Annotated in this window: 29 protein-coding genes, 4 pseudogenes and 1 riboswitch; of the genes and pseudogenes, 14 read left to right on the top strand and 19 right to left on the bottom strand. The window is 38.1% G+C overall.

Annotation, left to right across the window (positions count from 1 at the left end):
* Positions 1-1,779 precede the first annotated feature (1,779 nt).
* Genes BN200_RS07160 through BN200_RS07150 form a run of 3 tightly spaced genes read right to left on the bottom strand, consistent with a single transcriptional unit; the run spans position 1,780 to position 4,546 of the window.
* Positions 1,780-2,751, bottom strand: coding sequence for a WD40 repeat domain-containing protein (locus tag BN200_RS07160; protein WP_019221864.1), 972 nt, complete (start codon positions 2,749-2,751; stop codon positions 1,780-1,782).
* A 10-nt stretch (positions 2,752-2,761) separates the two neighbouring features.
* Positions 2,762-3,790 carry a CobW family GTP-binding protein gene (locus BN200_RS07155; RefSeq protein WP_019221863.1) on the bottom strand — a complete coding sequence of 343 codons (1,029 nt, stop codon included), beginning with the start codon at positions 3,788-3,790 and terminating at the stop codon, positions 2,762-2,764.
* Between the two features lie 15 nt (positions 3,791-3,805).
* Entirely contained in the window at positions 3,806-4,546 is a 741-nt protein-coding gene (locus tag BN200_RS07150; protein WP_019221862.1) for a creatininase family protein, read from the bottom strand.
* A gap of 3,450 nt (positions 4,547-7,996) precedes the next feature.
* On the opposite strand from BN200_RS07150, the gene BN200_RS07145 reads away from it, so the two are divergent.
* A complete protein-coding gene (locus tag BN200_RS07145; protein ID WP_244426900.1) occupies positions 7,997-8,284 on the top strand; it encodes a hypothetical protein in 288 nt (95 codons plus the stop codon).
* A gap of 1,346 nt (positions 8,285-9,630) precedes the next feature.
* Here the strand turns inward: BN200_RS07145 and BN200_RS07140 are convergent.
* Positions 9,631-10,968, bottom strand: a complete 1,338-nt coding sequence (locus BN200_RS07140) for an NAD(P)H-dependent oxidoreductase (protein ID WP_019221860.1) — start codon at positions 10,966-10,968, stop codon at positions 9,631-9,633.
* A 167-nt stretch (positions 10,969-11,135) separates the two neighbouring features.
* On the opposite strand from BN200_RS07140, the gene BN200_RS07135 reads away from it, so the two are divergent.
* A complete protein-coding gene (locus BN200_RS07135) occupies positions 11,136-11,615 on the top strand; it encodes a MaoC family dehydratase (RefSeq protein ID WP_019221859.1) in 480 nt (159 codons plus the stop codon).
* A gap of 517 nt (positions 11,616-12,132) precedes the next feature.
* Here BN200_RS07135 and BN200_RS07130 read toward each other — a convergent pair.
* The 3 genes from BN200_RS07130 to BN200_RS07120 are packed head-to-tail and all read right to left on the bottom strand — an operon-like array spanning position 12,133 to position 14,665.
* On the bottom strand, positions 12,133-12,792 hold the full coding sequence (locus BN200_RS07130; RefSeq protein WP_019221858.1) for a methionine ABC transporter permease: 660 nt from the start codon (positions 12,790-12,792) through the stop codon (positions 12,133-12,135).
* Entirely contained in the window at positions 12,785-13,819 is a 1,035-nt protein-coding gene (locus BN200_RS07125) for a methionine ABC transporter ATP-binding protein (RefSeq protein ID WP_019221857.1), read from the bottom strand. Before BN200_RS07125 ends, BN200_RS07130 begins: the two co-directional genes overlap by 8 nt.
* 27 nt (positions 13,820-13,846) lie before the next feature.
* Positions 13,847-14,665, bottom strand: coding sequence for a MetQ/NlpA family ABC transporter substrate-binding protein (locus tag BN200_RS07120; protein WP_019221856.1), 819 nt, complete (start codon positions 14,663-14,665; stop codon positions 13,847-13,849).
* A 520-nt stretch (positions 14,666-15,185) separates the two neighbouring features.
* Between BN200_RS07120 and BN200_RS07115 the strand changes: the two genes are divergently transcribed.
* Positions 15,186-15,803, top strand: a complete 618-nt coding sequence (locus BN200_RS07115) for an SH3 domain-containing protein (RefSeq protein WP_019221855.1) — start codon at positions 15,186-15,188, stop codon at positions 15,801-15,803.
* Positions 15,804-15,869: 66 nt separating this feature from the next.
* Here the strand turns inward: BN200_RS07115 and BN200_RS07110 are convergent, their stop codons facing one another.
* From BN200_RS07110 to BN200_RS07100, 3 genes are all read right to left on the bottom strand, one after another.
* On the bottom strand, positions 15,870-16,070 hold the full coding sequence (locus BN200_RS07110) for an Asd/ArgC dimerization domain-containing protein (RefSeq protein WP_019221854.1): 201 nt from the start codon (positions 16,068-16,070) through the stop codon (positions 15,870-15,872).
* 96 nt (positions 16,071-16,166) lie between these two features.
* Positions 16,167-17,198, bottom strand: a complete 1,032-nt coding sequence (locus BN200_RS07105) for an aspartate-semialdehyde dehydrogenase (RefSeq protein WP_034989346.1) — start codon at positions 17,196-17,198, stop codon at positions 16,167-16,169.
* Positions 17,199-18,584: 1,386 nt separating this feature from the next.
* A complete protein-coding gene (locus BN200_RS07100) occupies positions 18,585-18,872 on the bottom strand; it encodes a helix-turn-helix domain-containing protein (RefSeq protein WP_034989324.1) in 288 nt (95 codons plus the stop codon).
* A gap of 998 nt (positions 18,873-19,870) precedes the next feature.
* On the opposite strand from BN200_RS07100, the gene BN200_RS07085 reads away from it, so the two are divergent.
* Positions 19,871-21,106 (top strand): MFS transporter, encoded by a 1,236-nt coding sequence (locus BN200_RS07085; protein ID WP_034989343.1) that lies wholly within the window; start codon positions 19,871-19,873, stop codon positions 21,104-21,106.
* 432 nt (positions 21,107-21,538) lie between these two features.
* A pseudogene (locus BN200_RS09390) lies at positions 21,539-21,943 on the top strand (type ISP restriction/modification enzyme); the annotation flags it as partial.
* A 488-nt stretch (positions 21,944-22,431) separates the two neighbouring features.
* On the opposite strand, the gene BN200_RS07080 reads toward BN200_RS09390, so the two are convergent.
* Together BN200_RS07080 and BN200_RS07075 are read right to left on the bottom strand one after the other, a co-directional pair.
* A complete protein-coding gene (locus tag BN200_RS07080; RefSeq protein WP_019221849.1) occupies positions 22,432-22,632 on the bottom strand; it encodes a Trm112 family protein in 201 nt (66 codons plus the stop codon).
* Positions 22,633-22,645: 13 nt separating this feature from the next.
* Positions 22,646-23,308: an LON peptidase substrate-binding domain-containing protein gene (locus tag BN200_RS07075; RefSeq protein WP_019221848.1), complete on the bottom strand. Its 663-nt coding sequence runs from the start codon at positions 23,306-23,308 to the stop codon at positions 22,646-22,648.
* 500 nt (positions 23,309-23,808) lie between these two features.
* A riboswitch (glycine riboswitch) is annotated at positions 23,809-23,908 on the top strand.
* A gap of 137 nt (positions 23,909-24,045) precedes the next feature.
* On the opposite strand from BN200_RS07075, the gene gcvT reads away from it, so the two are divergent.
* From gcvT to gcvP, 3 genes are read left to right on the top strand one after another with little or no spacing between them, the layout of a single operon-like run.
* Positions 24,046-25,164 (top strand): glycine cleavage system aminomethyltransferase GcvT, encoded by a 1,119-nt coding sequence (gene gcvT / locus BN200_RS07070; RefSeq protein ID WP_019221847.1) that lies wholly within the window; start codon positions 24,046-24,048, stop codon positions 25,162-25,164.
* A gap of 6 nt (positions 25,165-25,170) precedes the next feature.
* Entirely contained in the window at positions 25,171-25,539 is a 369-nt protein-coding gene (gene gcvH / locus BN200_RS07065) for a glycine cleavage system protein GcvH (protein WP_019221846.1), read from the top strand.
* A gap of 5 nt (positions 25,540-25,544) precedes the next feature.
* Entirely contained in the window at positions 25,545-28,340 is a 2,796-nt protein-coding gene (gcvP, locus tag BN200_RS07060; RefSeq protein WP_034989341.1) for an aminomethyl-transferring glycine dehydrogenase, read from the top strand.
* A 289-nt stretch (positions 28,341-28,629) separates the two neighbouring features.
* Here gcvP and alr read toward each other — a convergent pair whose 3' ends face one another.
* Entirely contained in the window at positions 28,630-29,748 is a 1,119-nt protein-coding gene (alr, locus tag BN200_RS07055) for an alanine racemase (protein ID WP_019221844.1), read from the bottom strand.
* 686 nt (positions 29,749-30,434) lie between these two features.
* Between alr and BN200_RS07050 the strand changes: the two genes are divergently transcribed.
* Complete coding sequence (locus BN200_RS07050; RefSeq protein ID WP_425277066.1) at positions 30,435-31,232, top strand: DUF3472 domain-containing protein; 798 nt, start codon at positions 30,435-30,437, stop codon at positions 31,230-31,232.
* Positions 31,233-32,001: 769 nt separating this feature from the next.
* Here the strand turns inward: BN200_RS07050 and BN200_RS09765 are convergent.
* A pseudogene (locus BN200_RS09765) lies at positions 32,002-32,404 on the bottom strand (hypothetical protein); the annotation flags it as partial.
* A 297-nt stretch (positions 32,405-32,701) separates the two neighbouring features.
* On the opposite strand from BN200_RS09765, the gene BN200_RS07045 reads away from it, so the two are divergent.
* Positions 32,702-33,532 carry a ferredoxin--NADP reductase gene (locus tag BN200_RS07045; RefSeq protein ID WP_019221841.1) on the top strand — a complete coding sequence of 277 codons (831 nt, stop codon included), beginning with the start codon at positions 32,702-32,704 and terminating at the stop codon, positions 33,530-33,532.
* Positions 33,533-33,603: 71 nt separating this feature from the next.
* Positions 33,604-34,050, top strand: a pseudogene (locus tag BN200_RS10015) (ferredoxin reductase domain-containing protein); the annotation flags it as partial.
* On the opposite strand, the gene eda reads toward BN200_RS10015, so the two are convergent.
* Positions 34,047-34,712 carry a bifunctional 4-hydroxy-2-oxoglutarate aldolase/2-dehydro-3-deoxy-phosphogluconate aldolase gene (gene eda / locus BN200_RS07035; protein WP_019221839.1) on the bottom strand — a complete coding sequence of 222 codons (666 nt, stop codon included), beginning with the start codon at positions 34,710-34,712 and terminating at the stop codon, positions 34,047-34,049. The pseudogene BN200_RS10015 and the gene eda sit on opposite strands and share 4 nt — an antisense overlap.
* Positions 34,713-34,825: 113 nt before the next feature.
* Here eda and trhO point away from each other — a divergent pair, with 113 nt between their 5' ends.
* Positions 34,826-35,740 carry an oxygen-dependent tRNA uridine(34) hydroxylase TrhO gene (gene trhO, locus BN200_RS07030; protein ID WP_019221838.1) on the top strand — a complete coding sequence of 305 codons (915 nt, stop codon included), beginning with the start codon at positions 34,826-34,828 and terminating at the stop codon, positions 35,738-35,740.
* Between the two features lie 428 nt (positions 35,741-36,168).
* Here the strand turns inward: trhO and BN200_RS08885 are convergent.
* Positions 36,169-36,429 (bottom strand): annotated as a pseudogene (locus BN200_RS08885) (integrase arm-type DNA-binding domain-containing protein); the annotation flags it as partial.
* 1,149 nt (positions 36,430-37,578) lie between these two features.
* Between BN200_RS08885 and BN200_RS07020 the strand changes: the two are divergent.
* Both BN200_RS07020 and BN200_RS07015 read left to right on the top strand, forming a co-directional pair.
* On the top strand, positions 37,579-38,712 hold the full coding sequence (locus tag BN200_RS07020; RefSeq protein WP_019221837.1) for a type III PLP-dependent enzyme: 1,134 nt from the start codon (positions 37,579-37,581) through the stop codon (positions 38,710-38,712).
* A 53-nt stretch (positions 38,713-38,765) separates the two neighbouring features.
* A complete protein-coding gene (locus tag BN200_RS07015) occupies positions 38,766-39,350 on the top strand; it encodes a GNAT family N-acetyltransferase (RefSeq protein ID WP_019221836.1) in 585 nt (194 codons plus the stop codon).
* Positions 39,351-40,588: 1,238 nt separating this feature from the next.
* On the opposite strand, the gene BN200_RS07010 is transcribed toward BN200_RS07015, so the two are convergent.
* The 3 genes from BN200_RS07010 to BN200_RS07000 form a co-directional block, all read right to left on the bottom strand.
* A complete protein-coding gene (locus BN200_RS07010; RefSeq protein WP_019221835.1) occupies positions 40,589-42,160 on the bottom strand; it encodes a DHA2 family efflux MFS transporter permease subunit in 1,572 nt (523 codons plus the stop codon).
* A gap of 21 nt (positions 42,161-42,181) precedes the next feature.
* On the bottom strand, positions 42,182-43,279 hold the full coding sequence (locus tag BN200_RS07005) for an HlyD family secretion protein (protein ID WP_019221834.1): 1,098 nt from the start codon (positions 43,277-43,279) through the stop codon (positions 42,182-42,184).
* A 178-nt stretch (positions 43,280-43,457) separates the two neighbouring features.
* Entirely contained in the window at positions 43,458-43,850 is a 393-nt protein-coding gene (locus BN200_RS07000) for a Fur family transcriptional regulator (protein ID WP_019221833.1), read from the bottom strand.
* Positions 43,851-44,123: the final 273 nt, after the last annotated feature.

The following is a 44,123-nucleotide window of genomic DNA, read 5'->3' as shown; positions in this document are numbered from 1 at the left end:
CTGCGCTATCAGTTCTAGAATACAAGACACTCTGTATTTTGATATAGAAGGCAGCACAAGGTGTTGCCTTTTAGTTTTATTCAAAATCTCTATTATTTTCTCTAAAGGTTTTTCTGTTTATTGATGAAAACGCACACTCTGTGATTTCTTTGATTTATGATTGAAAATACTTAGTAACAGTGTGGTTTTCTTCTCTGTTATCATAGGTCTTTTAAAGACTTTTGGCATTTATAATAATGGATACGGGATTGGTAATTCCATTTTGGTTTCGTGCATAGTGCAACATTGTATGCATGATATTTATGGCGTGATGTGTGAAAAGGCGAGTTTGTTTTGATGGCTTTTTCTGTTGAAACAAGTGGGGCAGGATTTCTGCTTGGAGAGCGCTTTTCTTGTTGTTTTGTCTCTCTCTTTACCAGTTTTGCTGTAGGTCATAAGTTTTCGTTGTGACCTTATTATTCATGTTCTTTTTTATTGATTTTATAGATAGGCAATGCATCTATCTATGTTCTATTGTCTTCTTTTATAAGTCATTTCTTGGATCTTTTAAAAAAATACTGTTATTTTAAGAAAAGGAGAAGGGCTTTTGAGATAAAATGGTAACGAAGATATTTTAAAAATGTACTTTATTATATTTAAAAATTATAATTTTTTTGCACATTATACTCATGCATTTTTGTAAAAGATGAGATTTCTGTACATGATTCTCAATTTATTTAGGCTAGCGTAAGAAGATGTTAAAGCAGCACCTGTAGCAGGAATGAATACTTCTTATATTCTTTAATGGAGCCCATGTTCCTCGTGCAAAATAAAATGCCATTTTGCAGCTAATTCACGCACTTATTTTAAAGAGACACGTCGTCAACGCAAAAGCTACTTTTACTAAGGCGCTTCGTAAAGAGTATAGTGCAAAAGCCATTGTGCATCACTTTTTTATGCTTATGAAGGCGCAAAATGGCACCATCATTTTCTTTGTCAGCTTAAAATGTTAGAGGCTGAACAGCTTTTGCATTGAGATGGCTCATGGGAGGTATTTTTACTCCCTTTCTTGAAGCGTTTTTATCCATACGCTCCTTTTCGCTTTTGATGTGCAAGCGAAGGGTTTTGAGTGGTTCACTCTGAGAGGGGGTGAAAGGCAAAAATCTTGTGATATTCTGGGCTCTCATTTAAGTTGTAAAAAGATGAATTAATATTATAAATCAATGTGTTGACCTCTCAATGAGAGTGCTAAAAAAGAAAGAATGGATAAGCAAAAAACTTGAAAGAATAAATTCTAGGGTTTTGCCTAAAACAAGGATTATGATTAAAATAGTGTTCTGCGTTGGTTCGAGGGCTTTTTAAGAAAATAGTTTTCGCCATTTTTGACTCATTTTTTTCAACTATGATCAGATTTTCTTTTAAATCACTAAAAAAATTAACAAACAATTCTAAATTTCATTCTTCTAGTATTTTGCTATGTATAAATATTACCAATGGTAAGAGTAAGACGTTTTTTCTCGGAAGTCTTAAAGAGAGGTGCGTTTTATGGAAGTTTGCAGCATGGCACAGGTTTGTGTAGGGATGGGGTGTTATTGTATGCTCTTTTGAGGGGGGGCTTTTCGCCTGTGCAGGGGAAAAGAGAGCAATGTTTAAAGGTAAACAACTCAGACATTTTTCAGGTCTTTTCTGTTTAAGGCATTTGGTTTTCTTGAAAGAAGAAGGGGATTTTGCTGTTTCCCGCTCTTTGCAGGATTGTGTGATCGTTTTTATCTACGACGATAGTTCTTGTTGATATTTTTCTTAAGCCTTAATGTTTATAACACCACATTCTCCATTTTCACTCCCAAAGGCTAAGTTGTGTCCTGTTTGATCCCAATTGAGTGCTGAAATGGCGCTTTTTCCATAACCTTTTAGAAGGGCTTCTTTTCCATCGCGAAAATGTGCGCACAAAATTATCCCATCATTGAAGCCTATTGCTACAATTTCTTCGCTTGGGTGGCATGCAACGCTGCTGACAAGTGCATTTACTCGTGTGCCAAGTTCCAATGGTGTTTTCCCCATGGGACCATCTTTTGTATGAAACGGCCACACAATTGCTGCTGATGCACCTGATGTTGCTAACCATTTTCCTTTTGGACTCCAGGACCAACTTTTGACTTTGCTTGGGTAGCCACTCATGCGTAAATGCTGATGATCTGTGAGACGCCAACCATGGAGAGCATTTTCTTGCATAGTAGAAATGACATAGCGGTTGTCTGGTGAGAAGATGACACCACAATGTGCTCCTTTCCAGACCAATGTGGAGGGAGATGTTTTCGTTGATAACCAATGCAAGGTAACACCATTGTAATGGGCAACGGCAAGCCGTAAACCTTTGGGAGCAAAAGCTAGACCTTCTACACTTCGTTCATGAACAAGCTCTTGGAATCCTTGGCCGACATTTGCCCATGCGGTACGTGAAGAGGCAAAGGCACAAACTTTTTGTGGTCCAAAAGCTACATTGCTTATCCATTTGCGTTCTTGCTTGCTGAGCACTTGTGTGTGACCATCGACTGTTGTTTGGCAAATTTTTCCATCTTCTCCACCGGTAAGGATAGTAGTGTTATCATGAGAAAAATGACTAGAAATTATTCCTTGGTGAACTTCAATGCTTTGAGGGATTGGGTTTAAAAAAACAATGCAACCTTCGACCGAAACGAAAGCTGGCTTATCGCCTATAAAACCACAGGAAAGACAATAACTTTGGAGATCGTAATTGGTAATGCTTGGCATTGTTACTCGCTTATGCACAATTTTCAAAACCAGTTTTTAGCTGTTTGGCATCAAGGGTGCGGCCAATAAAAACAAGTCGGCTTTCACGTTTTTCATCTTCACGCCATCGACGCTGGTGCTGTCCTTCAAGGATCATGTGTATACCTTGAATGACATAACGATCATTATCTCCTTGAAAGGCGATAATCCCTTTTAAACGCAGAATATCAGGACCTTTTTGCTGCGTAACTTGTTGGATCCATGGAAAGAACTTTTCTGGTTGAAGAGCACCTGTTTTTAAACTTACAGAAGTTATGGTAATATCGTGAAAGTCAGCGGTGTGATGATGTGCATGATCATGATGGCAATCGGGACCACAGATATGGTCGGAATGCTGGTGATCAAGAAAATGGTGATCATTTTCTAAAACACGTTGGAGGTCAAATGAACCACGATCGAGGAGTTTATCAAGAGGGATGTTTGCACGCTCTGTTGCGTAAAGTACAGCTCGTGGATTTATTGCAAGGATAAGCGATTCAACCTGTGCACGTTCTTTTGCACTCACAAGATCAATCTTATTTAAGAGAATAATATCAGCAAAGGCAATTTGCTGTTCAGCTTCTCGGCTTTGCTTAAGTTGGAGTGAAAGATGCTTTGCATCAACCAATGCTATAACACTGTCAAGTGCTGTTTTTGCATTTACAGTGTCATCCATAAAAAAAGTTTGCGCAACAGGAACTGGGTCAGCAAGCCCTGTTGTTTCTATAATGATAGCATCAAATCGATGAGAGCGTCGCATCAGACTTTCTAAAATGCGGATAAGATCACCGCGCACAGTACAGCAAACACAGCCGTTATTCATTTCATAAATTTCTTCATCCGATTCAATGATAAGATCATTATCAATGCCAATTTCACCAAATTCATTGACAATGACTGCATAACGTTTGCCGTGATTTTCACTGAGAATGCGATTGAGAAGGGTGGTTTTACCTGAGCCAAGATACCCTGTAAGAACTGTAACAGGAAGTTTATCGGGCGTATTTTGCGTCTTTTCCATGGTTGCGCCTTTTTATCATAATGCATCTATTTTAAATCGATTAATATCATCAAGTAAATCACGAAGCCCACTTAGAACATGAGAAAAAATTGCTTCTCCTGCTTGTGCTGTTGCTTCACGGGCATTGCCTGCTGCTCCCTGCGGGTTCAGATCACGCATTGTCCATCCAAAGGCATGGGGACCATAGGCACGTAAATACCGATAATTGGCAATCATATCAGCTTGCTTATTATAAAAATTTTTGGCTTTTTCCATATGCACTTTTTCTGGTGCTAAATAGAGCATTAAGGAGGTTTCAATAAATCCTCCATGAATATCAAGATGATGTTGAGACGGATGTATTAAACCTTGCGGTAGCCCGAAACGTGTCCAGCTTGTTGCTACTGCGAGCATAGAAAAACGCCTTCGTAATTCAGTGATTACAATGCTCATTAAAGGTGAATTGCCCCCATGAGCGTTGAGGAGAAGAAAACGCTTGATACCTTTATAATAGCACTTCTCACCAATGTTTATCCATCGCTCGATAGCTTGAGAAAAGGTGAGTGTTTGTGTGCCAGAGACATCGCTATGTTCTATTGAATAGCCAATTTTTTCAACCGGTAACAGTGCGATAGAAAACTGCTTTTTCGTTCGTAAAATAAGTGCTTTCGCAAAAGCTTCGGCAATAATCCAGTCGGTCTCAAAGGGAAGATGATCTCCATGATATTCATGGGCGCCCAAGGGTAAAAGAGCAAGAAAAGGCATATCAGATGTCATGAATTTATTATACAAAAAAGGTCAATAGATGTAGAATGGTCAAAGATGGGAGGCTTTCTATTATCAATTGTAATCTATATGGCAAAGAAACGCAAATAAACAGTATTTTTACTATCAAATATCTATGCGATAGATAAGGAAAAGTTTTATCAAAAAGAGTGGAAACATTCTTTAATTTTGAGACAAAAAGAGTGGGTATTTGGGTGAGATTTTTTGATGGGTGCTTTTGTTTTTGTAAAATAAGTATTCGAGAGGTTCTCAAATATTCTCAATCATAGAAAAATACATTTTTCTGATCTGTTTTCTTAAAAAAAACAACTTTAGATGATTTTTGAAATATGATTCTTTGTTACTTTATCGAGAGAGTAATAAGCAAAGTATTTCTTTTGAAATGTTTGAAGAGAAGATGCGTCTTTTTGCAAAGACTCTGTTTAGACAGAGTTTTTTAATCAAGATTCCTGAATGCCTTTATCAAGTCCGCCGTATCATGTGACAAAAGGATAGTTTGTTGAGCAATTTTATTTTGCCAATTTTAATATACTATCTTAACAAACTGCAGTGTTTATCAGGAAAAATGATTATAATGCGCTCACTACATATCCGATAAAGTCTCGTAATTGGGGAGAGCTTGATGCACGCATAACGCGATGAAGAGTAAACACTGTTCGACAGCTGAGACAATGATTAAAATGGGGATTAAGATGGGAACTCAAAGCAGAGATCCTTTGTGTTATATGGAGAGAGCCTTTGCGTTCTTATCTGTGCAGTTATTGTGTTGCCCATTCACGCGCTTGTTTTTAAAGAGACATCCGTTAGTGTACAAAAGTCACTTTCATGCTGGTGAACTGTGAAGGGTATAACGGTAAAGCTATTGGGAGTCGTCTCCTTTATGCTTATTAAGTTAAGCTTGCAAGTTAAGTGTGTTAAGTGTGCGAGATGGCACCATCATTCTTTTTGCTCGTTCAAAATGTTTAACAGCCCTTGGCACCTGATGTGCTTCGTAAGGGGTGTTTTATTCCTTTCTTGAAGCGCTGTGACCCATACGCCAAACCCGCTTGTGATATGCAAGCCAAGCTTTTGATTGATTATGAGAGGATTTGCAATGAGAGAAACTTATAATATTTACAGTTCTCATTTAAGTGAGAAAAGAAATTATTCTTTATAAATCAAATAGTTTTCTTTCTATTTGTTTATCGATTGATTGGTGAAGGTTATGAAGAATTATACACTTTATTTAAAAGTGAGGGAGAGAGTTTTCATTTGAAGAAGTATTATACTTAGTAAAACTGGTTAAATATGAACAATGAGAAAAGCGATGAAGAAATATGAGTATGATATACTTCTTTTTATCTCTAACAATTTCTTTTGCGTCATTATATGGAAGAGAGCCTTTTTAAGATTGAAAAAAAGAATGAACTGTTGCGTTTTTTGATTTGTGTTTGCGGGTTGCTTAATAATGTCTTGTTCTCTCTTGTGCTAAAATGCATTTTCTCAAAGTTTTTAGCCCTTTGATCTAGAAGAATGAGAGCGTTTAATTTAAGCTTATAGTCCTTTAATAAAATAATATGTGTTTACTCTTTATGTGCAGTGGTATTTTTAACATCGCTTTTTATGGTGAGTTGATTTTTCAGCGAGCTTACTTAAAAGGATACTTAAAAAGCGTAATTGCTTGGTAGATTTCTCTGGTAATTCTCTTTCATGTGTTTGATCAATTATTTTTCATTTTGAAATTTTAATGATATCTTCACATTGAATATAGAATGTATTACCCTTAGGAAGGGTTGTACTTTATATAATAATTCATATTGTGTTTTATATAGTGAAATAATTTTTAAAGACGATTTTTTTGTTATAACTGTGAATATTCTTGCACTTTTTCGCTGAAGAAAAACAAACTCAAGAAAAGCTATGTTTCAAGTATTTAAAAATCTTTTGTTTTTCTATCTTTTTACAGCATTTATTGTTTTTTTATACAAACTGTAGAGAGTCGTGCAGCGATTGTGAAAGATCTCTTGCAAAAGGAAACGCTTCTTGTCGCTCCAGAAGAAAATAGAGCGACTGAAATGATCAATATGTTGATGAATCTACAATATTGAAGAAAAAGAGCGATTAACTCTTGTGAAGGTTAAGCGAAAAAATTTCTTTTCAACATTTTAGGGGATACTGTCATTTTTTATGATACTGTTTTTATTGAGTTGCCAACTATTTGCCTCACATTTTAATGTCTCTCAGTGTTGTTCTCAATCTGGTCAATCTTCTTATTTTATTAGGGAATTTTGTTATTTTGCAGACCACTCTTTTGAACGGTTTATGCTGTCTCAAAAAGTGTTTGGCTGGATGATCTTATGGAAGTCATTACAGGATGTTTTTTTTGTTCCAAAATAGAGATCTTAATTTTTTTATATTTTATAGCTGTTTTGTAAAAGAATATCAGGCCATTGTTGATGTTTTATAGATATGGATTTGCTTTAGCGTGATGTCTTTACTTGCTAGCAATTTGATTTGTGAGTTTTGTCTATGATTCATAGAATGGAAAATTCACTAAGCAGCATTCTATCTTACGCGATTAAAATAAAAGACAAGTGAAATAACAGCAAAGCGCTATAATTATATTTACAGTTTTCAATTTTTCACTGCTTTTGTATTTTAAGAAATGATAAGAGAAATTTTGATTCCTCTATCAAGTTATTTTTCCCTCCATGTTACTTCTTTTTATGCTGTGTAAGACAACAAATTTTTTTCTCTTCTTAAAAAAGAGAGGATAAAATGATCAAAAATTCCCATATCAGCTACTCTTATTCAAGATAAAGAATAATTAATAAGATTTAAGGAAAATTTATGATTTTCTAAAAGGAAGAGACTCTTTTGATTTTAAGGAAAAGAGGAAAAGTATGTTGTTCTTTCATTTGCCTTTTGTCTCTAAAAGCGTTTGGTAAGTGTATCATTACTTCTTTTGATAAAAGAGATCTTGGTAAAGCTTTTGCTTATGATAATGTCATGCAACTTAGCAATAGAATTTAAATTTTTGAGTTATGATTTTCAGTAATAGATTCCTTAATTCTATAATAGCACATTTAATTTATGTTTAACTTTTTTACTAATATTGCTTTCTATGGTAATGTCAATCTCAGATTAACAGTCTTACAGTGTTCTTTAAGCAACACTCTTACAACTGCATTTATCAATTGTTTATAATTTCTATCTTTGATGAATAAATTTTTTTTGAAAATTTCATTTAGTTTATTTTTTAGGTCTTTACATGCAACACATAATGTATTATACATATAACATAAATATCAAATTGTGTTATACATTAAAGGTAAATGGTTAAATACAGATTTTGTTTTTATATATTTGAATAGTTTTCATTTTTTCAGTGAAGAAAAAGAGGAGCAAAAGAAAGCTATGTTTAAGATATTTAAAAAGTATGTATGCTCATGCTTTTTTACAGTGTTTATTCTTTTTATTACACAGACTGTAGAAAGTAATGCGCATATGCAAGAAAGAGGGATTTTGGTCGCATTAGAAAAAAATACAGGTATGAGGTTGGGAGATGTGCCTGTTATCGGAGATGCTAGGGGACGTGAAGAACAAGACCACTTCGCTTTTAGGAAAGTAGAGAAAGTTTCTTTATTCGATATACTTTGGGGCGGTGTGGGGATTGTTTCATTGTTGGCTTCTTTGGTTACGGCAAATGTGCCTGGTATTGTGGTCTCTATTGTGGCTTTGTTTTGTTAAATTTGGGAGGAGATCCCTCTTTCTTTCTTTTGTTTGTGCATTTTGTTTATTACTTCAGTATTTTTGAAGAACTACTCTTTAAAATGGTTATGCTGAATCCGATAAGGGGAAGAGTTTTTAGTTAGGATTATTGGAAATAATATAAGATGTTTTCTTGATATACTTGCGTCAATTCTAGTAATAGTTTTCCTAAAATTTGTTTTCTGTGACTTTCTTTAAAGCTTTTAGCTGTTTAAAAGGCTTTTTTCTGTTTTCTAGTAATTGAACAACAGGAAAGGATGTAGACCCTCATCCATTTTACGATTTCTTTTTCAGTTTAGATTTATGACTTGTAAAAGCATTGAGGGCAATATTTTAAACATCATAGGGATTGGGGTAGTTTCTCACAGCTTTGTTTGTGGTGTTCTTTTAAAACAATTATGGTTACCATGCAGAAGAATATAGTCTTGCAACGAATAAAAGAAATTATTACAAGATAAAGGTGTATTTGTTCTAAAGATTTTGAGAGCCTTTGATGATAAAGATACGCAAAACTTTTTTGTCGCATCACGCTTTCCTTTCATAGGTTCAGCAGAGGATGTTCATATATCGGCGTCAATCTGCCTTTTATAAATAGGATCAAAGGATTGATAGAGATTCCTGTGAGCATAATACTTATTGTCATAATGGAGATGTTATAATGGCTGACAGTTGTAGAAGGTTGCCATATTCCTCCAATCGTTTTCACTGAAATATTGAGCAAGTATAAGGGAATAAGATTTTATTAATATTGATTGAGGATGATAATTTATCGTTTTGTAATTTGCATTTGAACTGCGAATATCTTAGAACTTTCTCATTTCAAACCTGTTTATATTGAATCAATGAAGACTCTTCGTTTGCATCGCATAATCTAGTGTGTGGATAAAAACTCTTCAAGAAAGGAATTAAAAGCTTTTCAGAGGCCATATCAGGTGCCAAAGGGGGGCAGCATTGCGTGCTAGAAAATGATGGTGCAGTTTCGCATCTTCACGGAATTTTTTGAGAGAAATATTTTATTTTCTTCTCATCTTATTTTTTTGGCAGTGATCGTGAAGAGTATAACGTGGGATTTCTTGGGCAAGATTACTTTTACGTTGAGACGCTAAGTAAGTTCTTTTTCAATATAATATTGTTTGTCTGCTTTTGTCTTGAGATGGTCGCTAAGAGATGTCTTGAGTCTTTTTTCAAAGAGTTTTTATCATTTTTGCATCAGAGGAATAAAAGAACGAAAAATTGCACTCTTTAATGTTCTGACTTCAAGAGAAAAAATGATTAACTATTCTTATAAGTTACTGTTTTTATTTATAAAGATAAAAAGTTTTTGCTTATGCATGAGTGGGGGAAGGGGAGACATTCAACAAGAGGTCTTGTTTGGTGCGAAGACGTGCAATCCACTGATCTTCGCGAATGGCGGTATTCTGCACGGTAATAAGTTCATTCTTTTTAATTTCAGCTGTCACTGTGGCGTTTTCCAGTAGACCACAAGGAATGGCTTGGTGCATGCGTGCTTGTGCAATATTCATTATCCAAGCCCGATAACTATAAAGACCGATAAAGTCTAACTGATCACCAGGATACAAGTCTTTCTTAGCAACGGCACAGACTTCCACTACAGGATGGTTTAGTGGTACCATATCTTTTTTACCATAAAGCATAACGCGTGCACAGGTGAGGGGAACTTCCATTGCTGTGAGATGATAAGGGCGATGAAAGGTAAAGTAAGGTCCCTGACCCATTTTTAAATCTTCCATACGTTCTCTTAGACGTGGGTGTGCTATTTCTGCAATAACAAAAACTCCTGGCGAAACGCCTGGACCTATTGAATAATCCACAACGCCACATTGCTGCAAAATACCCCCATCTTGTTTAGGGATAAGTATTTTGCTTAAATCCTGCAGCGCCGCCCGCGGCCCATGCATTCCTGGGCAATCAGGGAGAAGACCCGTTGCATTGGCAATGGCTGCCATTTCAACCATCGTTTTGGAACCATCAATAAATTCAACCAACATGCGCACATTCATGTTACGTCGTAGCGCTTCTTCTTCATAAGTATCAGGCGTGGCATCAAAGATAAGTGGATTGTTTTTACCTTTTCCAGCTGCAACAATCTTATGTCCAAGGGCTGAAACAAATTCAATCAGTTCCATACAAGAAGTAGGCTCATCACCAGCACCAAGTGTATAAATCAGACCTCGTTTTTCTGCTTCATGTTTTAGATATGTACCAATGGTAACATCGGCTTCAACATTCATCATGACAAGATTTTTGTTGTTTTCAAGCGCTTTGAAGCCAATTTCTGCTCCAGCTTCAGGATAGCCTGTTGCATCAACAATAATATCAATTTGTTCATTGCGCAAAACAAGATCAATCTCATTTGTTGCTGCAATCAAACCGTTTTCAAGAGCTTGGGTTAGGGCACTGGCATTTTCAACTTCACGCACATGCCCCTCTTCGCCATAGGCTAATCGAGCAGCATCAAAAATACGCGAGGGTGTTCGGGTGGCAACGGCTGCAACTGTTATGCCATCCATATGGGCAACGCTTGAGAGCAAATCTGTTCCCATTTCACCACAGCCAATCAGTCCAATACGGATTGGAGGGTGGTTTTCTGCACGCTGCTTTAAATCACGTGCCAAACCTGTTAGGCTCACATTGCTTGCCATTATTTTTTCCTATTTGAAAATTACTTTGCTAAAGAAGTGCTTTCTTATTCATAAATCCCATTTGCTTTTAAGACAGTTTACCTTTTATTCTTGATGCTCTAATCAATGGGTTTTATAAAAGCAAGAGGGTTGGGGTAGTTTTGCCAAATAAAACAGGAATAGGCGTTATGCAGCAAAAAATAGCAGTACAAGATGTAGCCAATTTTATTGGCAAAGAAATAGGATTATCGCAGTGGCGTCTTGTTACCCAAGATATGATTAATCAATTTGCATGCGCAACCGATGATCATCAATGGATCCATGTCGATGAAGAAAAGGCTAAAAAAACGCATTTTGGTGGCACTATTGCTCATGGCTTTTTAACATTATCACTTTTGTCTACTCTCGCTTATGAGGCTCTTCCAGAGTTGGAAGGGGCAACAATGGGCATTAATTATGGTTTTGATAAAGTACGCTTTATGAGCCCTGTCAAAACAGGGACAAGAGTGCGGGCGCGTTTTGTTTTAAATGATGCAGAGATTCGTCCTTCTGGCCGGGTGGTTTTTCATTATGGAGCTACGATGGAAATTGAACAGTTTAAAAAACCAGCTCTTACTGCTCAATGGCTTGTTGTTGCTATGGTTGGAGAGAAGTCTATAAATTCTTAACTTATTTGATGCTTGGTCGAGTTTTTGTATAATTTTATCAGCAAACACTTGGGGTATAACGTTTAGGAAGACCATTGCGGTATAATCTTTAGAATGATCAGAAGGATAATAACGAGAGGTATTATAACACTGATCACCATAGCGGATTGCTTGTCCCCCCCCCCAATCCTTCTGCGTCGAGACATCCAGCAAGTGAAGTCGTGCTGATTAAGAGAAAACACCATAAACGGATCAGATCAGAGAATGCTTTGGGGGTGAAAACATACTTGAAAGAGGTTTGCTAATTTGAAATTGGCTTGCTCGCGTGCGATGCATAGTTCAATCGAGTTTTTCCCAATAGTTTTAAAAGGGAGTTCTACTATGTGTGTATCAACAGGAACGGCTGAAATAGTAAGAACAAAAATCACTTAAACTATTCTCATACTTTATTTCTATCCTCATAAAGGTAAGAGGGTAAAATGCAAGAGCAAGAAAGGGAGTTGCTATGACCGGGGAAGTGTATAACTTCCTCAATTTTTTAATGCTTTTTTTTATCCAATTTTTGTACAATTTTATCAGAAGACCATTGGGTAATAACGTTTAGAATGATTAGAAGGATAATAACTATTGTCATAATAGAGGTATTATAACGCTGATAGCCATAGCGGATTGCCATGTCTCCTAATCCTCCTCCACCGAGATATCCAGCAAGTGAAGTGGCACCGATAAGAGAAATAACCATGACAGTAAAACCAGTAATCAGACTCGGGAGTGCTTCAGGGATGAGAACATGCCTGATAATTTGAAGTCGACTTGCGCCCATGGAACGCACAGCTTCAATCAAACCATTCTCGACAGTTTTAAAAGAAAGTTCTGCCATTCGTGCATAAAAAGGAATGGCTGAAATGGTAAGAACAAAAATCACTGAAGGCATTCCTACACCTCTTCCTACCACTATACGAGTAAGAGGGAGGAGATAAAATGCAAGAATAATAAAGGGAATGGCACGAACACTATCAATTATAATGCTCAGAGGGCGATTGGTGAGATATGAGGCAAAAATTCCTCCGCGGGCGGTTGTATAAAGAAGCAGACCAAGAGGTAGCCCTATAATAAGTGCCATCAAAGAAGCGCTTATCGTCATCAATATTGTATCCAAAACGGCATGGGGGAGTTCATGAGAAAGAACATTAAACATAACCTAAAACCTCACAATATCGTCCTTTTTCGGTCAACCACTGAACGGCTTTTTTTAAAGCTTCTTGATCGTGGGCAGGAAGACCTAAGAAGAGGCGCCCAATGGTTTCGCCTTGGACTGTATCAATACCACCATGTAGAATACGTGCTCTTAGACCGATTTCATCTTCCAGAAGATTGAGAAAAGGTTGTTGGGCAATTTCACCGGCGATATTAATTTCAATGACAGCTTCTTGACCTCTTGGTTTAAGATTTTTTGCAAATTTTTCAGGCAGTTGTGGAGTGACAAGTTTGAGCATGGCAATGGTTGTATCATCTTGCGGTGATGTAAAAATATCTTTCACACGCCCTTCTTCTACAATGCGCCCTTGATTGAGGACAACAACACGATGCGCAATAGCGCGCACAACCTCCATTTCATGGGTAATGAGCACAATAGTAAGATTGAGGCGTTTGTTAATATCGGCAAGAAGCTCTAAAATAGATTGTGTTGTTTCAGGATCAAGGGCAGAGGTTGCTTCATCTGACAACAATATTTTGGGATTAGCGGCTAGAGAGCGTGCAATACCAACACGTTGTTTTTGCCCCCCTGAAAGTTCTGCTGGATAACAATATTCTTTACCCCATAATCCTACCAATTCAATCAGCTCAAGGGCACGTTTGTGGCGCTGCTTTTTATTTATACCGTTTAATTTAAGGGGTAATGCAATGTTATCAAGAATATTTTGCGATGATAAAAGATTAAAATGTTGAAAAATCATGCCAATGCGTTGACGATAAGGCGCCCATTCTGTCTCTGACAGATTTGAAACATCCACATCTTCAAAAAAAATGGACCCTGCATCAATCTGCTCTAATCCATTTAAACAGCGAATAAGTGTTGATTTTCCTGCTCCACTGCGTCCGATAATTCCAAGAATTTCACCTGCATGAATATTCAGAGATAAATTATCAAGAGCACGAATATCAGCCGTTGTGCTAAAACAACGGCTGATGTTTTTTAAAGAGATAAGGGGAGAATTCTCCATTCAAAGTTACCAAGATATTTGGCACAATCACCAAGATGTTTGGGCTGCTATGCCAAAAACTTCTTTGATTTTTGCACGGACAGGTTCGCTATTGTAGGCAGAAACTAATTTTTTGACCCACGGTTCATCTTTGTCGATAGTGCGCACAACAATAATGTTATTGTAAGGGTTGTTTTCTGCTTTTTCCCATGCAATAGCATCTGTTTGTAAGTTTAATCCAGAGACCAAAGCCCAATTTGTATTGATAACTGTCATATCAAAATCATCGATTGCTCTTCCTAACATACCAGCATCTAATTCACGAATTTGCAGGTTTTTAGGGTTTTCAATAATATCAAGTGGAGATGCGAGAATATCATGAGGATCTTTTAACTTAATAAGACCTAGAAAATTAAGAAGAAGTAAGGCTCTTCCACCATTTGAAGGGTCGTTCGGAATGCCAATATGTGCTCCATCACGCAATTCTTTTAGTGCTTTGATTTTGTGAGAATAGACACCTATTGGAGCAAGAAACGTGTATCCAACAATTGAAAGTTTGTAACCACGCTGTTTAATTTGGTTATTCAGATAAGGTGCGTGCTGAAAAGCATTGGCATCAATTTCTCCAGCATGAACAGCATCGTTAGGCAAAGTGTAGTCAGAAAAATAGACAAGTTCAATATTTAAACCAGCTTTTTTAGCCTGTTCTGCTGCGACTTTCCAAACAGTTGCTTCATGCCCTTCCATAACACCGAGCTTGATGTTTGATTTGTCTGCTGCCATGGAAAAAATGGGAGAAACAAAAAATGCAAAAAAAGAAAGGAGTAATCCAATCGTAGTATTCCGAGATAATTGCTTTAATTTCATGTGCTTTTGTCTTTCTTTTTCTTTTCCACGAGATCTCTTGAGAGGAGATTCAATATACTCTGTGCTTTTTTAGGGAAATTCGAGACTATAAAAGCTTTATAGAATATTCAATCTTTTTATTTAAAAACAGAATATTATTTTTTCTCATACCGTAAGCATTCTTAAAAAAATACCATAATGAATGAGCAGTAATTTTCCAAAATTTAGGTAATAAATTCTTCTATTGCAATTCTTTTTTGCGGAACCAAAGGCAATTTCAAAACTTCTTTAAAGTGACGATTGGCTAAATCGCTAAGCAATTTGATGAGGTTTTAGCAATACATCTATCAGGATAATATTGCGCAAGCAAGACAATAGGCTGTGTGTATGTCCGGTAGGGGATGAAGTTAAGAGAGTTTTCTCGAAATGTGGTGAATCTCTTTCAGGAGATAAAAAATCGATCACCACTTGATTGAAACAGGACAAATTTTTGCAGGGGCTAATATTTTGTCCTTGATATTTTAGGAGAGGAAGAAAAATAATGTTAAACAAGGATTTTTTATCAATCACACCGATTTTATTTGTTTTGGGGGGATTAGGGCTTGGAATAACTGTTTCCCATGCAACGGTTGCTCGTGTAGCATCGGGTCAGGCTGTCTTACGTACAGGTCCAGCAAAAATATACAGAACTGTTGCAACTGCTCCAACAGGAGCGAAAGTGCAAATTAATGGTTGTCTCTCCAATAAAGCTTGGTGTTCACTCTCCTATAATGGAAAAGTTGGTTGGGCTTCTGCACGTTATTTTAATGTTAACAATGTTCCTACCATCTCTTTTACACATATGCCCGTGAAACCAAATTCTGTGATAAAAGCACAAAAACAAAAAGTAAAACGGGTTGTTCATAGTTTTAAAAATCTTATGGTGCCTCAAAAAAAACAAAAAAAGGCACAAAAACTTTACAGAAAAGATGTGATTATCGATTCCACAACCGTTAAAAAAAGGGATGAACGAACGGTTTTAAATCCCTCTCCAAAAGCACAGGGGGTCTCTGTAAAGCATGTGAACGCTTATAATCCTTTTTTTCCGGATGATGTCAATTACAGAAATTTTGAACGCAATGAAACGCGTTACCGTATTGTAACTTATCCTGCTCCATAAGAATACGGAGAATCCAAAGATTATTGCTATGATAGGAAAAATACAGCAGTATGAGGCGTTTTTGCTTCATGCTGCCGTTTTTGTTTCATTTGCTGATCTCTGCTTTATCAGATTACGAGAAATGAGTAGTTCAGCGATTTGAACTGCATTCAATGATACTCCCTTTCTTAAATTGTCAGCTACAATCCAGAAAGCTAAGCCATTTTCAACGGTGATATCTTCACGAATACAGCTCACAAAGGTAGCCTCTTCGCCATTACTTTGCATGAGGTGTTAAGCGCTGTCCTTTTCGTATTTATCGATAAGCTGACAGCCCGGTCACATCGCGTAGAAGTCTTTTCGCTTCCTATTCCCGTTTTTGTTTTAGTTTGCTGATCTCTGCTTTATCAAATTACGAGAGATGAGTAGTTCAGCGATTTGAACTGCGTTCAATGCTGCTCCCTTTCTTAAGTTGTCAGCCACAATCCAGAAAGCTAAACCATTTTCAACAGTGATATCTTCACGAACACGGCTAATAAAGGTGGCATCTTCGCCAGTGCTTTCATAAGGTGTTATGTAGCCGCCATCTTCGTGTTTATCGATAAGCTGACAACCTGGTGCATCGCGTAGAAGCGTTTGTGCTTCATGGGTGCTTAGTGGTTTTTCAAATTCAACATTCACAGCTTCCGCATGACCAATAAAGACGGGAACTCGAACAGCTGTGGCGGTTAATTTGATCTTAGGATCAAGAATTTTCTTCGTCTCAACGGCCATTTTCCATTCTTCTTTTGTATAACCATCTTCCATGAAAACATCGATATGGGGAATGACGTTAAAGGCAATGCGTTTAGTGAACTTTTTTGATGTGATTGGATCTGCAACAAAAACTGCTCGTGATTGTTCAAAGAGCTCATCCATTCCTTCTTTACCAGCTCCAGAAACCGATTGATAAGTAGACACAACAACACGTTTAATCTGTGCTGCCTCATGGAGAGGTTTTAAAGCTAAAACAAGTTGGATTGTTGAACAATTGGGGTTAGCTATAATATTGCGCTTGGAAAATTGATCAATGGCTTGTGCGTTTACTTCTGGTACAATTAACGGAATATTGCTCTCATAGCGCCAAGTCGATGAGTTGTCGATGACTACACAACCAGCAGCAGCGATTTTAGGGGCATATTCTTTAGAAATACTTCCTCCAGCAGACATGAGGCATAGGTCCGTATCGGAAAAATCGTACGTATCAAGCGCTTTTACTTTTAAAGTTTTGTCACCATAAGAAACACTTTGCCCTAGGGAACGGCGCGATGCTAAAGGAACAACCTCATGAGTAGGAAAACCACGTTCCTCAAGAATTGTGAGCATTTCACGACCAACATTTCCGGTTGCTCCGACAACTGCAACTTTAAAGCTCATTTTTCCGTACTCCTGTCCTTCTCCATTTTGCTTCCCTAGGCTGTACCCAGGAGAAGGTGAGTTGGCCAGGAATGAAATCATAATATTGGAGGCCTTTTCAAAGGTCTTATTTTGTGAACGCCAATCATACTCTCCAATAGCACGAGGTCTATTCATTTCAAATGTACCATCTTGCTAATTTTAGAAAGCTGAGAAAGCCTGAATGTTTTATGCCAAGCTTTTGTGAACATCTCCTTGGCAGCGCTGCAATCTAGTGAATTGCTTATCTTCTGTCAATTGTTTAGCGTGAGAAGTTTGACTTTTATAATGATTGCACCCTGCCTAATAAAACATGTGCTTTTGCTGTTGCTTGTCAATTCATATCTAAATTTAGCGCAGCGGCATGCTTGAGGTAAAGATTGAGATCGATAAGGGATTGAGACGGATAAGGGCTTTTTCCGCTGTTGCAGTTTTTGTATGCCAGATAGGAGCAAGGATATTGCATCTCTCTGTTTAGTTAGTCTCTGAAGTGGCTAGACAGCCTAATTGCGAGAGTACGAAGTTGTAAAGGTGAAAACCAATCACCAGTGTTGCCCTCTCTATTTTAATTTGGTTTTACGATTTGCAAAAGCGTCTCAAGCAATATCTTTTCAATAATGGAGATTGCGCATTGTCTTACGCTTTTGTTGTTCATTTTCTTTAACATGGTTAACAGGGCTTTAACGGGGCTCTAACGGGGGCACGCTTCTTATGCAAAACAGAACGCCATCTGTTGGATGTTCACATGCTTGTTTTAAAGAGACATCCGTCAGCTTTTAAAGAGGTATCAGTCGTACCTTAAGCCCATTTTATGGTGGTGTCTGAATGCTATAGCGTAAAAGCCATTGAGTACCACCTTTTTACGCTTAGTTGAGCGCGTGCAAGATGGCACCTTGAGTACGTGCGCTGGTACTGTCCTCCTCCTTTGGTTAGCGCAAAATGTTGCTGGCAGCTCTTGTATTAAGTATTTTCTACCCATACACCAGTTCTGCTTATGACATGCAGGTAAAATTCAGACTCGCTTTTTGTAATGATTTATTGTTTGTCTGCATCCTTTGCCTTTAATTTTCATGAATGCCCTCTGCGAGGGGGGTGATGAGAGAATGTTATGAGATTTGGAGTTCTCATTTAAGTTAGAAAATGATTATTTATCCTTATAAATTAATATCTTGTATGATTTCTGTTGTGATGTTCTATACTGCCTTAGTGATATATGTTTTTTTATTGATGTGCAGGTTAAGATGGGGGGCGCGGTGTGATTTTCTTTCATGCTGTTTTGCATTTTATTTTTACTTAAGAAGTTCTTTTCATATGATAAAGGCGTTTATTGAAGAAACGCAAAAATCGTGATCATAAGAAGATGCCTTTTTAATCAGAAATCAACCGTAAGATTGCTCTCTGTTTTTTGGGGCTCAGTCCTCTGAAATTTTTCAAAAGCAAGTGTTCCACTTTGTTTGATATTCTGTCCTCATCATGGCAGAGATTATCTTCTTTTGTTGAGATATCGGTATAAAAGAAGGAAACAGGAACATCTAGTCTATCGGCAATTTCTTGCAAGCGTCCTGCACCTACGCGATTTATTCCCTTTTCATATTTTTGGATTTGTTGGAAAGTGACGCCTAAATGACAGCCTAATTTTTTTTGAGAAATCCCCATGATGCTTCTTCTGAAGCGAATTTTTTTGCCTACAGAGATATCATTAAAATGTGGATTTTGGGTTCGCACTTTGAAAAATCCCCCACCGGGTGCGAGCGCTCTCGCATTGGTATTCCGGGGTCTGGAAGCACTGACTCAAAGCAGTCTCTTGTTTTTAGTGCTGAAGAAGCACTTGGACATAACAAGAGCCCCCGGAAATTCCGGGATATCCGCAAAGCAGATTTATTCTAGTTTGAGTGTTTCAGGCTTCCAGGCCCTATTGATCGCCGCGTATACGATCAAAACTACAAGCTCATTCATAGGATAATTTCCTTAAAGCGTCAACCAGAGGTACGGCAGTTGTTTTGGTTGCGTTTTTTCAAAATTTAAATGCAACCGTTGCAATATGTCTTTGTTGTTTTCATAAGAATTTAGTCTATTTTTCTCTCTTGTTTTTGAAAGCCATCAATGCTTGCTATATGTTTTAAAGGGGGAGTTTCAGGTTTTTGACTGATTATTTTATTGATAATTTATTTCTTATCACTTGGTGTATTTTTTAACGGTATTGGGGGTAAGAGAAGCACTGTTCTTAAAATTATGCTTTTGGGTTGACACTTTAAAAACTCGCTTGTTGGTCGCGAGCACTGTCAAATTAGTATTCCTGATTTTATCAATATATTGATTTATAAGGATAAATAATCCTTTTTTAACTTGAATTACAACTCGAATATCGTAAGATTTTCTCATCACATATCCTCTCAATAGTGAATCAATTAAAATCACTTGTTTGCACGTCAAAAACAGAACTGGCATATGGGTAAAAATGAAGAAAGAAAGGAGTAAAAATGCCTCTTACGAACCGTCTTAGATGCCAAGAGTTTGAGTATTTCTTTAAAAGTTTTCTATTAACTTATTAAGCGATTTATTAGAATATACGATTTCTTTGAATTTCATATCACCAATTGTATTAAAGGTCGTGTAACTTTAAGTGTAAAAAAATTTACTATCGGATGGGTGATATGAAGTTATTTTTAAAAAAGAGTCCATTAGCTCTTTTTTCTTCTCTGTTTATTTCTAAAGTTGGTGATTATGCTTATGAAGTTGTTTTTATTTTACTTGTCTTAGAATTAACAGAGAACACCTTTTTTACAGGTCTTGTGTATTTTTTCCGATTTATCCCTTTTCTCTTTTTGGGCCCTATAGGCGGTTGGTTCGCGGATAATTTCTCTTTGAAGAAAAATATGATCTTCAGTGAATTGGTGAGATTATTCGCTTCATTATTCGTTTTTATAACCACTATAACAGGGACTGCACATATTCTTGTTCTGATTTTTGCCGCAATCTGCACAACGATAGGAAGAAGTATTTTCCAGCCAAGTTTTCAAGCTGCTATTGTGAGAATATTTCCAATAAATGAGCTTACAAAGGCAAATAGCATTTCACAAATTATAAATGAGACTGCATCTGTCATTGGTCCTTTACTTTGTTCGCTACTGCTTTTTTTAGCAAATAAATCGGCAGTCCTTATTTTTGATTGTTTTAGCTATTTTATCTCTATTCTCTTGTTATTGAATCTCATGAATTTAAATTCAAATGAGAGTAAATTATTCAATTTCATAAAAGTTTATCGAGAAACAGCTTCTTATCTTCAATCTATTTCTACTGAAAATAAACATTTATTTATTACGCTGATTGGCTCGTCGTTTGCTATTCTTTTTACTGGTGCAATTTTAAGATTTTTAATTCCAGCTTTTATTCTCTCTATCAGTGGAGAGGAAAGCTTTGTGAGCTATGTTTTTTCTCTCATTGCTGTTGGAACAATTGTGGGCGGCTTGTTCTATCATAAAATTATAGTCAAGATTACAGCGTTTAAGCTCATGGTCTTTTGGCTTCTGTATGGGGTTATTCTGTTTGTTATGCCTTTAGTGGCAATATTTTATTTAAAACTTCTCCTTGTATTCGCATTTGTTTTAGGATTTATTGGTGCATTTGTGGATATTAGTTTAGTCTCAGCTCTTCAATTATATTCTCGTCGTGAAGATCTTGGGAAGAGTTTTGGAACCTTCTCAATCCTCGCAAATTCTGCTGAAGCATTGTCTGGCTTTCTTGCTGGACTTTTTGCACTCGTGGGATTGTTGAGCTCTTTTTTAGCGATGTCTGCATCGATTATTTCCACTGGAATTATTGGAGTTATAAAAATTAAGCAAAATAAAGAGTTACCCCCTCTTAACACGACAGTAGATGATGATCATTGATGTATTTGATATATCCATGACGGTTCTTTTTTCTGAGACGGTTCGTTCATTATATTTGAAACAAAAGTCTTTATATTCCTAATTGCTTTTTGATGATTTTACGTAGAGTGGTGTTAATTTGCCAGATTTTACAACAGTTGCTTTGTCTCCAAAAGTAACGAAGGAGTGGAAACCTTTGTCTAAATCAGAGAATATATTGATTTATAAAGATCAATCAATGTCTTGTAACTTGAATGAGAGACCAGACTATCGTAAAATTCTCTCATTTCAAACCTGCTTATAATGAATCAATCAAAACCATCCCCTTGCACATCAAGGGAAGGGATGAGTGTATGGTTAAAAACCGTATAAGATAAAGACTAAAAATACCTCTTATGAGTCGTCTCAAGTGCCAAGGGCTGTCGCAATGTTGGAGAGGGCGGGGCTTGGTAGCGTGATGACAATTTTAAAGCATTTTTAGCCTTAGATGACAAGAATGTCCATGATAAAACCTCTTTGAAACATTCTCCTATGGTATTGTAACCAGTCTTGATGCCTGGGTATATAATTCTAGCCGTAAGATTTTAGCAAAAAATATGAATAATATGATTACTTTTTATAATAGCGACGTAAAATGTTTTAACGATACCCATCCACATGCTGATCGAAAAAAATGTGCAAGTGTCGTAGATGATTTTGTTAATTCAGATGTAAAAAAGATAAGTTGGAGTTATTAAGCAAGAATTCATAAGAGGAAAGGTTTTTGAATTTGAAGAAGCATGTCTCACGCAAAGTTCGTATCGTCCTTTTACACGACAATGGCTTTATTATAACCGTATCTTCAATGATGGAGTTTGGAATTACTGAAGCCGAGTCAGTCTTTTGCTTTTGCTTTTGGTGCTGAGAAGTACTTGGACATCACAAGAGCTTACGAAATCTCTGAAATACCCACAAAAAGAACTTACCTAGTCTTTGATTTTTGAGCTTCCAGATCCTATAGATTTCTAAGGATACTATCAAAATTACAAGCTTATTGAGAGGATAATTTCTTTGCTATTTGGTGTATTTTTTAACGTTATTGGAAGGCAATAGAAGTGCTATCTTTAAGATCGTGTTTTTTTGTAAGAGCGCAAAAGAATTTGCAGAAAACCCTCCTTCATGCATCTCTTAAAGCCACATAACATGAAAAGTTTTCCAAGAAAGTGGTGGGGGATAGCTTGTGAGAAAACTTCTTTTTCGAGCGAGAAAATATGAAAAAAAAACAGCAACACTAGAGATCTTTTGATGAAAAAATACTCGAGAACACTGCGCTATCATCAAGAAAAATGTATAAGGGCGGCTTACTCTTATGGGCTATTTTTTTCATTATTTTGTAAAGGACGGGCTTCGGAAGCAAGCATAATGGGAACACCGTTACGAATAGGATAGGCAAGTTTTGCTTTGAGCGAAATTAATTCCTGTGTTTTTCGGTTCAAAGAGAGGGTTCCCCCTGTAATTGGGCAAACCAGCAATTCAAGCATTTTGGGATCTGTGATCATTTTCTTCATGTTTTAATATTCATTAGTTTAAATAGTGATATGCGCCTGTTTGTTTCATGAGAGAGCATTCAGTTAGAGCGAGAAGTGTCTGAGCACGGCTTCCAATATCAGGAGCCTCTAACAGTGCTTGTTTTTCTGCCGGTGTAAAAGGAATAAGAGATGAAAAAGCATTCACTAATATAGGTGTGGGTGTTTGTATGATATTGCTCCAATTATATTCTATTTCATGCATCGTGAGATATTGCTCAACGATGTTGAGTAAATTTTCTCGATTAATGCTCTCTGAAAATTCTACTTCTTGTAAATCTTTTACATTTGATTGGATAAGAGCAATCCGATAAGATTTTGTGTTCACCAGTTCTTGTTCTAAAGTAAAGCGACAAACGCCTTGTAAGATAATGAAAAGCTGCCCATTTCCTGTTTCATTATAGTGCGTGATACGACCTATACAGCCCATTTTGTAAAGTTTTATGGGGAAGCAATTTGTTCCTGACAAAAGGGGTTGAATAATACCTAACAAACGGTTGGATACCATAACGTCTTCAACCATTTCGAGGGCTTCTGGTTCAAAAATGTTGAGCGATAAAAAACCTCCCGGCAATAAGAGCGCACCTTCTAAAGGAAAAAGAGCAATTTGCTTTGGGAGATCATTTTCGCAATTATAACAGATATTGCCAGCTTTCATTCGTGTTTTTAAACCTTATATATGGTGCGGTTTGATGCATAAAGAACCATAGTTTATGATATTACTTACTGGTAAGAAAAACCAACCCCTTGCGTGTTAAGATCATATTTCTCTCTCTCTATTCTTATAAGTATGTCGTCTTAGAAGAGAGTAAACTTTGTGGTTATAATAAGACCCCACAAAAGAGAATACTCTTTCTTAGTCTGTGAAGTTTTCCATTTTTTTCAATTAGCGTTTTCAGTTTTCAAGTCCAGTCGTGGACTTTCGCAATTTTCTTTTTACGTTGATAGCATCTGCCGGTAATGTATAAATTAATTTTCCTTGACTTTACTAAACCTTAAACAGCTAGGGTTTTTACAACGTTCTCTCGATATTATAAGCTCTTTAAAACACCCTATGCAAGTGTAAAATTAAGGTACACCAGTCATTTTGCTGATGACAGTGTGACGCAGATAGGTTATAGAATTAGAATATGTCGGAAAGAACGTTATCGTTTCTTTCATTCTTTTGCGGGAGAGTGCAGGTTGCGAGTTTTCGTAGCTGCCGCCGAAGGGGAAAATAGCCCATAATCTCTCAGGCTCTAAGGACCGTAAAAGAAGAAAGGCAGGTCTGGAAAGTCGGGAAAGTCCGCGCCGAAGGTGTAAGCGAAAGATCTTTTCGCGAGTCTCTCAGGTTTGTAACAGAAGGGTGCGGAGACGGACGTATTGTATGGACGTGAGTGCGACTTTGGAGATATTATGGGTACATCACAAGAATTTGAAACATCTTCTTTAAAAACACTTCCTTTATATGAATTGCATGAAAAAGCGGGGGCAAAATTTGGCGCTTTCGCCGGTTGGAAAATGCCTTTGACTTATCCTCTTGGAGTTTTAAAAGAGCATCTTCATACGCGTGCGCATGCAGGTCTTTTTGATATTTCTCATATGCAATTGATTGCTGTTGAGGGACCCCAAGCAGTGGAGTTTTTATCCTATGCTTTTCCCATTGATGCGGCATTATTAAAGATTGGTCAATCACGCTATAATTATTTACTCAATGAACAGGCTGGTATTCTTGATGATCTTATCCTTACCCGTTTGGCAGAATGGCGTTTTATGTTGGTTGCGAATGCTGGTAATGCACAAGCCGATCTTGCTGAACTAAAAAAACGTGCTGTTGGCTTTGATTGTCAGGTGATTGCTCTTGAAAGGGTTTTGCTTGCTCTTCAAGGTCCACAAGCAGCTGCCGTTCTTGCTGATGCGGGTTTGCCGGGCAATGAACTGTTGTTTATGCAAGGATTGGAAACACAACAAGATTGGTTTATTACTCGTTCTGGTTATACGGGAGAAGATGGTTTTGAAATTGCTCTTCCCATAGGACATGCACAGGCATTGGCTGAAAAATTGCTGAACGATTCTCGTGTTGCGTGGGTTGGTCTTGCAGCGCGCGACAGTCTTCGATTGGAAGCAGGCTTATGCTTGCATGGCAATGATATTACCCCTGATATTACGCCCATTGATGCTGCACTAACATGGGCTGTTCCCAAAAATGTTCGAGAAAAAGCCCAGTTTTACGGGGCAAAGGCTTTTTTGGAAGCTCTTGAGAAAGGTCCCTCTCGTTGTCGTGTTGGTTTAAAACCACAAACACGCCAACCTATTCGTGCTGGTGCCATGCTGTTCGATGATGAGGGTAATCGGATTGGGGTGGTAACATCAGGTGGTTTTGGCCCTTCTTTTAATGGTCCTGTTGCGATGGGATATGTTCCTGTTGGTTGGAAAGTGGAAGGAACAGAAGTTTTTACAGAGCTGCGTGGCAAAAAGATTGCACTGTCTGTCCATTCACTCCCTTTTGTTGAACAACGTTATTTTAAAGGATAATTTTTTATGTCTAAAACTTATTTTACACAAGATCATGAATGGCTTAGCGTTGAAGGGCAAGTGGTTACTGTCGGGATCACAACTTATGCTCAAGAGCAGTTAGGGGATTTGGTTTTTGTTGATGTGCCACAAATTGGAACCAAAATTTCTAAGGGAGATGCTGTCGCTGTTGTCGAATCGGTGAAAGCGGCTTCGGATGTTTATGCACCTCTTGATGGTGAAGTGGTCGAAATCAATGAAGCTTTGGCAGAGAGCCCTGAACTGGTAAACCAAAAAGCGGAAACAGAAGGTTGGCTCTGGAAAATGACCTTGCAGGATGAAACGCAACTTGAAGGGTTGCTCGATGAGGCTGCTTATCAGGAACTGATTGGATGAATACTATGTTAGAGCGTCCTTTTTTTTCTCGCCATATTGGGCTTCGTCCTGATGAAAAACAGAAAATGCTTGATGTTTTAGCTGTCGATTCTGTTGATACACTGGTTGCTCAAGCTCTTCCTCACTCTATTCATTTGGGACGGCCGCTTAATCTTCCAAAGGCTGCAAGCGAAAGCCAAGCTCTGGAAGAACTCTCCAAGATGATGGGGAAAAACAAAGTGCACAAAAGTTTTATTGGGCAAGGCTATCATGGAACATTTGTGCCTCCTGTTATTTTGCGCAATCTGTTTGAAAATCCAGCTTGGTATACTGCTTACACACCCTATCAAGCAGAAATTAGCCAAGGGCGTTTAGAGCTTTTATTTTATTTTCAGACATTGATTAGTGAACTCACTGGTTTGCCTGTTGCAGCTGCTTCACTTCTTGATGAAGCAACCGCTCTCGCTGAAGCTATTGCAGTGGCTTTCCGCTTTGTACGTGAGAAAAAAACAAAGATTTCTCTTCAGAGTCTTTTGCACCCCCAGACTTTGAGTGTTGCGCAAACGCGTGCGGAAACACAAGGGCTTCAGATGAGTCAAAATGGCGAAATTTGTTCTGATACTGCTGCAATTGTTCTCTCTTGGCCTGATACGAAAGGCTCTTTTAACGATTATAGTGAGGCCATTAAAGAGGCCAAAGCAAAAGGCGCGCTAGTGATCGTTGTCGCTGATCCTTTAGCGCTCACCCTTATGGAACCGCCAGCAAAATGGGGGGCTGATATCGTTGTTGGCTCTCTGCAGCGCTATGGCGTTCCGATGGGATTTGGCGGACCTCATGCGGGATATCTTGCGGTCAGCGATGCTTTAACGCGTCTTCTTCCGGGGCGGATTGTTGGTCAATCAGTAGATACGAAAGGGCGTGTTGGTTTCCGTTTAGCATTGCAAACACGTGAGCAACACATCCGGCGCGATAAGGCGACGTCGAATATTTGTACAGCACAGGCTCTTTTAGCCAATATGGCAACAGCTTATGCTGTTTGGCATGGACCGCAGGGGTTACAGGAAATTGCTCGGCGCATTCATCATTTAACATGCCGTTTTGTTGCTGGTTTAGAGGCAGCAGGTCTCTCTTGTGAAGGGGACTATTTTTTTGATTGTGTCAGCATTGTTGTTAAGGGAAAAGCAAGGGAGATTGCACGCCAAGCAAAAGCTGGTGGGCGTCTTGTTCGTGTTCTCGATGATGATAGGGTTGTCATCAATTTTGATGAATTGTCAACAGAAGAGGATGCCTATGCTTTAGCACAGCTTTTTGGTGCAGAGTTAGTTAATCAGGCTTCTCCAAGACTTATGGGAAAGGGGCGGGATACTGCTTTTCTTTCACAGCCTTTTTTTCATGAAGTTCATTCAGAGACAGATATGATGCGCTTTTTGCGTCGTTTGTCCGATAAGGATTTGGCATTAGACCGGGCAATGATTCCTCTTGGCTCTTGTACGATGAAACTCAATGCAGCAGCGGAATTGATGCCTGTCAGTTGGTCTACGGTGGCTCATATCCATCCCTTTGTTCCGCAAGAGGATGCCGCGGGTTATCAGGAGATGATCCATCAACTCAATACATGGTTGTGTGAAATTACAGGGTTTGCGCAAGTTTCTTTTCAGCCAAATTCTGGTGCTCAAGGAGAATATGCCGGGCTTTTGGCAATCCGCCGCTATCACCAATCGCGGGGAGAATATCAACGTACGCTTTGTCTTATTCCTGCATCTGCGCATGGTACCAATCCAGCTTCAGCCCATATGGCGGGCATGGAAGTTGTTGTGGTGAAATGCTTGAGCGATGGTGATGTGGATCTTGATGATCTTAAAATGAAAGCACAATTGCATAAGGAGCGTTTAGCCGCTCTCATGATTACCTATCCTTCAACTCATGGTGTTTATGAGGAAACTATTAAAGAGATTTGTTCGCTTATCCATGAAAATGGCGGACAAGTTTATTTTGATGGTGCTAATCTGAATGCGCTTGTTGGCCTTGCACGTCCGGCAGATATTGGGGCGGATGTTTGTCATATGAACCTTCATAAAACGTTTGCTATTCCCCATGGTGGTGGTGGTCCTGGTATGGGACCAATTGGCGTGGCTGAGCATCTCAAGCCATTTTTGCCAGGTCATGAACAAGAGGGGACAACATATGCAGTTTCAGCAGCGCCCTATGGAAGTGCCTCTATTCTTGTTATTACCTGGATGTATATTCGGATGATGGGGGCTGAGGGTTTGAAATCTGCAACACAAACAGCAATTTTGAATGCCAATTATATTGCTGCGCGTCTTTCAAAGGCTTATTCCATTCTTTATCGAGGTAAACAGGGACGTGTTGCGCACGAATGTATCGTCGATACACGCGTGTTGAAAGAACAGTACGGTGTGAGTGTTGATGATATTGCAAAACGTCTCATTGATTACGGTTTTCATGCGCCGACTATGTCTTTTCCTGTTCCTGGAACTTTGATGATTGAGCCAACGGAATCAGAGCCAAAAGCGGAAATTGATCGTTTTTGTGATGCTTTGCTCTCTATTGCTGAAGAAGCTAAGAAAGTTGGTAGCGGTGTTTGGCCAAAAGACGATAATCCATTGGTTCATGCACCACATACATTGGTTGATACATTAGATGATGCTTGGGCACGGCCTTATTCACGGCAAGAAGCTGCTTTTCCCAATAGCTCTCTTGATCCCGCGAATAAATATTGGCCTCCTGTTTCACGTATTGATAATGTTGCAGGTGATAGAACGCTTATTTGTTCTTGTCCACCCTTGGCAAACACCTATTAAATTTATTTGTTTGCCATTAATGAGAAAAGCCCACACATTTTGTGTGGGCTTTTTTGTTGCCTATTTGAATTAGATCATACTGTTTTGGGGTGCGTATTGGTTTTTCTTATGATCATCTTAAAATAAATTTGATGAGTGCCATTGTCATTCTTCATTTCAGCATTGTGATGACTAGAATTAAAGGTGAGCGCATTGCTGGATAGCTATTTGGTTTTTGAAAATTATGCTTGGAATGCTCTAAGAAATTTTTGTACTGAGAGGGGGAGTTCCTTTGTTTCTTGAGAGAGCTTTAAATGTAAATACGTTTATAGCGGTTTCCTAGAGAAGTAAGAATTTCATTAGGAATGGTATTGGCATCTGTCGCCACTTTTTCAAGAGTTTGATGCGGACCAATGAGTTCTATCCAATCACCTCTTTGAGGTTTTTTATCGAGATCGGTAGCATCAACAATGATAGAATCCATAGAAACGCGTCCAACAATAGGGAGTTTTTGTCCATTGAAATAAACGCTCCCTTTATTCGAAAGAATGCGTGGCCAACCATCTGCATAGCCAATAGAAATTGTTGCAAGAGTGCTTGGTCTGCGGGTCATAAAGCTTTCTCCATAACCAACAGGTTTTCCTGCGTCGGTAAAGCGGCTTTGAAGAACTTGGGCTTCAAGTTTTAAAACGGGTTTAAGAGTTGTTGGCTGTTTTCCTTGGGGATCAACACCGTAAAGTGCAATGCCGGGGCGTACAAGATCAAAATAAAAATCTGAACCAAGAAAAATGCCTCCAGAATTGGCAAATGAGATTTTACAGGAAGGCAACTTTCCAAGTATTCTCTTGAAAAAAGCCAATTGTGTATCATTGGATGAATGCGTGGTGTTCTCTCCATTGGCAAGATGACTGAGGATATATTTTATCTCTGCTTTTTCGAAAATTGTAGGCTGTTTGATAAGTTTTTGTAATTCTTGTTTATCAAGCCCTAAGCGGTTCATATTGGTATCGATTTGAATGATTGCTGGAAATTTTTTATGCTTTTTTTGGCAAAGTGTTTGCCAATCTTCGATAGCAGACCAAGAGTTCAGAAGAGGGACAATGCCCGATTGTGCAACAAATTCTTCTGCTTTATGTGGAAGCCCATTCAGAAGAGCAATCATGACATTTGTTGGTAAAACGGCTTTTAATTGAAGCGCTTCTTCGATTTGGGCAACAAAAAAAATGCGGCAACCAGCCTGATAAAGTGCAGGGGCAATTTTTTCAGCACCCAGCCCATAGGCATTGGCTTTCACAACCGCTGAACACTCGGTCGGGGCAACATGTTGGGCTAAAGTTCTATAATTCGCAACAATGGCGCTCACATTGATGGTTGCTATAGCTGTAGCAGGAAAGAATATATTTTCTTCATCCTTAATGGATTTGTTCATTTAAAAATCCTCTCTCGAGTCAGCGAAACATGAAGTTCCCTTTGGTTCTTTCATATAGTTTTCTATGATATAGGGAAAGGATATGCGTCCTCTTTGTTTTTATCAAAATCATGAGCAGTTCATACTGAATTATGTGTCATCAAAGCAATCTTTTAAGCTAAAATGCGTAGTTTGAGTATCATCAATAGAGTATTTTATTTTCTCTTTGTGTTTTTATGAACATGTAATTTACTGACAGTAGGGCATGGGCTTTATTCTCTTTAGGTAAAGCATCTTAAAAAATAAAGGCTAACCGGTAGTGTTGTATCGTTTTTTATAGTGAAATCAGAAAAAATTTTGGGATCAATAGTGCATTAAATTTCTTTTTACGACATTGATTAGAGAGTGTGATTTTGATAAAATTAACTTTGTCTGTAATCAATTAAGGGGGATGAATTATGAATTTAAGGGGGATGAATTATGAATTACAGAATTCAAAAAGTATTATTCATTTTTTTATGGTTTTTAGTGAGTTCACCAAGTTACGCTGTTGTTGCGGGTGGAATTATTTCTGTTCAACATACATGGCCTGCTCATTCAGAATTTAACCAATTAACGTTTTTTCAACAGGTTAGTAACGATGGTGGAGTGAATTCCCATTATTACTGGGCAAATCAGTTTTTCTTTAAAAAGGGGAAGGTGGATATATTGGTTTACAAAATAGTGGAGGTGATCATTTCGTTAATTATTCTCTCTGGAATGCTATTGGTTGGAAGAGTAAACAGTGCCATTTCTTCCATCATGAAGGTTCTGGAGTGCAATGTCGTGTCAAAATGCCATGGAAGACGGGGCATCAGTACAAATTAAATATCTCAAAAAGTGAAAATTTGGTCACTGGTACCATAACGGATTTAATGGATGATACAGAAACGACTGTGGGTGTCATTGAAGTTCCAAAAACATTTGGTAGACTTAACGGTTCTCTTGGCTTTGTTGAAGAATATTCTCAAGGGGGTGGACAACTTTCCTCTTGTTTTGTAGTGGGGACGCAGAGTTCAATCTTTAGAGCTCCTATCGGTGATAATACTGTCAAAGCGAAGCAAAGCACCAATACTTACGGAAATTGCAATGATCCTTATGTGGTTCAAGCTGCTTGTAATGATGATGCTTGCATTAATACTGTAAGTAATCTTGGAGCGGTAGCCTCACCTCATGTACCTGCAGTTTCTCTTGTTAATGGAAAAGATTTGAGTGCACAAACCATTTCTGATGCGTTGAAAGCAGTTGATTTGATCGTTGTTCGTTCCCACGATGGTTTTTGGGCATCTCATATCTATTTTCCACAACCTCGTTTATTTAAATGGAAGTCAATTTTTGTTGATCACAGAGCAACTTACAGCTCCTCTTTTCATGTGAATAATGGTGTGAAGGAGGTTAAGACGGCGACACAATTGATGTATATGTCTGATGGTGATCGCTGGAAAATTATAGAAACGCATTCTTGATCTGTTTTTTCATACCGCTAATATTTGCACTTCCCAGAAGAGAACAAGCATAAATTGAGCGGTATGATTATCAGTAATTTTATTGTTAAAAATTTATTCTGAAATATTCTCTCTGGCTTTGATAAAAATACTAATGACAGCGGATATTCTGTGTTGTGTAAAACATTGTTAAATTGCTGTTCCCTTTTCATGGATGTAATTGCATTGCAGATTTAATTAAGTTGGAGCAAATCATTTAATGAATATTTTCTTTACTGTTTGAATGATCTTTTAAAAATGCCTGTGTTGCATTTTCATGTTTTCACTTACAATGAGACTGCAGTTTGGTGTTTTGTTGCCGGTTTTTTTCTTTGCCTTTTGTTTAGATTGTGGGGGGATGTTCTTTTTTTCATTTATGATACGGATGTCGTTTAAGAGGAATTATTTATAGTTTTTGATTATTAAAGCTTAAAATTTTTCGGGGGAGAGCCGTAGTGTTTATAGTGATAGGTTAACTATTAGAACAGTGAAATGATAGAGGGGCTTCTAAAGGATTGTAGAGTGGGTGTCGATTAACATCATAAAAGCTAATGTGTTGAAGATTTATGGAAAATTGTAAGATTATCTGTTAAGGAGACACAAATTTTTTCTTTTAAGGCTTTGAAGTTTTAAAAAATGAGAGAGCATTTTTCTGTTTACAGGCAATTTCTGATATGTACTACATGTTACAATTTATCAGGTTGATAAGTGTGTTTAAGGTTGAATGCTTTGCTGTTTCTTTGCGAGGGTATGCATGAACATCCAATGAAATCTTTAATGTTTTTTCATCAATTTCATCACCAGCTTTAAGATAAATTTCACTTGTTTAATAATTACTTCTCCGTGGGAGAGGATCTTTATAAATCGTCCTCACTGCCTTTAAACCTTTTTCTGCCAAAGTCTTTGCTGTACGAGCCGTTAGTTTTTTACCAGCTTCTGCAACAATTGCATCACTATCTGAACCTGTTAAGTTCAGAAACAAGTTTCATGCCTTTAAAACGCTTAAAAGAATAAGGAATATGCCATCTATTCCTATCTTGCTCATAGGTAATTTTATTACAAAAAGTCGACAAAATATCCGATGTATCCGTCCTTCATGTTGTAAAAAGGCTTGTTACAGGCGTTTTGCACCACCGATCAATACGAGCATAAATTTTGCTAATCAGCAAAAACCTCGTGGTGCTTACATAAGACGTTCTTAGCACCAAACCCAATATCAAGCTAAGAACCACACTAAGTAATAGTACGAGCAGCTAAAAAGAAATTTTCTTGATGAATACCATCTTCCTTATATCATGTCTTTCAGTTTTTTCTTTGCAACTAATTTTGATATAAAAGTGTTAATCTTGTGGTTTGCATTTTAAGAAAAATATTGGCAGATGATGACGCGCGTATTATACCACTTCGAAGATTTAAGGTTTAACGTTGAATGAAGATAAGGGAAGAATTTTATGAATACGTCTGCTAGCAATGTTCAGTCAAACATCAGCGGCGTTGCGTCAAATTTTCCTATTCCTGAAAATGTGTTCGCGCTTACTGTACAAGAAGTTTGTCACTATACAGACCGTTTGTTTAAATTTCGCTTGAATCGTCCTGAAAGTTTTCGTTTTCGTTCTGGTGAATTTGTTATGATTGGTTTGCCAAATGCAGAAAAGCCAATTTATCGTGCTTATTCGATTGCAAGCCCATTTTGGGATGAACAGCTTGAATTTTTTTCGATCAAAGTTCCAGGGGGACCATTAACTGAACATCTCCAGAAAATTAAAATTGGTGATATCATTCTCATGCGCAAAAAATCTACTGGAACACTGGTTCTTGATGCTCTTATTCCTGGAAAGCGTCTTTATCTTTTGTCAACGGGGACGGGGGTTGCTCCCTTTGCAAGTCTTATCCGTGATCCCGAAACATATGAAAAATTTTCAGAAGTTGTTCTTATTCAAACAACCCGTGAACGCGATGAACTTAATTATGCAAAGGATTTGGTTGTCTCTTTACAACAAGATCCGCTGATTGGTGAATACGCACCACAGTTGAAATTTTATCCTATGACTACGCGCGAATCTTCTGAGCATATGGGGCGCATTACGACTGTTATGGAGAGTGGTGCTTTTTTTGAAAAAACTGGTTTACCAAAAATTTCTTCTGATGAAGACCGCGTGATGATTTGTGGTTCTATGGCAATGTTGAAAGATTGTGCGAGAATGTGTGAAGCCTTTGGTCTTGTGGAGGGTGCCAATAATGCACCGGCTACCTATGTTGTGGAGCGCGCCTTTGTCGGATGAGAGGATAGATGTTCTATGTTTTAAAGAGTGAAAATCCACAGAACAGTGACTCTTGGTACTTCTTTTCTGAGAAGTGCCTTTATCTTTTGTCAACAGGGAGAGGAGTTGCTTCCTTTGTAAGTCTTGGTCCGTGATCCCGAAATATATGAAAAATTTTCAGAAGTTGTTCTTATTCAAACAACTCGTGAACGGGGTGCGCTTAATTGTGTAAAAAATCTTATCGTTTCCTACAAGATCTGTTTCTCTTTACAGAGAAGATCCGCTATCCGCTGATTGGTGAATATGCACCATAGTTGAAATTTTATCCTATGACGACTAGGCAATCTTCTGAGCATATGGGGTGCATTGCGACTGTTATGGAGGGTGGTGCTTTTTTTGAAATGATTTGCTTGCCGAAGATTGATGCTGATGAAGACCTAGGGGTGATTTATGGTTTCATGGCAATATGGGAAGATGTTGTAAGGATGTGTGAAGCCTTTGGTCTTGTGGAAGGTGCCCATCATATGCTGGCACCTTAGAGTGTGGAGTGCTCTTCTCTTAGATGAGAGGAGAGTTGTGTTGCAGTTTTTGCTAATGCACTAATCGCATGACAATCTCTCGCTGCAATAAGATTTCTAGGAGCTATCCAAGAACCACCAATACAGAAGACATTAGAAAGCTCGAGCCATTGAGCAGCATTTTTTTGTGTTATGCCGCCTGTCGGGCAAAATCGGATTTCAGAAAAGGGAGCAGCTAAAGCTTTTACAAAGGGAATACCTCCAGCTGCTTGTGCAGGGAAAAATTTAAGATATGAATAGCCTTTGTCCAGTGCTTTCATTAATTCACTTGGTGTAACGGCGCTCGGGAGAAGGGGGATTTCACTGTTTTTTGCACAATCGATCAATCTGTTTGAGAAGCCAGGGCTTACGATAAATTTTGCTCCTGCATGTTCTGCTTGTTCATAATGCAGAGTGCCCAGAATTGTTCCTGCTCCAACGATTGATTCGGGTACTTCTTGTATAATGGCTTTAATTGCATCGAGTGCATTTGCTGTTCGCAATGTAACCTCAATTGTTCTCAATCCTCCTTTGACAAGGGCACGCGCTAAAGGCACGGCATTTTGTAGAGTATCAATGTGTAAGACAGGTATAATAGCTTGTTTCTGGAGCAGTGATAAAAGCTTCTCTATTTTTTGGCACATGGTGTTCTTTCTCCACGAAATGATGATGTAAGGATAGTTTGATTGAACACAATATCTTAAAGAGTCAATGAATAGGTCTTGAAATTGAATGAAAGCCGCGTTATGCCAAAACTATGGAAAAGAATTTTAAAGTCGCTGCTCTTTATTGCTTCACGGATTTGAAGCACTATCGTCAATTACAAAAGCCTTTGCTGGATTTATGTCAAGCAAAAGATATTAAGGGTACTCTGCTTTTAGCACAAGAGGGTATTAATGGAACTGTTGCAGGATCTTGTGCTGCTCTTGAAACATTAGTAGATTTTATTACAGCTGAACCGGCGTTTCAAGCGCCCGAGATTAAATATTCCTGGGCATCAAAAATGCCTTTTCATCGCATGAAAGTACGATTGAAAAAGGAGATTGTGACAATGGGGGTTGAGGGTGTTGATCCGTTAAAGGTTGTTGGTACTTATGTCGACCCTAAAGATTGGAATGCCCTGATCCAAGATGAGGAAACACTTCTCATTGATACCCGTAACGATTATGAATATGCAATAGGCAGTTTTAAAGGAGCGGTTGATCCCAATATCAAAACATTTCGCGAGTTTCCTGCATGGGTGCTTAAGCATGAAGCTGATTTAAAAAAGAAAAAGAAAATTGCTATGTTTTGTACAGGTGGTATTCGATGTGAAAAATCAACAGCTTATGTTCGTGAACTTGGTTATGAACAGGTTTACCATCTCAAAGGTGGGATTTTGAAATATTTGGAAACAATTCCAAAAGAAGAAAGTCTGTGGTGGGGTGAGTGTTTCGTTTTTGATGAACGTGTCTCTGTTAAACATGGTCTTGAAGAATGTGGGCGCGAATTATGTCGCGCATGTCGTTCTCCTCTGAATGTTGAAAGCAAATTATCGCCTCATTATGAGGAGGGTGTTTCCTGTGAGGCTTGTTATAATACGCGCAGTGAAGAGGATAGGGAACGTTTTCGCGAACGTCATAGGCAGTTTCAATTATCAAAATTGCGTGCAATGCATTCTCATCAAGAGTGATACAGGCTATCGTGCTTTGAGCTTGTAAGGTTTCTGCTTTTTGCTGTTGTTCAGAGAAGAGAATTGTCGTTTTGAGCAGGCAGGTATTTTATGATACTCGGTATTGTTCGGTCTTTTGTTTGTTATAAAAGATAGAGCTTTTGATTGAGAGATATCAATCAGAATTGTCTATTTTAAATGAGATAATCTTTAGAGATATCTTTAAATGTTTTGCCTTTTGTTTGTTTCAGTTCTTAATGCTTAATCAGTCAAAATTGCTTCATGCTATTTCAATTAGGGAGATAACTGAATGGGGGGAACTTAAAAAGTAGTTTTGCAATGAATATAATAGGCTAATTGATAAGCTGTTTCACTGCGAGAGACGTATGTTTTCAATAAATAGAAAGATGATATTACTTGTGGCTCTTGTTTATTGCTTCATACTTTTATTTTTCACGTTTTTTAATAGGATCACGCCCTTCAGTAAAACAGAATGCCATTGGTTTGTTAATTCATGTGCTTTTTTTAAAGAAACATGTCTTAAAGCACCCAAGACCATTTCACAGGGGTGCCTGTGAAGGATATAACGATAAAGCCATTAAGCCCCCCATCTTTACGCTTATGAAGAAGCAAGACGACATCATCATACTCTTTGCTAGCTCCCAATGTCGCACTAGTCCCTGGTGTTTGAGACGATTCATAAGAGGCATTTTTAGTCCTTGTCTTAACAATTTTTACCCACACGCCGGCCCTGCTTGTGATGTGCAAACAAGTGATTTTGATTGATTCAACATACAAAGATTTGAAATGAGAGAATCTTAACAGCATTCGAGGTTTTAATTCAATATGAATAACGATAGATTATCTATATAAATCAATGTGTTGTATGTTTGTAAATCACCATCCAATTCTAATGCAGCCGCATATTTGAAATAAATTATTTAAGATGGATAAGGGGTTTTTCTATTGTTGCAGCTTTTGTATGCTAGATTGGAGCAAGAATATTGCGTATTGCTATTTGCGTAATTTTTAAAAAATGACAATACATTGATTTATAAATCATCACTTTTTAATTTGAAACAAAATTCCGAATACAGTAGAACTTTTTGATTACAAATCCTCTCATAATAGTAAGATAAATCGTCTTTATACGTCAATATTTTTGTATTGTTATACCTTCCATGAAGTAATGTGGAGTGAGGCGATCTGAGAAGCTCAGCAAAGGAGCTTTTTAAAAGAAAAGATTAGAGATTCTTATCTCAGTGGTCTGGGACTTTTCGTGAAAATTATTCTTCTCTTTTCCCTTTAAAAGGATCATGTGACTTATTTGCTAGAGTGCTGTTGCTTTTTTGCATCAATTTTTCTTTAAAGATTAAAAAATATTTAAAATTAAAAAAATGATTGAAATGAATCAGAATTCGTCCTATATCAACACTTGCCCAAAGTCGCACGTGCCTGTGGGTGTCCGCTGGTTCTCAAATGGTGAGATTAACCGGTACGGTACCTGGAACTAACCGCTCCAGTCATTCTTACGGCCAACCGAAAGAGTGAGGACATCTTGAAGCAACGACGGTGCGGGCCTTTCTGGTGTCTTCCAGCTGTCCAAATGCTGGGATAACTATAGAGGCACACCTCATTGCCTTCAGTGCGGAAGTGGTTTTGTCAACTCCAATCAAAAAGGCAGAAAAAGTAAAGCAACGCGGTTTTCGCGCTGTTTTTTCGCTGCATACAATGCTGCTTTCTTCCTGGTTATTAAGGAATCGGGCTGTAGAGCGTTTGTGTGTGTTTTGTCCTTTGGCTCTCAGCGGTTTTATGCTGTCCAACCGTAGGGTGGGTTTGTCCCTTAGGAGAATTGACAGATGGCAACGCAACGTATTCTTGATTTTCTTGCAAAACATCGTTTTGAAGGTCCCTGCTTAGTTGTCGACCTTGATATTGTTCGTGAGAATTATTTAAATTTTGAAAAAGCTCTTCCACAGTCCCGTATTTTTTACGCGATAAAGGCAAATCCAGCCCCTGAAATTTTAAGCTTGCTTGCTTCTTTAGGGTCTTCCTTTGATGCTGCTTCTGTTGCGGAAATTGAAATGGCTTTAAAAGCAGGGGCAACCCCTGATCGTATTTCTTTTGGCAATACTATTAAAAAAGAACGTGATATTGCACGGGCGTATGCATTGGGTATTTCGCTTTATGCTGTTGATTGTGTTGAAGAAGTGGAAAAGATTGCTCGTGCTGCTCCGGGAGTTCGCGTGTTTTGTCGGGTTCTTACGGATGGAAAAGGTGCAGAGTGGCCATTGTCACGTAAATTTGGTTGTGTTCCTGCTATGGCCGTTGATGTGTTGCGTCGCGCACATCAATTAGGTTTGCAAGCATATGGTGTTTCCTTTCATGTTGGGTCTCAGCAGACAGATCTTCGTGCATGGGATCGCGCTTTGTCAGATGCTGCTACGGTTTTTCGGCATTTGGAACATGAAGGAATTTCGTTGAAATTAGTGAATATGGGGGGGGGCTTTCCAACCCGTTATTTAAAAGATGTTCCTACAACACAAGCTTATGGCACAGTGGTTTTTGATTCATTAAAAAAATATTTTGGCAATCGTATTCCTGAGACAATCATTGAGCCAGGGCGTGGGATGGTTGGAAACGCTGGTGTTATTCGTACAGAGGTTGTTCTTATATCCAAAAAAGCAGACAATGATAATGTTCGATGGGTTTATCTGGATGTTGGCAAATTTAATGGTCTTACCGAGACTATGGATGAAGCTATTCGCTATCCCATTGAGACACCTCATGATGATCAGGCAATGGAGCCTTGTATTTTGGCAGGACCAACCTGTGATTCAGCAGATGTTCTTTATGAAAAAACACCGTATCTCTTACCGTTATCCCTCACAGTAGGGGATGCGTTATTAATTCATGGAACTGGTGCTTATACAGCGACTTATGCGTCTGTTGCATTTAATGGTTTTGAGCCTTTACCATCCTATGTGATTTGAATTTTCCTTTGTAAGATGATAGGATAAAACTATAAGTAGGGGGTGTGAGAAACATGAATATGATTCATTTTCAGACAAAAGATGGTGCATGTTTTACACTCGCATCGGAGCAAGAAGCTGATAAACCTTATCGGGAGCGTTTACTTGACTTGACACTAGGAAAGGGACGTAAGCGCAAATCCTCAGAAGTTTTACGTCGTGGGCGTTTGGCTGCTTGTGGACTTTCCTTTGTTGTTAAAAATGCGCTTGGAGAACTTGTGGGCAGTGTGCGTCTTTGGCATGTTCAGTTTAAAAAAGGACATAATGAAATACAGCATGCTTTGCTTTTGGGACCTCTTGCTGTTGCAGCGGAATATTCCGGTATCGGGATAGGATCGGTTCTTATGCGGCATGCGATTGCAACAGCAAAAAAAATGAATTATGGCGCCATTTTTCTTGTCGGTGATTGTGTATTTTATCAGCGTTTTGGTTTTTCAAGCAGTCTCACAAAAAATTTAGCAATGCCTGGTCCCTATGAAAAACACCGTTTTCAAGCGTTGGAATTGATTCCTCATCATCTTACCTCGTGTCATGGTATTTTGACAGCAAGCGGAGAGTTAGAGAATTGGAATTCTTTTCAGCATCATAAAGTCGCTTAAAGACTCTATTCATTTCCCTTTTTTCCGTAATGACTGTTTTGAGACGCTTAAATGCTTATTGTGTTTGTGGTCTCTTATTTTTTCAAGTGTAAAGTTTCAGATAATTTTATTTCGTAATAGGTTTTCTTCTTTGATCATTTTTTTGATCGATGGATGATATGCAGAAGGTTTTGCAGAGTTTTAAGATGGTGTGATGAATACCATTGAAAGTGTATTCCCCTTTTATTCTTCGTGGGATGCCGTTTACGATAGTCGTTCAGGATAAGATTTTAATCACAAAAATATTTTTACAGGATCTATGTCTTGAGAGAGGGAAGAAGTACTTTTTGTACTTCATGATGTTTTGCTTAGATTTTGCGTACTTCAGAAGAATTTGATAGAAAAAGGCGATTGGAGTGATACGCTATTGGTAAAAAAGCAGGTGGGTTACTAGGAAGAAATATCCCTCTCAAATGTTAGAGATTGGCAAGAGATTGACCGTTTGTGGAGGATAAATTTCTTTGATCTGTGTGAGGTTTGAAAAGTTGCCCCATCGTTTTGTTAAAGAAATGCATATTCTTTATTAATGGTGACTTAATGGTGAGATTTTTGGTATTACTCTTACTACTTTTAAGTGTGTGTCATTCATTCATAAAAGTTATGCATAAAGGTCATTGGCATCAGGTTTTATTAGAGTTTGTTAAGGACTATGATTGTGTTTCTGTAAGAATCGCTGTGGACTTTACCTAGCAATTCTTCTTCGGGCTTCGAACTGTGAATTATGCTGGAAGCTATAGAGTGTGCAACGAACTTTAGATAAGGTCAGTATGAAAGGGTGGGGTGGTAAAAAGTAAAGCAAGATTTGATTCTAAAGAATCAGGTTGGCATGGATGTTTGCGACTCAAATTTGTGCTTTTTCTTTACTCTAGAGGTAAGAATGTCCTTATCCTCATAACTTCGTGTTGTGGATGGAGGGGATGAAAATACCAAGTTATTGCTGATAAAAGTTGTCTTGAGAAACATAAAGAAAACATGGAAAGAAATAAGAGCGCCTTTCTCTTGTTTTTCTTGTCCACTTAACGGACAAAACAGCGCAGCAGGGTGATGAATATCTTTATAAAAACTTCCCTAGCGGGTGATTCTTCCAGAAGTTCGAAAAATTTAGACGTATTTCTTCATCATAGGATAAAAAGCTTTTTATAGAATCTCTGATTTATGTCTCATTTTTCTCTGGCTGTTAAAAATGAGGTGAGCGCCCTCTAGTGACCTGAAGGAGTATCAGTGAGTGGTGGTATTTTTTTGAGAAAAACGGTCATGAATGTCAAGACGCTAAAGATGATGGTTATGATAAAGAAAATATCGCTAAAAGCCATGATCATAGCTTGTATGCGCGCCATATTAAAAAGTTGAAAGAGAGCAAGCGTATGAGAATCAAAAGTTGCAGTTTTGAAGTACGCAGTGAGACTTGAAAGTATTTCAGTTGCTTGTCTATTTCCTTGTTGGAGAGTTTCAGCTATCCGTCCGTAGTGGAGGTCTGTGCGTTTTGTCATAAGAGTGCTAATAATAGCAAGCCCTACGGCACCGCCAAGATTGCGTGTGAGATTAAAAAGTCCAGAGGCATTTTGCATACGTTCTGGTGGGAGTGTTCCAAGAGCAATATTGTTCACAGGGACCATACATAACATAATAGAAGCACCACGGAAAACTTGAGGCCAAAACAGCTCCCAAAAATCCCACTTGTCTGTGATGGAGCTTGCCAACCAAGTTCCTAAAGCAAAGCCAAAAAGTCCTATTGCCATCATCAAACGTTCATCAATGCGTGCTGAAAGAAAACCGGCAAGAGGTGCGGTTAATAACATGACAAATCCTGAAAGGAATAATGTTTCTCCGATCATGAGAGCATCATAATGGCGAATTTGGCTCAAGTAGACAGGATAAAGATAGGTGAGTCCATAAAGACCTATGCCAAGCATAAAAGAAAAAATTGCTGCGGTTGAAAAATTAAAATTGGCAAAAGCCGTGAGATCAACAATCGGTTCTTGCGCAGTCAAAGCGCGCCAGAAGAATATACCAGCAGACAAGATCATGATAATGAATAAGTTTAGAATCAATTGATCACTAAACCAATCATGGCGTGCTCCTTCTTCTAGAATATATTCTAAAGTTCCTAAAAAAACAGCCATAGATATAAGACCTAACCAATCAAACTTAGCCATTAAAGAGGGATTAGCTTTATCAAAATCAATCAATTTCCAAGCAAGAATTGAGATAATAATGCCGCAAGGTACATTGATGAGAAAAAGCCAATGCCACGATGAGATATGACAGAGATAGCCTCCCACTGTTGGACCAATGGTAGGCGCTAGTGTTGCTACCAGTCCAACGATAGGGATGACAATTGGACGTTTGGAAGGAGGAAAAAGGATATAGGAAGCGACAAAAACGCTAGGAATAATCCCTCCACCAATAAAACCTTGGAGTGCACGGTACACAATCATCTGTTCAATAGATGTTGCTGTTGCACAAAGAATAGAGGTAATCGTAAATCCAATAGCTGATATACTAAAGAAAACGCGTGTTGAAAGCAATCTTCCTAAGAATCCAGAAAGGGGCAACATGATGACTTCAGCAATGAGATAGGAGGTTTGAACCCATGAAATCTCTTCAGAGCTTGCAGCGAGACCCGCTTGAATTTCAGCTAAAGAGGAGGAAACGATTTGAATATCCAAAATAGCCATAAACATACCAAAGGCCATAGCAATAAAAACTAAGATTTTGCGGATTTCTATACGCTCTTGAGAATGTTTTGCCTTTGATATGGGAGATGTCATAGTAAGATCATTTTCTTTGTTTTATAAGAGATTTTTATCTTGTGGTTTTGTACGTGTATCAATTTTTACTAAAACGCTCATTCCTGCCCGTATACGCCTATTTTTTAATGCCTCTTCTGGAATAGAGATACGTACGGGAATGCGTTGGACAATTTTGGTAAAATTACCAGTGGCATTTTGTGGTGGTAGGAGAGAAAAAACCGCTCCTGTAGCCGGTGCAATAGAAAGGACTGTTCCTATAAAAACCTCTTTTTTAAAGGCATCAACAGTAATATAAGCCGTTTGTCCAGGCTGAATACTTTGCAATTGTGTTTCTTTATAGTTGGCTTCGATATAAAGTTCCTGTATGGGGACGAGCGCTGCGAGACGTTGGCCATTCATGACAAAATCTCCCGTTTTTGCTGTCAAATTTCCGACAATCCCATCGAATGGAGCCCGTATAACGGTTGAGTCAAAATCACGTTTTGCTTTGTCACGTGAGAGTTCTAAGCTCTTTGTTTGGCTTTCTGTTTCACTACGTTGTGCTTCTAGTACTTGGATGTTCGCGCGTGCTGCAGCTATTTGCGCATCTGCACGTTTCACGTTAGCAATAGCTTGTTCATAAGCTGATTTGGCATCATCAACATCGGATTGGGTGGCATAACGATCAGCTTTAAGTTCTGTGGTGCGTTTTAAGGTTAATTGTGTATTGGTTGCTATGGCTGAAGCTGCTACTTTTTGTGCTTGCGCATCATCTAAAGCACTGTGCGCTGCTATAATTTGCGCATCAATGCGGAGAAGGGTTTTTTGTTGTGTATTAAGACGGGCTTCTGTTTGCTCTAAGGCTATTTTATAATCACCATTGTCTAAATAGAATAAAACATCGTCTTTTTTGACAACTTGGTTGGCTTTAATGGCAATCTTTTCGATATATCCATTTAATTTAGGGGCAATAGCAGCAATATCTCCTTGCACATAGGCGTCTTCGGTGGAGAGAAGATAACGCCAATGTGTTATCCACTTATAGCCAAACCAAAGCATAAAAAGCGCAAGAATGATAAGGAAAGGACGGATTATTTTTTGCTGTTTTATTTTTTTTAAATACATATCTTTTGGAAGAGTTGTTTCCGGTGTTGACATAGATTCCATACTTTCAATTTAAGCAATTCGATGTATAAGCAAATAAAATAAATTACCACGTCACCAGAAAATACTGTGATCTTTTCAAATAACAATAAATTAAGTCACCATGATCTTATAAAAAGGAACATAATACTCAAGATACAATCTTGCAAGTTTAGACAAGCCCCTGTGCCATTTACTGTGCTACACATTTTTCACAGATGCCTCGTATTTCTACAGTGCTCTTGTTGGCATGAAAACCAATTTCTTGTGCCATTTGTTTTACAGCATACATTATGAGCGCACTCTGTCTTTCATTTACTTTACCACAGTTATCACAAATTGTGAAAGTTGTTAGTTCGTGCTGACAATTTTCAGGGTATGAGCAGGCCATAAAAGCATTTGCGCTTTCAAGGCGATGAATACACTTTAATTGAAGAAGTCCTTCTAGTGCACGATAAACCTGTAAAGGAGCACGAAACCCTTCTTCGCGCAAGCGATCAAGAATTTCATAAGCACTCAAAGGCCCTTGTTCACTTTTTAGAATGTTCAGAACTAAGGTTTGATTACGCGTAAGCTTAGATGGCATTGTTTCCTTCCTTTTTACGACATAAAGAAGCATAAAGTGCGCAAGATATTTGTGCAATGGGGATTATAGTTCTTCAAAGATGTTTCGTAAATAAAGTATTCTCTTGCTTCCATTGGGGTATTTTTATTTTTTCTCACTCTATGGTTGTAATATTTGTTATAATCTTGTATAAGATGTATCTATTTATTTTAAGGAAAGTTTAGAAAAGATATTGACTCTTGTTGTGAAAGAGTACTATATAGCGATTGTGACGAGGGCGGTTGTCTTCTTGGG

Source organism: Bartonella senegalensis OS02, assembly GCF_000312545.1.
In the GTDB taxonomy this organism is placed as follows: domain Bacteria; phylum Pseudomonadota; class Alphaproteobacteria; order Rhizobiales; family Rhizobiaceae; genus Bartonella; species Bartonella senegalensis.
The sequence above is the reverse complement of the archived record's forward strand: the minus strand, read 5'-3'. Positions and strand labels throughout refer to the sequence as shown.

Bases quoted from the DNA above. Each gene is read 5' to 3' on its own strand.
- BN200_RS07160 (WP_019221864.1), bottom strand. From the start codon at position 2,751: ATGCCAAGCATTACCAATTACGATCTCCAAAGTTATTGTCTTTCCTGT.
- BN200_RS07155 (WP_019221863.1), bottom strand. From the start codon at position 3,790: ATGGAAAAGACGCAAAATACGCCCGATAAACTTCCTGTTACAGTTCTT.
- BN200_RS07150 (WP_019221862.1), bottom strand. From the start codon at position 4,546: ATGACATCTGATATGCCTTTTCTTGCTCTTTTACCCTTGGGCGCCCAT.
- BN200_RS07140 (WP_019221860.1), bottom strand. From the start codon at position 10,968: ATGGCAAGCAATGTGAGCCTAACAGGTTTGGCACGTGATTTAAAGCAG.
- BN200_RS07135 (WP_019221859.1), top strand. From the start codon at position 11,136: ATGCAGCAAAAAATAGCAGTACAAGATGTAGCCAATTTTATTGGCAAA.
- BN200_RS07130 (WP_019221858.1), bottom strand. From the start codon at position 12,792: ATGTTTAATGTTCTTTCTCATGAACTCCCCCATGCCGTTTTGGATACA.
- BN200_RS07125 (WP_019221857.1), bottom strand. From the start codon at position 13,819: ATGGAGAATTCTCCCCTTATCTCTTTAAAAAACATCAGCCGTTGTTTT.
- BN200_RS07120 (WP_019221856.1), bottom strand. From the start codon at position 14,665: ATGAAATTAAAGCAATTATCTCGGAATACTACGATTGGATTACTCCTT.
- BN200_RS07115 (WP_019221855.1), top strand. From the start codon at position 15,186: ATGTTAAACAAGGATTTTTTATCAATCACACCGATTTTATTTGTTTTG.
- BN200_RS07110 (WP_019221854.1), bottom strand. From the start codon at position 16,070: ATGCAAAGTAATGGCGAAGAGGCTACCTTTGTGAGCTGTATTCGTGAA.
- BN200_RS07105 (WP_034989346.1), bottom strand. From the start codon at position 17,198: ATGAGCTTTAAAGTTGCAGTTGTCGGAGCAACCGGAAATGTTGGTCGT.
- BN200_RS07100 (WP_034989324.1), bottom strand. From the start codon at position 18,872: ATGGGGATTTCTCAAAAAAAATTAGGCTGTCATTTAGGCGTCACTTTC.
- BN200_RS07085 (WP_034989343.1), top strand. From the start codon at position 19,871: ATGAAGTTATTTTTAAAAAAGAGTCCATTAGCTCTTTTTTCTTCTCTG.
- BN200_RS07080 (WP_019221849.1), bottom strand. From the start codon at position 22,632: ATGAAGAAAATGATCACAGATCCCAAAATGCTTGAATTGCTGGTTTGC.
- BN200_RS07075 (WP_019221848.1), bottom strand. From the start codon at position 23,308: ATGAAAGCTGGCAATATCTGTTATAATTGCGAAAATGATCTCCCAAAG.
- gcvT (WP_019221847.1), top strand. From the start codon at position 24,046: ATGGGTACATCACAAGAATTTGAAACATCTTCTTTAAAAACACTTCCT.
- gcvH (WP_019221846.1), top strand. From the start codon at position 25,171: ATGTCTAAAACTTATTTTACACAAGATCATGAATGGCTTAGCGTTGAA.
- gcvP (WP_034989341.1), top strand. From the start codon at position 25,545: ATGTTAGAGCGTCCTTTTTTTTCTCGCCATATTGGGCTTCGTCCTGAT.
- alr (WP_019221844.1), bottom strand. From the start codon at position 29,748: ATGAACAAATCCATTAAGGATGAAGAAAATATATTCTTTCCTGCTACA.
- BN200_RS07045 (WP_019221841.1), top strand. From the start codon at position 32,702: ATGAATACGTCTGCTAGCAATGTTCAGTCAAACATCAGCGGCGTTGCG.
- eda (WP_019221839.1), bottom strand. From the start codon at position 34,712: ATGTGCCAAAAAATAGAGAAGCTTTTATCACTGCTCCAGAAACAAGCT.
- trhO (WP_019221838.1), top strand. From the start codon at position 34,826: ATGGAAAAGAATTTTAAAGTCGCTGCTCTTTATTGCTTCACGGATTTG.
- BN200_RS07020 (WP_019221837.1), top strand. From the start codon at position 37,579: ATGGCAACGCAACGTATTCTTGATTTTCTTGCAAAACATCGTTTTGAA.
- BN200_RS07015 (WP_019221836.1), top strand. From the start codon at position 38,766: ATGAATATGATTCATTTTCAGACAAAAGATGGTGCATGTTTTACACTC.
- BN200_RS07010 (WP_019221835.1), bottom strand. From the start codon at position 42,160: ATGACATCTCCCATATCAAAGGCAAAACATTCTCAAGAGCGTATAGAA.
- BN200_RS07005 (WP_019221834.1), bottom strand. From the start codon at position 43,279: ATGTCAACACCGGAAACAACTCTTCCAAAAGATATGTATTTAAAAAAA.
- BN200_RS07000 (WP_019221833.1), bottom strand. From the start codon at position 43,850: ATGCCATCTAAGCTTACGCGTAATCAAACCTTAGTTCTGAACATTCTA.